Annotated in this window: 55 protein-coding genes and 2 riboswitches (1 of these 57 cut by a window edge); of the genes, 22 read left to right on the top strand and 33 right to left on the bottom strand. The window is 71.6% G+C overall.

The genetic code is table 11. The annotated features are described in order from the left end of the window. The 3 genes from AB0K03_RS10455 to AB0K03_RS10445 all read left to right on the top strand — a co-directional run. Positions 1–233, top strand: partial view of an ABC transporter permease gene (locus tag AB0K03_RS10455; protein WP_364682838.1) — the 3' portion only. 739 nt of this gene lie to the left of the window's left edge; 233 of the gene's 972 nt are visible here — the last part of the coding sequence; the start codon falls outside the window, past its left edge; it ends in the stop codon at positions 231–233. After that, the gene (locus AB0K03_RS10450) at positions 230–1249 is read left to right on the top strand and encodes an ABC transporter permease (RefSeq protein ID WP_364682836.1); all 1020 of its coding nucleotides are present in this window, start codon (positions 230–232) and stop codon (positions 1247–1249) included. The genes AB0K03_RS10455 and AB0K03_RS10450 overlap by 4 nt, the downstream gene beginning before the upstream one ends. A 70-nt stretch (positions 1250–1319) precedes the next feature. After that, positions 1320–1721, top strand: a complete 402-nt coding sequence (locus AB0K03_RS10445) for a DUF393 domain-containing protein (protein ID WP_364682835.1) — start codon at positions 1320–1322, stop codon at positions 1719–1721. 2 nt (positions 1722–1723) lie between these two features. On the opposite strand, the gene AB0K03_RS10440 is transcribed toward AB0K03_RS10445, so the two are convergent. The 3 genes from AB0K03_RS10440 to AB0K03_RS10430 all read right to left on the bottom strand — a co-directional run bounded on the left by AB0K03_RS10440 (position 1724) and on the right by AB0K03_RS10430 (position 4267). Further along, positions 1724–2419: a zf-HC2 domain-containing protein gene (locus AB0K03_RS10440; protein ID WP_364682833.1), complete on the bottom strand. Its 696-nt coding sequence runs from the start codon at positions 2417–2419 to the stop codon at positions 1724–1726. Then, positions 2416–2937, bottom strand: coding sequence for a sigma-70 family RNA polymerase sigma factor (locus AB0K03_RS10435; RefSeq protein ID WP_364682831.1), 522 nt, complete (start codon positions 2935–2937; stop codon positions 2416–2418). The genes AB0K03_RS10440 and AB0K03_RS10435 overlap by 4 nt, the downstream gene beginning before the upstream one ends. A gap of 124 nt (positions 2938–3061) precedes the next feature. Beyond that, entirely contained in the window at positions 3062–4267 is a 1206-nt protein-coding gene (locus tag AB0K03_RS10430) for a neprosin family prolyl endopeptidase (protein WP_364682829.1), read from the bottom strand. Between the two features lie 632 nt (positions 4268–4899). On the opposite strand from AB0K03_RS10430, the gene AB0K03_RS10425 reads away from it, so the two are divergent. Together AB0K03_RS10425 and AB0K03_RS10420 are read left to right on the top strand one after the other, a co-directional pair. Next, entirely contained in the window at positions 4900–5379 is a 480-nt protein-coding gene (locus AB0K03_RS10425; protein WP_364682827.1) for a cysteine dioxygenase family protein, read from the top strand. Then, positions 5376–5783 carry a rhodanese-like domain-containing protein gene (locus AB0K03_RS10420; protein WP_364682825.1) on the top strand — a complete coding sequence of 136 codons (408 nt, stop codon included), beginning with the start codon at positions 5376–5378 and terminating at the stop codon, positions 5781–5783. Before AB0K03_RS10425 ends, AB0K03_RS10420 begins: the two co-directional genes overlap by 4 nt. A 383-nt stretch (positions 5784–6166) precedes the next feature. Here AB0K03_RS10420 and AB0K03_RS10415 read toward each other — a convergent pair whose 3' ends face one another. Both AB0K03_RS10415 and AB0K03_RS10410 read right to left on the bottom strand, forming a co-directional pair. After that, on the bottom strand, positions 6167–6871 hold the full coding sequence (locus tag AB0K03_RS10415) for a zf-HC2 domain-containing protein (RefSeq protein WP_364682823.1): 705 nt from the start codon (positions 6869–6871) through the stop codon (positions 6167–6169). Beyond that, complete coding sequence (locus AB0K03_RS10410) at positions 6868–7419, bottom strand: sigma-70 family RNA polymerase sigma factor (protein WP_199516961.1); 552 nt, start codon at positions 7417–7419, stop codon at positions 6868–6870. The genes AB0K03_RS10415 and AB0K03_RS10410 overlap by 4 nt, the downstream gene beginning before the upstream one ends. Positions 7420–7624: 205 nt before the next feature. On the opposite strand from AB0K03_RS10410, the gene AB0K03_RS10405 reads away from it, so the two are divergent. Next, on the top strand, positions 7625–8347 hold the full coding sequence (locus AB0K03_RS10405) for a hypothetical protein (protein WP_364682821.1): 723 nt from the start codon (positions 7625–7627) through the stop codon (positions 8345–8347). On the opposite strand, the gene AB0K03_RS10400 is transcribed toward AB0K03_RS10405, so the two are convergent. Continuing rightward, the gene (locus tag AB0K03_RS10400; RefSeq protein ID WP_364682819.1) at positions 8331–9263 is read right to left on the bottom strand and encodes a DUF1996 domain-containing protein; all 933 of its coding nucleotides are present in this window, start codon (positions 9261–9263) and stop codon (positions 8331–8333) included. The genes AB0K03_RS10405 and AB0K03_RS10400 overlap by 17 nt on opposite strands. 117 nt (positions 9264–9380) lie before the next feature. Between AB0K03_RS10400 and AB0K03_RS10395 the strand changes: the two genes are divergently transcribed. Then, positions 9381–10928: a GGDEF domain-containing protein gene (locus AB0K03_RS10395; protein WP_364682817.1), complete on the top strand. Its 1548-nt coding sequence runs from the start codon at positions 9381–9383 to the stop codon at positions 10926–10928. Between the two features lie 48 nt (positions 10929–10976). Here the strand turns inward: AB0K03_RS10395 and AB0K03_RS10390 are convergent, their stop codons facing one another. Continuing rightward, entirely contained in the window at positions 10977–11543 is a 567-nt protein-coding gene (locus AB0K03_RS10390; RefSeq protein WP_364682815.1) for a hypothetical protein, read from the bottom strand. Between the two features lie 39 nt (positions 11544–11582). After that, positions 11583–11927 carry a hypothetical protein gene (locus tag AB0K03_RS10385; protein ID WP_364682813.1) on the bottom strand — a complete coding sequence of 115 codons (345 nt, stop codon included), beginning with the start codon at positions 11925–11927 and terminating at the stop codon, positions 11583–11585. A gap of 149 nt (positions 11928–12076) precedes the next feature. On the opposite strand from AB0K03_RS10385, the gene AB0K03_RS10380 reads away from it, so the two are divergent. Continuing rightward, positions 12077–13513, top strand: coding sequence for a glycoside hydrolase family 76 protein (locus AB0K03_RS10380; RefSeq protein WP_364682812.1), 1437 nt, complete (start codon positions 12077–12079; stop codon positions 13511–13513). Here AB0K03_RS10380 and AB0K03_RS10375 read toward each other — a convergent pair. Then, the gene (locus AB0K03_RS10375) at positions 13510–14112 is read right to left on the bottom strand and encodes a TetR/AcrR family transcriptional regulator (RefSeq protein ID WP_364682810.1); all 603 of its coding nucleotides are present in this window, start codon (positions 14110–14112) and stop codon (positions 13510–13512) included. The two genes, AB0K03_RS10380 and AB0K03_RS10375, sit on opposite strands and share 4 nt — an antisense overlap. 168 nt (positions 14113–14280) lie before the next feature. Here AB0K03_RS10375 and AB0K03_RS10370 point away from each other — a divergent pair, with 168 nt between their 5' ends. Beyond that, entirely contained in the window at positions 14281–15189 is a 909-nt protein-coding gene (locus AB0K03_RS10370) for an ABC transporter permease (protein WP_364682809.1), read from the top strand. Next, positions 15182–15952, top strand: a complete 771-nt coding sequence (locus AB0K03_RS10365) for an ABC transporter ATP-binding protein (protein ID WP_364682807.1) — start codon at positions 15182–15184, stop codon at positions 15950–15952. Before AB0K03_RS10370 ends, AB0K03_RS10365 begins: the two co-directional genes overlap by 8 nt. Before the next feature lie 45 nt (positions 15953–15997). Here AB0K03_RS10365 and AB0K03_RS10360 read toward each other — a convergent pair whose 3' ends face one another. Continuing rightward, positions 15998–17074, bottom strand: a complete 1077-nt coding sequence (locus AB0K03_RS10360; RefSeq protein ID WP_364682806.1) for a hypothetical protein — start codon at positions 17072–17074, stop codon at positions 15998–16000. A gap of 3 nt (positions 17075–17077) precedes the next feature. Further along, positions 17078–17215, bottom strand: a riboswitch (cyclic di-AMP (ydaO/yuaA leader). Positions 17216–17496: 281 nt separating this feature from the next. Beyond that, positions 17497–17634: riboswitch (cyclic di-AMP (ydaO/yuaA leader) on the top strand. 3 nt (positions 17635–17637) lie between these two features. Between AB0K03_RS10360 and AB0K03_RS10355 the strand changes: the two genes are divergently transcribed. After that, positions 17638–18657, top strand: a complete 1020-nt coding sequence (locus tag AB0K03_RS10355) for a hypothetical protein (protein ID WP_364682804.1) — start codon at positions 17638–17640, stop codon at positions 18655–18657. 2683 nt (positions 18658–21340) lie between these two features. Here AB0K03_RS10355 and AB0K03_RS10350 read toward each other — a convergent pair. From AB0K03_RS10350 to AB0K03_RS10320, 7 genes are all read right to left on the bottom strand, one after another. Further along, positions 21341–23707, bottom strand: a complete 2367-nt coding sequence (locus tag AB0K03_RS10350; RefSeq protein WP_364682802.1) for a glycoside hydrolase family 65 protein — start codon at positions 23705–23707, stop codon at positions 21341–21343. 48 nt (positions 23708–23755) lie between these two features. Next, positions 23756–24496: a beta-phosphoglucomutase family hydrolase gene (locus AB0K03_RS10345; RefSeq protein ID WP_364682800.1), complete on the bottom strand. Its 741-nt coding sequence runs from the start codon at positions 24494–24496 to the stop codon at positions 23756–23758. 78 nt (positions 24497–24574) lie between these two features. Then, positions 24575–25087, bottom strand: coding sequence for an ATP-binding protein (locus tag AB0K03_RS10340; protein ID WP_364682799.1), 513 nt, complete (start codon positions 25085–25087; stop codon positions 24575–24577). 59 nt (positions 25088–25146) lie between these two features. After that, positions 25147–26049, bottom strand: coding sequence for a hypothetical protein (locus tag AB0K03_RS10335; protein WP_364682797.1), 903 nt, complete (start codon positions 26047–26049; stop codon positions 25147–25149). Between the two features lie 125 nt (positions 26050–26174). Further along, the gene (locus AB0K03_RS10330; RefSeq protein ID WP_364682795.1) at positions 26175–27473 is read right to left on the bottom strand and encodes an ABC transporter ATP-binding protein; all 1299 of its coding nucleotides are present in this window, start codon (positions 27471–27473) and stop codon (positions 26175–26177) included. 210 nt (positions 27474–27683) lie between these two features. Beyond that, positions 27684–29858: a bifunctional glycosyltransferase family 2 protein/CDP-glycerol:glycerophosphate glycerophosphotransferase gene (locus AB0K03_RS10325; protein ID WP_364682793.1), complete on the bottom strand. Its 2175-nt coding sequence runs from the start codon at positions 29856–29858 to the stop codon at positions 27684–27686. Then, complete coding sequence (locus AB0K03_RS10320) at positions 29855–32005, bottom strand: DUF5941 domain-containing protein (protein WP_364682792.1); 2151 nt, start codon at positions 32003–32005, stop codon at positions 29855–29857. Before AB0K03_RS10320 ends, AB0K03_RS10325 begins: the two co-directional genes overlap by 4 nt. Positions 32006–32226: 221 nt before the next feature. On the opposite strand from AB0K03_RS10320, the gene AB0K03_RS10315 reads away from it, so the two are divergent. Continuing rightward, positions 32227–32409, top strand: coding sequence for a PspC domain-containing protein (locus AB0K03_RS10315; protein ID WP_364682790.1), 183 nt, complete (start codon positions 32227–32229; stop codon positions 32407–32409). Positions 32410–32837: 428 nt separating this feature from the next. Here AB0K03_RS10315 and AB0K03_RS10310 read toward each other — a convergent pair whose 3' ends face one another. The 7 genes from AB0K03_RS10310 to pdxH all read right to left on the bottom strand — a co-directional run bounded on the left by AB0K03_RS10310 (position 32838) and on the right by pdxH (position 38860). Then, on the bottom strand, positions 32838–33608 hold the full coding sequence (locus tag AB0K03_RS10310; protein WP_364682788.1) for a DUF4230 domain-containing protein: 771 nt from the start codon (positions 33606–33608) through the stop codon (positions 32838–32840). 72 nt (positions 33609–33680) lie between these two features. Further along, positions 33681–34844 carry an acyl-CoA dehydrogenase family protein gene (locus AB0K03_RS10305; RefSeq protein ID WP_364683067.1) on the bottom strand — a complete coding sequence of 388 codons (1164 nt, stop codon included), beginning with the start codon at positions 34842–34844 and terminating at the stop codon, positions 33681–33683. Between the two features lie 25 nt (positions 34845–34869). Continuing rightward, entirely contained in the window at positions 34870–35166 is a 297-nt protein-coding gene (locus AB0K03_RS10300; protein WP_249609840.1) for a type II toxin-antitoxin system VapB family antitoxin, read from the bottom strand. Between the two features lie 175 nt (positions 35167–35341). After that, a complete protein-coding gene (locus AB0K03_RS10295) occupies positions 35342–35971 on the bottom strand; it encodes a nitroreductase family protein (protein WP_364682786.1) in 630 nt (209 codons plus the stop codon). Positions 35972–35974: 3 nt separating this feature from the next. After that, positions 35975–36904: an aldose 1-epimerase family protein gene (locus tag AB0K03_RS10290; protein WP_364682784.1), complete on the bottom strand. Its 930-nt coding sequence runs from the start codon at positions 36902–36904 to the stop codon at positions 35975–35977. Between the two features lie 10 nt (positions 36905–36914). Continuing rightward, the gene (locus tag AB0K03_RS10285; RefSeq protein ID WP_364682782.1) at positions 36915–38237 is read right to left on the bottom strand and encodes an MFS transporter; all 1323 of its coding nucleotides are present in this window, start codon (positions 38235–38237) and stop codon (positions 36915–36917) included. Continuing rightward, complete coding sequence (gene pdxH, locus AB0K03_RS10280; protein ID WP_364683065.1) at positions 38234–38860, bottom strand: pyridoxamine 5'-phosphate oxidase; 627 nt, start codon at positions 38858–38860, stop codon at positions 38234–38236. Before pdxH ends, AB0K03_RS10285 begins: the two co-directional genes overlap by 4 nt. Before the next feature lie 181 nt (positions 38861–39041). Between pdxH and AB0K03_RS10275 the strand changes: the two genes are divergently transcribed. The 4 genes from AB0K03_RS10275 (at position 39042) to sepH (ending at position 43969) form a co-directional block, all read left to right on the top strand. Then, positions 39042–40148, top strand: a complete 1107-nt coding sequence (locus AB0K03_RS10275) for a citrate synthase 2 (RefSeq protein ID WP_364682780.1) — start codon at positions 39042–39044, stop codon at positions 40146–40148. A 31-nt stretch (positions 40149–40179) separates the two neighbouring features. Beyond that, positions 40180–41301, top strand: coding sequence for a phosphoserine transaminase (gene serC, locus AB0K03_RS10270; RefSeq protein WP_364682778.1), 1122 nt, complete (start codon positions 40180–40182; stop codon positions 41299–41301). 64 nt (positions 41302–41365) lie between these two features. Then, on the top strand, positions 41366–42625 hold the full coding sequence (locus tag AB0K03_RS10265) for a histidinol-phosphate transaminase (RefSeq protein WP_364682776.1): 1260 nt from the start codon (positions 41366–41368) through the stop codon (positions 42623–42625). A gap of 261 nt (positions 42626–42886) precedes the next feature. Beyond that, positions 42887–43969: a septation protein SepH gene (gene sepH / locus AB0K03_RS10260; RefSeq protein ID WP_364682774.1), complete on the top strand. Its 1083-nt coding sequence runs from the start codon at positions 42887–42889 to the stop codon at positions 43967–43969. Here the strand turns inward: sepH and thpR are convergent. From thpR to AB0K03_RS10245, 3 genes are all read right to left on the bottom strand, one after another. Next, a complete protein-coding gene (gene thpR / locus AB0K03_RS10255) occupies positions 43966–44511 on the bottom strand; it encodes an RNA 2',3'-cyclic phosphodiesterase (RefSeq protein ID WP_364682773.1) in 546 nt (181 codons plus the stop codon). The genes sepH and thpR overlap by 4 nt on opposite strands. Before the next feature lie 9 nt (positions 44512–44520). Further along, positions 44521–44961 carry a hypothetical protein gene (locus AB0K03_RS10250; protein ID WP_364682771.1) on the bottom strand — a complete coding sequence of 147 codons (441 nt, stop codon included), beginning with the start codon at positions 44959–44961 and terminating at the stop codon, positions 44521–44523. Between the two features lie 96 nt (positions 44962–45057). Beyond that, a complete protein-coding gene (locus tag AB0K03_RS10245) occupies positions 45058–46311 on the bottom strand; it encodes an MFS transporter (protein WP_364682770.1) in 1254 nt (417 codons plus the stop codon). Between the two features lie 23 nt (positions 46312–46334). Here AB0K03_RS10245 and AB0K03_RS10240 point away from each other — a divergent pair, with 23 nt between their 5' ends. Next, positions 46335–46997: a FadR/GntR family transcriptional regulator gene (locus tag AB0K03_RS10240; protein WP_364682768.1), complete on the top strand. Its 663-nt coding sequence runs from the start codon at positions 46335–46337 to the stop codon at positions 46995–46997. Position 46998: 1 nt separating this feature from the next. Here AB0K03_RS10240 and AB0K03_RS10235 read toward each other — a convergent pair whose 3' ends face one another. The 3 genes from AB0K03_RS10235 to AB0K03_RS10225 all read right to left on the bottom strand — a co-directional run bounded on the left by AB0K03_RS10235 (position 46999) and on the right by AB0K03_RS10225 (position 50407). Continuing rightward, the gene (locus tag AB0K03_RS10235; protein ID WP_364682766.1) at positions 46999–48309 is read right to left on the bottom strand and encodes an MFS transporter; all 1311 of its coding nucleotides are present in this window, start codon (positions 48307–48309) and stop codon (positions 46999–47001) included. A 71-nt stretch (positions 48310–48380) separates the two neighbouring features. Beyond that, positions 48381–48827, bottom strand: a complete 447-nt coding sequence (locus AB0K03_RS10230) for a MarR family transcriptional regulator (protein WP_364683063.1) — start codon at positions 48825–48827, stop codon at positions 48381–48383. A 101-nt stretch (positions 48828–48928) separates the two neighbouring features. Beyond that, complete coding sequence (locus AB0K03_RS10225) at positions 48929–50407, bottom strand: NCS2 family permease (RefSeq protein WP_364682764.1); 1479 nt, start codon at positions 50405–50407, stop codon at positions 48929–48931. A gap of 261 nt (positions 50408–50668) precedes the next feature. On the opposite strand from AB0K03_RS10225, the gene AB0K03_RS10220 reads away from it, so the two are divergent. Then, the gene (locus tag AB0K03_RS10220; RefSeq protein ID WP_364683061.1) at positions 50669–50881 is read left to right on the top strand and encodes a DUF2530 domain-containing protein; all 213 of its coding nucleotides are present in this window, start codon (positions 50669–50671) and stop codon (positions 50879–50881) included. A 17-nt stretch (positions 50882–50898) separates the two neighbouring features. Here the strand turns inward: AB0K03_RS10220 and AB0K03_RS10215 are convergent, their stop codons facing one another. Further along, entirely contained in the window at positions 50899–51738 is an 840-nt protein-coding gene (locus AB0K03_RS10215; RefSeq protein WP_364682762.1) for a DUF3027 domain-containing protein, read from the bottom strand. Between the two features lie 75 nt (positions 51739–51813). Between AB0K03_RS10215 and AB0K03_RS10210 the strand changes: the two genes are divergently transcribed. The 3 genes from AB0K03_RS10210 (at position 51814) to AB0K03_RS10200 (ending at position 55130) form a co-directional block, all read left to right on the top strand. Further along, positions 51814–53580 carry an MFS transporter gene (locus AB0K03_RS10210; RefSeq protein ID WP_364682760.1) on the top strand — a complete coding sequence of 589 codons (1767 nt, stop codon included), beginning with the start codon at positions 51814–51816 and terminating at the stop codon, positions 53578–53580. Beyond that, entirely contained in the window at positions 53577–54215 is a 639-nt protein-coding gene (locus AB0K03_RS10205) for a futalosine hydrolase (RefSeq protein ID WP_364682758.1), read from the top strand. Before AB0K03_RS10210 ends, AB0K03_RS10205 begins: the two co-directional genes overlap by 4 nt. A 96-nt stretch (positions 54216–54311) precedes the next feature. After that, positions 54312–55130 carry a 1,4-dihydroxy-6-naphthoate synthase gene (locus AB0K03_RS10200; RefSeq protein WP_364682756.1) on the top strand — a complete coding sequence of 273 codons (819 nt, stop codon included), beginning with the start codon at positions 54312–54314 and terminating at the stop codon, positions 55128–55130. A gap of 41 nt (positions 55131–55171) precedes the next feature. Here AB0K03_RS10200 and AB0K03_RS10195 read toward each other — a convergent pair whose 3' ends face one another. Both AB0K03_RS10195 and AB0K03_RS10190 read right to left on the bottom strand, forming a co-directional pair. Continuing rightward, positions 55172–55558: a cold-shock protein gene (locus tag AB0K03_RS10195; RefSeq protein ID WP_364682754.1), complete on the bottom strand. Its 387-nt coding sequence runs from the start codon at positions 55556–55558 to the stop codon at positions 55172–55174. A 62-nt stretch (positions 55559–55620) separates the two neighbouring features. After that, positions 55621–56229 (bottom strand): HAD family hydrolase, encoded by a 609-nt coding sequence (locus tag AB0K03_RS10190; protein ID WP_364682752.1) that lies wholly within the window; start codon positions 56227–56229, stop codon positions 55621–55623. Between AB0K03_RS10190 and AB0K03_RS10185 the strand changes: the two genes are divergently transcribed. Beyond that, the coding region (locus tag AB0K03_RS10185) for a hypothetical protein (RefSeq protein WP_364682750.1) at positions 56228–56443 on the top strand (216 nt) is incomplete at its 3' end. The genes AB0K03_RS10190 and AB0K03_RS10185 overlap by 2 nt on opposite strands.

Here is a 56443-nt window from a genome sequence, read left to right as displayed (position 1 = left end):
CCGCGGTCGGCCTGCTCATCGAGCTCTCCGCGATCACCGCGGTGGTGGTCGGCGGCACCCCGCTCACCGGCGGCAAGGTCCGCGTGCTCGGCACGGTGGCCGGCGCCCTGCTCATGCAGCTGGTGGTCGCCACCATGATCAAGCACAACCTGCAGCCGTCCACGACCGAGATGGTGCAGGCCGTCATCATCCTCATCGCCGTGTACGTCGCCCGAGAGAGGAAGAGCCGGTGACCCAGCAGATGACGTCGGAACCACACGCCGCTGCGGTGGTGGCCGCCGACGAGCGCCGGGCCCAGCGCACCGATCGCGTCGTCGGCCTGGTGCAGCGGCAGGGCGCCCTGGCCGTGCTCATCACCGTCGTGATCATCGCCTCCGCGGTGTTCCCGAACTTCCGCAGTTACGACAATGCGGGCACGATCCTGGTAGCGGCGGCCCCGCCGGCGCTCATCGCGCTCGGCATGACTTTCGTGATCATCACGGGTGGCATCGACCTCTCCGTGGGCTCGCTGTATGTCCTGGGTGGAGTGGTCTCAGCCTATGCCTCGCGGTGGGGAGTGATTCCTGCATTCCTCTTACCGTTGGCGGTGTGCGGGCTCATCGGCGTGGTCAACGGGCTGCTGATCGCGTACACGAGGATGGCGCCGTTCATCGTCACCCTGGCCGCGCTGCTCGGCGCCCGGGGGCTCATGCGGGCCCTGAGCGACGAGGGCTCGACGACGTACCTGGTCACGAACGACGCGTTCCGCAGCTTCGGCACCGGCACGTTCCTCGGCATCGGCTATCCGGTGTGGCTGGTCGTGGTCGTCTTCGCGCTCGGCATGGTGCTGCTGTCGCGCACCCGGTTCGGCCACGCGGTGTACGCGGTGGGCGGCAGCGAGGACGCCGCGAGCCTCATGGGTGTGGCCGTACGCCGCACCAAGGTCTGGGTCTACATCATGTCCGGCCTGCTCGCGGGTCTGGCCGGGGCGATCAACGCGGCGAAGCTCGGCTCGGGCGTCACGGTGCTGGGCACCGGCATGGAGCTCGACGCGATCGCGGCCGTGGTCATCGGCGGCACCCTGCTGACCGGCGGGGCGGGCACGATCGCCGGCACGATCGCGGGCGTGCTGCTGCTGGGCGTGATCCAGAACATGATCAACCAGGTCGGCAACGTGCCGAGCAGCTATCAGCAGGTCATCAGCGGCGCGTTCCTCGCCGTGGTGGTCGTCGCCCAGACGTACCTGGTCAAGCTCCGCCGCGTGACCTGACAGAAGCGGCATGACCGACTGCACCGCAGCGAAGCAAGGGCCAGGAGGGCACGCCCATTAAGCTCAGTACATGACCACCCCGACCTTCGTGTACGACGGTGACTGCTCGTTCTGCACCACGTGCGCGCAGTTCATCGAGCGCCGCATCCCGTCCCGCGCGACGGTGGTCCCCTGGCAGTTCGCGGATCTCGACGCCCTCGGCCTGACGCTGGAGCAGGTCGAGGAGGCGGTGCAGTGGGTCGGCCCGGACGGCACGGTCGCCTCCGGGCCGGACGCCATCGCCCTGCTCCTGCGCGACGCCGGCCGGCTGTGGGAGGTCCCGGGCCGGGCGCTGCAGATCAAGCCGGTCGGCCTGCTCGCCTGGCCGGTCTACCGCTGGATCGCCGGCCACCGCCACCTGCTCCCCGGCGGCACCGCGGCCTGCTCCCTCCCCCAGGCGCAGCGCGAGAAGCTGTACGGCCCCGGCGCCTGACCTCAGCGCACGCGGGCCGTGCCGAGCACGTGCCCCTCCTGGTCGGCCACCGCGACGGCGCTCACGCTGGGCAGCTGGATCGAGCTCGCGCCGGTGACCCGGGCGTTGCCGCTCGGCGTGGGCCCCCAGATCGCGGCCTGCTCGGTCATCCCGTCGGCGCGGCGCACCTGGCAGATGAACGGCCCGCGGCCGTTGAGCCGGGACACCGTCAGGTCCACCGACACCCCCCACGTCTTGCCGGTCAGCACGGCCTGGCCCGCGAGTCCGCTTCCGTCGGCCGGCTCGAACTCCGCGGTGACCAGTGGCGGGCGGCTCGGCACGGCCTGCGGCGGCGCGGGCGCCTCCCGGTCACGGGTGAGCACGAGGCCGACGGAGATCGCCGCGATCAGCAGCACCGCGGCCGCCGCGAGCCACCGCATGCCGGCGCGGCGGCGTTCCCGCGCACGTTCGGCGCGCATCCGGCTCAGCAGTCCCTCGATCCGGGCCGGGCTGGGACGCGTGCCCGGCGCCACGACCGGTGGCGGGGTGTTCGTCAACGAGCGGAGCAGCTCCGGTACGGGCCCGAGCAGCTCCAGCTCCGCCCGGCATCCGTCGCAGTGCAGCAGGTGCGCGTCGAGGCGGTCGGTGTCGGCGTCGTCCAGGCCGCCGAGCAGGTAGCCGCCGAGCAGCCGGCGCAGCTCGTCGTGGTCGGGGCTCATCGCAGCACCCCCATCTCCTCGAACGCCTGCCGCAGGGCCCGTACGGCGTAGTACGCCCGCGACTTCACCGTGCCCTCGGGCGCCGCCAGGTTGCGTGCCGTGTCGGCGACGGTCCGGCCCTCGTAGTACATCGCCTGGACGACGGCGCGGTGGTCGGCCGACAGCCGCTCCAGCGCCTCGGCGACCAGCCAGCCCTCGACGAGCTGGTCGACGTTGTCGGCCACCGGCGCGGCCTCCACCGCCGCGTCGTCCGCCACCAGGTGCGGGCGCCGCTGCTCCGCCCGCCAGGCGTTCGTCACCACGTTGCGCGCGATGGTCAGCAGGTACGAGCGGGTCCGGGCGGGGTCGGGCTCGAGGTGGTCGATGTGCCGCCACGCGCGCAGCAGCGTCTCCTGGACGAGGTCCTCCGCCTTGTGCCGGTCCTGGACGTAGCGCGAGACGAAGCTGAGCAGCACCGCGTAGTGCTCGGTGTAGAGCGCGGTCATCAGCTCCTCGTCGGGGCTCACCCGTCGCCTCATCCGCTGCCTCCCCCGGGGGTGTCGCCTCGTTGTACCCCGGTGACCGGCGCCCGGTTCGACGCCTCGCGACAAAAGATGCCCGGCCCCCGAAGGGACCGGGCATCGCGTCGGACGCGTACGCGGGTCAGCAGGCTCCCGATCCGCCGAACCGGAACGTCCGATCGGTCATCGACGCCACGCTGTAGTACGGGCCGCTGGCCCGTACCGTGGCCACCGGCAGCGGGCCGTTGGTCATGGAGATCGAGCCGATCCGCGCGGCCGAGAGGTCGGCCGCGGGCAGGCTGTTGCCCATGTCCGTGCAGGGCTGGTTGGTCGAGGCCGCCACCTCGCCGAACCACTGGGTCAGGCCGGCCCGGGTGTACGTGCCGTTCCAGAGCGAGTCGGGGAAGTACCCGATCCACTCGGAGTCGTACGCGACCCACCAGACCCCGTCGAAGTGCTGGATGCCGAAGCGCTTCGTCGTTCCGACGGGCAGCGTGTCGCCGGGCTTGACCGAGCTGCTGTACATCGTGAACCCGCACGCGTTGTAGCAGCTGGGCACCCGGTCCTTCCAGTAGTACACGAACAGGTGCGGGTCGCTGTCGCCGTTGACCGCGCGGTCCACGGTCCAGCCGACTTCCACGATCTGGCGGCCGTCGGCGGACTGGACCGCGATCTCCGTCAGCGTGTGGAAGTCGCCGCTCGCCAGGTACGGCTTGGCGATCGACAGGTTGGCCCAACTGCCGTCGGTGTCGCCGAACTGGGCGCCGGCCGCGTAGTGGAAGTAGACGTCGCCGGTGGCCGCGGCCGCACCAGTGGTCGGCGGCGCCGGCGGCACGACGGTTGTCCTGGCCTTCTTCAGCATGCCCGTGCGCGAGGTGCGGCCTTTGGGCGCGTACTCGGGGACGGGTTCCAACGATCCGCTGGTGTCGGCCGGCGCGGCATCCGCGCCGGCCGCCGCGACCTCCTTGCTGGTCGCGCCGGCCCAGGCGCGCTTGAGCCGCGAAGGCCGCTGACCCCACGGCAGCAGCCTCGGCGGTACGGGAGCATCGGCGCCCTGAGCCGCCGGAACGGGCGGGGCGGGCGGCTCTTCGCCGGCGGGCGGGGTGGTGACATCGGCGGGCGGCTTGACATCGGCGGACTGGCCGGCAGCGGCAGGCTGGGTGACGTCGGCGGAGGGCTCCGCGGCGTCGGCGCCTCCCGCCGGGTCGGCGGGCGCGGTGACGGCGGCGGGCGCCTCCGCGGCGGGGAGTTCGTCGGCGCCGGCGTTCAGGGTCCACACGACCCCCATGGAGCCGACCACGGCGGCAGCCAGGCCGGCGGCGAGCAAACCGCGGCGAGAGTTCGACACGTATCCGTCCTCGTTCATCGGGGGGCTCGAAGGCGGCGGGCGAGGGGTGGCCTCCGGGCGCCCGCTCTCGCAGGCGTCGCCGACCATATAACGCAGCGGATAGCGCTGACTGCGGTCGTCACTCCATTCCGCCTGAACGGTTGAGGTCCCGGGCCGATCCGGTGATTAAACGACCGTCGACAAAAACGCAGAGTATTCATGCGATCGCTCTGCGCCTCTGTTTGGATGGCTTCAAGGAAAGAGGCAAAATACTATGAGGCTCTTTCGGGTACCGCTTAGAGCTGGCATCGCCGCGATCTGCCCGCCCATCGAGCCCGGTTAATTAGGTAAGCTACTTATGTCCGGTATGGCGTCTTTATTGCTTATGCGGATTCACCGTCGGCAGCATATTTATGATCATCAGAACAATGATTTCGGAGCCACTTTTCCCTTGCCACCGGATGCGAACCTTAATTGCACCCCCGCGCATTCATCCATGATGTCGAATTCCCTACGGCCGCCAGCCGGTCGGCCGTACCGTGATGATCTTTTCTTCCCACGATCTGAAAGATCCGCGCGTGGCGCCCCGCACGCCGTGCCGCCGAGGTTAACCTATAGGACCAATAGGTTTTGTATGCTAACCGGGAGCCACCATGACCGTCGCCGCCCTCCGCCTCGACCTCGACCCTCTCGCCCTCGCCCAGCGGTACGCCGCCGATCCCCGCGCGTGGCCCGTGGCACCCCGCTTCGACGCGGCCGAGCGCTGGTACCACCGGCTCGCCGCGGCCGACGACCACGAGGTCTGGCTGCTGACCTGGCTTCCCGGCCAGGGCACCGATCTGCACGACCACGGCGGCTCGGCCGGCGCGTTCCAGGTCTTCTCGGGCACCCTCACCGAGGACACGGTCAGCCTCTCCCCCAGCGGACCGCCCCGGATCACCGCCCGGGAGCTGGGCGAGGGCGCCGGCCGCCGGTTCGGCAGCCGGCACATCCACCGGATCACGAACCGCTCGAACCGGCCGGCGATCAGCATCCACGCGTACGCGCCCGCGCTGCGCAGCATGACGCGCTACCGCATCGGCGCGTCCGGCCTCGACGTGGTGACCGTCGAGCGGGCCGGGGCGCAGTGGTGAGCGCCCCGCCGCTGCGATCGGCGCCGCCCGGCTCCCGGGGCATCGACGACCTGCTGGCGACCGCCCGGGCCCGGCTGGTCCGCCTCGGACCGCATGAGACGTACGAGGCCGTCCACCGCGGCGCCGTGCTCGTCGACATCCGCCCCGCCGCGCAGCGCGCCGAACACGGCGAGATCCCCGGGGCGATCGTCATCGAGCGCAACGTCCTGGAGTGGCGGCTCGACCCACGCAGCGACGCCCGGCTGCCCTTCACGCACTACGGCCTCGAGGTGATCGTCACCTGCCAGGAGGGCTACACGAGCAGTCTGGCCGCCGCCGCGCTGCACGGCCTCGGGCTGCTGCGGGCCACCGACCTCCAGGGCGGCTTCAAGGCCTGGCAGGCCGCCGGGCTCCCGACCGCCTGACCGCGGCCGCCGCGCGGCGGCACCCCTCCGGCCGGCATGATCGCGAACATCCCCTCCGGCACCCGCAGCGCGTTCGGGCCCGTGCTCGCCGGTGTGGACGACGAGGAAACCGGCTCGGCCTCCGGGGGCGGACCTCGGTGCGGCAGCTGGGCGGCGCGTTCGGCATCGCCGTGCTCGGCACCGTCTTCTTCGGACTCTTGACCGGCGCTACCGCCGACCGGCAGGAGCAGTTGCGCGTTTCCGCGACGCCACGATCGTCAGCCTCGCCGTGGCACTGCTCCTGCTGGCGGCCGCGTTCGCGCTGAGTTTCCCGCTGCCCCGGCAGGGCCGTCCGGAAGCCGCGGAGCACTGAGGCCGGCGCGGGGCGGTTCAGCCGCCCCGCGTCACACGGTCACGCTGGCGTACGTCTTCCCCTCCTCGGTCACCACCCGGACCGACGCGACCTGGTCGGGCGGGACGAGCGCGCTGCCGTCGAGCGTCGTCCCGTCCGCCGCGCCGGCCTCCGAGACGAGCCAGCTGCCGGCGAGCACCGCCGTACCGTTCTTGGCCACGACCTCGAGCCGGCACCGCTCGCCCTGGGGGATGCCGGAGACCGCGGCCTTGATCCGCACCCAGCCCGGCGCCGGCGCCACCGCGACCGTGATCCGCGCGCCCGTGCCCGGGTCGACCGCGGTGGCCGTCCGGGTGCCCGGCGCAGTGGTCGGCTGCGACTGGGTCACCGGCGGCTGCGCCACCGGCGGACCTTGATCGGCCGTCGACCGGCCGACCGCGACCCCGGAGGCGATCGCCGCCGCCACCACTACCGCCGCGGCGGCTCCCACCAGCGCGGTGCGCCGATGCCGCCTCCCGGCGGACTCGGCGCGGATCTGCCGCAGCGTGCGCTGCAGCAGCAGGTCGGCGTCGTCGGGGGGCCCGTCCAGCAGCATCGCCTCGGGCACGGCCTCGAGCGCCATCGTCCACTCCTGCAGGGTCTCCACCTCGGTGCGGCACTCGTCGCAGTCGGCGAGGTGCGCCTCGACCTCGTGGCGCTGCTCCGCGTCCAGCGACTTCGTCAGGTAGCCGGCGAGGTCCACGTGATTCGTCTTCATGATGCAGACCGTTCCGTTCCGGCGGGGCTCAGCGATTTCAGCTCGCGTAAGGCCCGGAGTGCGTAGAAGGAGCGCGACTTGACCGTCCCGGGCGGGATGCCCAGCGTCTTCGCCGCCTCCGTGACCGTGCTGCCCTGCAGGTACAGCTGTTCCAGGACCTCGCGGTGCTCGGTGGAGAGCCGGCTGAGCGCGTCCACCACGACCATCGAGTTGACCACCCGTTCGGCGTGGTCGTCGTCGGAGGCCACATCCATCGGGCTCTCCCGTACCTCGGGGGCGCGGGCGTTGCGGGCCCGGATCTGGTCGGTGACGATGTTGCGCACCACGGTCAGCAGCCAGCCCCGGACGGATCCCTTGCCGTTGACCAGGCTGTCGGGATGCCGCCACGCGCGGACCAGGGCCTCCTGGACCACGTCCTCGGCGGCCGCCCGGTCCCGGGTCAGCTGGGTCGCGTACGCGAGCATCGCCCGTCCGTGCTCGGCGAAGAGCGATCTGACCAGCGCCTCATCAGCCACCTCCCGGCGACGTTGGAGCCTCAACCCCGGCATCTCATCCCCCCGGTCACGGCGGTTCTCACGCCGAGGCTGGCCGGACGGAGCGCGTGTCCGGCCACCCTCGACCCCCGTTTCGTCGGTCTGACTCCCCTCACACGCACGGCCGGCGGATCCGGTTCACCGGTCTCCCAAGATTTCTCTGAACCGGATCCGGGCCGGTGGCGTGTGGGGGGCATTTGCTTCGTCCGCAGGGGGAATCATGAAGCGCATCAGCTTGGCATCCGCGGCCGTGGCGGTGAGCGTCCTGGCTCTGACCGGCTGTGCCCGTGCCGATGTGCCGCCGGCTGTCGAGGTCGTCGCCGCGCCGGCCGCCGGGCCCAGCGCCGACGTGCCGCCGGAGCCGGACGACGGGCCACCGACGCAGGAAATCGCCGCCGAGACACCCGACCCGCCCGCCACCCCGGTCCCGGAACCCACCGTCGCCAAGAAGCAGAAGTGGGTGAAGATTTACAGCGGTCAGTCCAGGAAGGACGTCACCCCGCCGCGGAGCATCCGCAAGGGCAGCCGGACCGTCGAGCTCAACGCCAAGGAGAACGCGCAGATCGGCACGTACGTCACCGATGGCGCCGGACGCACGCTCTACCGCTTCGACAAGGACGGCAACAAGCCGCCGAAGGCCACCTGCAACGGCGACTGCGCGAAGGTCTGGCCGCCGCTGCTGATCAAGTCGCCCGGCAAGATCTTCCCCAAGGGCCTCGACCCGAAGATCCTCGGGTACGTCGAACGCGCCGACGGCCACTGCCAGGTGACGATCAACGGTCAGCCGGTCTACTTCTTCGCCCGGGACGAGAAGCCGGGCGACATCCTCGGCCAGGGCGTGAACGGCACGTGGTTCGCGGTGAGTCCCTCGGGTGGCCGGACGAAGCCGCTGCCCGACGCCATCCAGCCGGCGCCGGCCGACCCGGTCAGCCCCGGGAACTGACACACGTACGGCCCGCGTTGAGGCACTCGACCACCTCGTCCATCAGGGCGTCCGGCATCAGGTCGACGAAGAACGCATGATCGGTACGCGGGCTGTGCCGCTGCGCGTCGAAGGTGTCGATCCGGTAGCGGACGCCCACGGGCACGGCGTACGCGACGACCACCTCGAGCCGGGGCACGGCGAAGGTCGACTCGGGGCACCCGCCGCCCGGCTCGGGGAAGATGAGATGTTGCCGGTGTCCCCTGCTGTCCAGGCGGCGGCCGTCCCAGCAGCTCGGGAAGTCGAAGGTCCGCAGCACCCGGTGCCCCGCGGGGCAGATCGGGTAGCGCATCGTCCGGCGACGCTCCTCGCCACCGCAGCTCCACACCGGAGCGGCCAGCGCGCCGCCGTTCGTGTACGCGTACGCATCGCCGACCACTCCCCGCAGCAGGCGCGGCATCTGCACGACCGGGCTGCGCGGATTGCCGTGGAAGGTCAGCGTCACGGCCGCGGGCACCTGCACCGTTCCGCCGTGCTCGCCGGCGCCGTCGTGGACGATCCGGAGCACCGGCCAGTAGTACGTCGACTCGTCGCCGTTGGGGCAGGTCGTCCCGCCGCCCGGCAGGCTCTCGACCGTGGCGCCCACGTCGTTGGCGAGGTTGCCGACGTAATCGTGAACGTGGTGCGGCGGCCCGGCCCGGCGCGGCGTGACCACGATGTTCGCGGTGTTGCGGTGCCCGTTCTCGTTGCGCCCGCAGTCCCAGGTGTACGACCCGGTGGCCGGCTCGGCGGCCCCCGCGGGAACGCGCCGGATGGCGACGTAGTCGGGACCGAGCCGCGGTGACGTGACCCGGGCGGCGCCGATCGCCACCCCGGCGAGCACGATCTCGACCGCCAGGGCTGCCGCGACTGCCCGTCGCCGGCCCCACGAGCCCATGCGTCTCACGATACGCATCGACGGTGAGGCCCCCGGTGTACCGAACTGGACAGTCGACCGACGTCGATCGTCGACGACGGGGATTTACTTGACGCTCGAACTGCTGATACTGGGGTCATGGCGGATTGGATCTCGCAGGAGCGGTTGCCGGTGCCGGTGACCGCGTACGGTCCGCTGCATCTGCTCGCCACCACCGTGCACCGGATGGCCAACAACGGGCTCGCGCACGAGGCCGTCGACGCCGCCGACGCCTACCTGGCCATCGCCCGGAGTGTCGGGGACGAGAAGACCATCCGTTTCCTCATGCAGGGCAAGATGTACGCCATGCTCGCCCTCGGGCGGATCCCCGAGGCCGACACCCTCGGATCGTCGCTGCTCCACGAGTACCGCCGCATCGGCTCGGCCCTCGGCGAGGCGAAGGCCCTCTGCGATCTGGCGCAGGTCCACATGCTCGGCGGCCACTACGTGGACTGCATGCGCAACCTCGCCCGGGCCGGCGTGCTGCTGGACGAGCAGCCGGCCGACACCGACCGGCGCCGGTCGGCCATGTGCTCGTTCGCCGAGGCGGCCACCGCGGCCGAGCTGTACGAGACGGCGGCGTGGGCGTACGAGCACCTGCGGCACCATTCCGCGTCGTTCGACCTGGTGCACGCGGTCACGTTGCTCTACTGGGGACTGCGGCTGTCGCATGTCGGACGCGCCGACGAGGCCCGCAGCCGCCTGCGCCGCAGCGCCGAGATCACCCGCGCCTGGCTGGAGAACCACCCCGATCCCACGGTCACGGCCGTGCACGCGCTCGCGCTGGCCAAGCTGGGCGAGACGCACGTGGCGGAGAAGCTGGCCCGCTCGGTGATCGGCGAGCTGCGCACGGCCGGCACCCACCAGTACGCCCGCATGGCGCACCTCGCGCACGGGATCAGCCTGCGCGCGCACGGCTTCCTGCACGAGGCGCGCCGCGAGTTCATCGCCGCCCGCGACCTCCCGGAGTTCGGCTCCCGCCCGGACGAGCGGCCGATCATCCGCTTCGAGCTCGCGCTGACCGCGCTCGCGCTCGACGACGGCCAGGCGAGCCGCGACCTCTTCCAGACCGTGGAGGCCCAGGTACGCGAGCTGTGGCAGTTGCGGCTCCAGCGGCTCGCGATGCTGCGCCAGGCGCGTCAGCGCGAGGAGATCGAGGCGGCCAGGGCCCGCGCCGAGCGGGAGATCCTGCGTGATCCGCTGACCGGCCTGGGCAACCGCCGCCGCTTCGACCTGCTGATGGACGGGATCTCCCCGACCGGCGACGACCCGCTCTGCCTGCTGCTCATCGACCTCGACCACTTCAAGGCGGTGAACGACGCGTACTCGCACAGCGCCGGGGACCGGGCCCTGCGCGAGGTCGCGACCATCCTGCGGGCGCACTGCCGCGCCGGGGACGAGGCCGTCCGCTACGCCGGCGACGAGTTCGTCATCTTCCTGCGCGGGGACGCGACCGTGGGGGCCGAGGTGGGTGAGCGCATCCGTACGGCGGTGGCCCGCGCGGCGATCCTCGCCGACGTCCGCCTGACGGTCAGCGTCGGCGTGGCCGGCTGGAAACCCGGCATGACCGGCGAGCAGCTGTTCCGAGCGGCCGACGACCGCCTGTACGCGGCCAAGTGGAGCGGCCGCAACACCACCGCGGCCTGATCCCCGTCCAACCACCCCACCGCCACCCACAAGCGGACTGAAGGCCCGTCACTGGGGGTAGACGACCTCCGACCGGCCGCTGTACGGGTGCCGCGTCCCGTCGCGCTCGTAGCCGGTGCCCGGCGCATCGAGCCAGACGACGTACGGCACCTTCGGACTGAGCCCGGTGATCGTCGCCGTGACGGTGCAGCCCTTGCCCGCCGCGACCTTCTGCCACGTGTACGGCGGCTGGGTGCCGGACACGAGCGGCTGCTTGACGGCGGTGATCCGGTAGTCGGAGCCGTACTGCCGGGGCCAGGTCACGGTCAGCCTCCCGGGACCCGGTGTGACCTGCAGCGGGATCAGCACCGGATCGACCGTCCACGCCCTCGCGCAACCCGGAGGCGGCGTGGGCAGGAACGATACCGGCGGCAGGGCGGGCGACCGGGAGCCGCTGTAGCCGACTCCGGGGCTCGGCGTGGCGCTGCCGCCGGCCACCACGATCCAGTTGCTGCCCGGAGCCGGTGTGGCGCTCGGGCTCGGCGTGGCGGATCCGGACCCCAGCCCGAGCGCGCTGCACCCGCCGGTCGCGAGGGGCAGGGCGAGCAGCGGGAGCAGGAGCTTGATGAGCCGCATGTCAGTTCGATCGGCCCGTCGCCGGGATCTTTTAGCGCGTCACGCCTTGTAGAGCTGGTGACCGGCCATCTCGAGGCCGTCCTCGGCGACCAGGACGGGGGTACGCAGCCCCGATTCGTCGCTGAGCAGCAGGTGCGCCCCTTCGCGGCGGTACGTGCCCTTGGCGCCGCGGCGGCGGCCCGCGACGCTGCCCTTGTACGACCAGTCGGCGGCGAGGCAGAGCCGGACGGTGCCGTCGGCGTTGCGCCACAGCCCGGTGAAGCCCTCGGGCGGGCCGTCGGGCCGGTGCGGCTCGGGCCGCAGGGCGTTCTCGGCGCCGCCGAGCGCGAGGGCGAGCAGGGACGCGGTGCCGAAGATCGTGGTGTCGACAGGGACGGTTCGCATGGTGCTCCGGAGGCGTACGCGGGGGCGGGACCCCTCCTTTCGGCCCGCCGGCCGCCGCCTTGAGGGAATCTTGAACATTGACTGTTAACGATTTCACTACATTATTAACTGTTACCGACGTGTACCCCCGCACGAGAGGTGACATCCCCATGCGTCACAAGAAGTGGATCGCGGTCACCGCGATCGCCGCCACCACCGCCCTGCAGCTCCACGGCATCGAGGCCGCGCAGGCGGCCACCGTCTGCAACCGCTACTGCGACGGCCGCGACCCCGCGCTCTCCCCCGGCGACCGGGTCCCCGTGACCGCCACCCTGTACGGCCGCTCCTTCAAGGTCCACGTCGACGACACCGACGCCATGATCTGGGCGGCGGTCGACAACGGGCAGCCCGGCGACCAGGTCTGGCTCGACCGATCCTTCGACGGCGGCCGCACCTGGACCGGTGACAGCCGGCTCGGCGACACCACGGTCCCGGCCGGCGCCGGCGGGTGGCGTACGGCGATGTTCAACGTCGACGACTGGAACACCCGCGGCGTCGGGGTGCTGCGCGCCTGCGGGAAGGCCGGCGACCGGCCCGAGCTCGTCTGCACCGCGTGGGCCCGGAGCACCTGGAACTCCTGGGACCGGCGTACGGCCGCCGCCACCGCGCTGATGATGCGCTACGACCGGAACAACGGGCTTTTCGACACCAACGGCTGGTGGACCGGGGCGAACGCGCTGACCGCGCTCATCGAGACCAGCCGGATCAGCGGCATGCACAGCTACGACTACGCGATCGCCACCACGTACGACAAGCAGATCAACGCGCTGCAGGGACAGTTCCGCAACGAGTACCTGGACGACAGCGGGTGGTGGGGGCTGGCGTGGGTGGCCGCTTACGACCGTACCGGCGACAGCCGCTACCTGAGCACCGCGCGGACCGACGCCGACCACATGTACGCGTACTGGGACACCCGGTGCGGGGGCGGCATCTATTGGAAGACCGATCGCACGGTGAAGAACGCCATCGCGAACAGCCTCTACATCCAGCTGAACGCGGCCCTCTCGCAGCGCATCGGCGGGGACACGGTCTACCGCGGGCGGGCCCGGGCCGGCTGGGCGTGGTTCCAGGGCAGCGGGATGATCAACAGCTCGAACCTGGTCAACGACGGGCTGAACCTGAGCACCTGCCGCAACAACGGTGACGTCACCTGGACCTACAACCAGGGCGTGCTGATCAACGCGCTGGTGCAGCTCAACCGGCTCACCGGGGACGCGAACGCGCTCACCGTGGCGCGACGGGTCGCGGACGCGGCCACCACGAGCACCTACCTCAACAGCAACGGGATCCTGCGCGAGCCCAACGAACCCGACCAGTGCAGCGGCGACGGGGTGACGTTCAAGGGCGCGTTCATCCGCGGGCTGGGCGTGCTCAACGCGGCGGTGGGGCGGCCGTACGACGCCTACCTGCGGCGACAGGTGGAATCGGCGTACGCGAAGGACCGGAACAGCTTCGACGCGTACGGAAGCCATTGGGCCGGCCCGTTCGTCAGCACCAACCACAGCTGCCAGCACAGCGTGCTGGACCTGCTGAACGCCGCCCCTTAGGGCTTGCTCGCGCGCAGCGCCCCGGTGACGACGACCGCCAGGTTCTCCAGGTAGTCGTCGTCGATCGGGGTGCGCGACACCGCCAGCCGCCAGTACAGCGGGCCGATCATGAGGTCGACCGCGAGCTCCGGGTCCGTGCCGGCGGGCAGCTCGCCGCGCTCGACCGCCTGGCCGACGATCTTCTCCCCCACCGCGAGCTGGTGGGTACGCAGCGCGCGCTGCAGCGTCTCGGCGATCTTCGGATTGCGGGCGGCCTCGGCCATCAGATCGGGGATGATCTGGGAGGCGATCCGGTGCTGGAGCGCCTTGCTGACGATGAACATCAGCAGTTGCAGATCGGTGGCGAAGCTACCGGTGTCGGGCATCGGCACGCTACGCTCCGCCACACCGGAGACGATCTCGAGGACCATCTCCAGCTTGTTGCTCCACCGGCGGTAGATCGCCGTCTTGCCGACCCCGGCCCGGCGCGCCACCGCCTCGATGGACAGCCGCCCGTAGCCGACCTCGGCCAGCTCGTTCATCACCGCGTTCCGGATGGCCGCGGTGATGTCACCGCGGAGCACCGCCGCTCCGGCAGGTGCGCGTTTCGCTGTCGCCACAGGGTCACTATACGCGAGGACGCAACGGTTGCGTTTCGACGTTTGGTCGGATAAGTTCGGCGCAACGTCGATACGATGGCGTTTCATCGCGTCAGACTGTTTACTGTGTTCCCGCGCAAGTCACCCAGGTCCCACCCCGACGGACCGACCAGATCGGAGCGCCACCCCATGACACAGACGGCGGTCGCCGATTCGGACACCGGCATCCCTCTGAGAGAGCTGGCCCGCCGGCACGGCCTCACCGCGGCCGGCCGTTTGCCCAGCCTGCCGGCCTACTCGCGGCAACTGTGGTCGTACCGGCACTTCATCGCCTCGTACGCGAACGCCAAGGTCACCTCGTCGCTCGGCAAGACCCGCCTCGGCATGCTCTGGCAGGTGCTGACGCCGCTGATCAACGCGGCCGTGTACTACGTGATCTTCGGCCTCGTGCTGAGCACTGCGCGGGGGGTGGACAACTTCGTCCCGTACCTGTGCACCGGCGTCTTCATCTTCCAGTTCACCCAGTCGGTGGTGCAGGCGGGCGTCCAGGCGATCAGCGGCAACCTCGGGCTCATCCGCGCGCTGCACTTCCCGCGCGCCAGCCTTCCGCTCGCGATCACCACGGTCGAGGTCCGCAACATGTTCGCCTCGATGGCCGTGCTGATGCTCATCGTGGTGGGCTTCGGCGAGCCGCTGACCCTGGAGTGGCTCCTGGTCGTGCCGATCTTCCTGCTGCAGTCGATCTTCAACGCCGGCCTCGCCATGGCCGCCGCCCGGCTCGGCTCCAAGGTCGCCGACATCAAGCAGCTCGTGCCGTTCATCATGCGGATCTGGCTGTACGGCTCCGCGGTGCTCTACCCGGTGACCAAATTCAGCTCCAACGAGTTCCTGCACTCCCACAAGTGGCTGCTGTACATCGTCGAGGCCAACCCGCTGCTCGTCTTCATCGACCTGATGCGCCACGCACTGATGGAGGAAGTGCCGCTCGCGGCGAGCCCGATGGTGCTGTGGCTCGAGGCCATCGGCTGGGCGCTCGTGGTCGGCCTCGGCGGATACGTCTACTTCTGGCGCGGAGAGAAGGGGTACGGCCGTGGCTGACCAGCGCGAACCCACCGTGATCGTGGACGACGCGCACGTCGTCTACCGGGTCCACCAGGCCGGCAGCGCCGGTACGGGCAGCCCGCTCGCCAGCTTCAAGCGGATCGTCACCGGCGCGAAGCCCGCCACGCTGCGAGAGGTGCACGCCATCAAGGGTGTGAGCTTCGTCGCGTACAAGGGCGAGGCGATCGGCCTCATCGGCACCAACGGCTCGGGCAAGTCCACGCTCCTGCGGGCCATCGCCGGCCTGCTGCCGGTGGAGAAGGGCGCCATCTACGCCGCTGGGCAGCCGTCCCTGCTCGGCGTCAACGCGGCCCTGATGAACGACCTGCCCGGCGAGCGCAACGTGGTGCTCGGCTGCCTGGCCATGGGCATGTCCCCGGCCCAGGTGAAGTCGCAGGTCAAGGACATCATCGACTTCTCGGGCATCAACGAGCGGGGCGACTTCAGCTCGCTGCCGATGCGGACGTACTCGTCCGGCATGGCCGCCCGGCTGCGCTTCTCGATCGCCGCCGCGAAGAAGCACGACGTCCTGCTCATCGACGAGGCGCTGGCGACCGGCGACGCGAAGTTCCGCAAACGCAGCGAGCAGCGGGTCCGTGACCTGCGCGCCGAGGCCGGCACGGTCTTCCTGGTGAGCCACAGCGAGCAGTCGATCCGGGACACCTGCGAGCGCTGCATCTGGCTCGAGTCCGGCAAGATCCGCGGCGACGGCCCCACCGAGGAAGTCCTCAAGGAGTACGAGTCTTTCGTCAAGAAGTGACGAAGAAGGGGCGGCCGCGGGGCCGCCCCTTTCTCGTACGTCCGGTCACCGCATCGACAGATGCACGTGGTTCGTGTGGTCGCTGGACGGATCGCCGTTGCCCCGGCTGTACGCCTTCCAGCCGCTGCTGGGCAGCCAGATGCGCTTGAACCAGATGACGTAGAGCACACCCAGCCGGCTCGCGTTGTTGATGAAGTAGTTCGCCAGCCGGTTGCCGTAGTCCCGGCTGCTGCCGGACGCCACCCCGCCGAAGCCGTTCTTGTCGGCGGCGAAGTCACACGCCTTGCCCTTGGGGTGCTCGCCACTGTTCTGGTGGCGGAAGCAGGCCACGTAGTGGTTGAAGCCCGCCCGCTGCGCCTCCTGCATCGCGTGCAGGGTGCGCGGCGTGATGCAGCCGCTGGTCGTCGGGTCGTTGACGCTGCACGACTCGCTCGGCAGCGAGCCGTCGGAGTTGCGCGGCGCCGCCGACGCCCGGGAGCTGCTGCCGCTCGACCCGCTGGAGCCGCTCGGCGCGCCGCCGGAGTCGCCGTCGTCGGCTGCCGCGTTGGCCGCCTTCAACGCGTTCTCGGCCTGGGCCTTGCGCTTCGCCATGATCGTGACCTGGCGCTGCTGGTCGCGGATCTCGGCGTCGATCGCGGTCTTGGCCTGCGCCTGCTTGGTACGCGCGTCCTTGAGATCCCGGATCGCGCGGTCCTGCTTGACGGCGACCGTCTGCAGCGTCGCGACGCGATCCAGCAGGCCGTCGGTGGAGTCGGCGGTGAGCAGCGCGCTCATCGGGCCCAGCCGCCCGGCGCGGTACGACTGCCGGACGATGTCGTCCAGTGCGCCCTGCTTCGGGCCGAGCTCGGCGTCGATCTCCTTGAGCTTGGCGGCGAGCTGCTGCTGGCGCTGCTTCGACCGGTCGAGCGCCTCCTTGGCCTCGACGAAGCCCTTGGAAGCGGCCTCCAGCTGCTCGACGAGGGACTTCGAGCCACCCTCGCCGTCGTCGCCGGAGTCTCCGGGCGCGGCGAGCGGACGGGGGGCCGCGATGGCCCCGGCGGGGGCGACGAGCGCGAGCCCCGTGGTGGCGGCGAGGACGGCGAGGACCGTTGCTAATCGCCGGCGGACAGGGTGGAGCCTCACGTGCGTTCCTTCCGTCGGCCGCCGACCGGGTTAGCTGACGGGTTCGGGACGGAAGTGATCCCTACCGCGAGGAGCTGCGGATTCACCCCATTACCGGATGGGTCCCCGGCTCGCCTTTCGGCGATTGGGCGGCGGTTCCGTGATGGAACCGTGACGAACACTACCTATGGATTCGCACTATCGACAGGTGTCGTACTCTCGGTTGCGAAATGAACACGCATCGTCAAATTAGATGCGGACAAAGACAACGACTCGCATTGATGCGCGGTTACGCGGTATGACCTGCGTCATGCCATCGAGTGGTGACGGAAAGTCGTTGCGCCGTAACACTTTCTTCGCGGGCCGCGAGCCCTGATGAACGGCCGAGAGTCAGGTAAGCTTTCCGCCGGTCACTGCCGAGAAGGCACCGCCCCCGAGGTGCCGGCGGACCACCGCTCAATCGCCGTGAGGCGAGCCGGGGAACCACGCAGTAATGGGGTGAATCCGCTCAACGAGCGGTAGGGATCGCTTCCGTCCCGAACCCGTCAGCTAACCCGGTCGGCGGCGACACGGAAGGAAACTGGATGACGGCAAGAGCACGCCGGTGGCTCGTTCTCGCCCTGGCACCCCTCGTCGGGATCACGCTGATCGCGGCCCCCGCCTCGCCCGCCGGCGCGGCACCGGGCGGCGGCACCTCGTCGACCGCGGACGACGGCGACGACGACCCCATGCTCAACGAGGTGCTCGACAACACGGGCCGGCGCTACCTCGCAGCCAAGTCGGCGGTCGCCAAGTCGACCAAGAACCAGCTGGCCCTCGCCCTGCAGGTCAAGGACGCCGAGGCCAAGCGGGACGCGCTGCTGCCGCAGGTCGGCGCGGTCGCGGCCCAGCAGTACCGCACCGGCGGCCTGTCCACCATGGGCTTCCTGCTCAACGTGCGCTCACCCGGCGGCTTCATCGACAAGGCGGTCTCGCTCGAGGAGATCAACGCCCTCAACGACGGCAAGCTGCGCGAGCTCGACGCGGCCATCGACGCCGTCGCGACCGCCAAAGCCCGCCTCGACCAGGAGGTCAAGGCGCAGAAGCAGAACCTGCAGGCGATGCAGAAGCAGAAGGAGTCCGCGGAGAAGGCCCTGGCCCTCGTCGGCGGCGACACGGTGACGGGCGGCTTCGTGCTCGCCAAGAGCCCGGTGGCGGCCCCCGCCCCCCGCAACTCCGACGGCGAGTTCGGCCCCGAGGCCTGCAACGTCAACGACCCGACCACGAACGGCTGCATCACCGCCCGCACGCTGCACATGTACAAGGAAGTCAAAAAGGCGGGCTTCAACCGCTTCGTGGGCTGCCACCGCGACGGCGGCCCGTTCGAACACCCCAAGGGCCGAGCCTGCGACTGGTCGCTGCAGAAGAGCGGCTTCTCACCCTGGCACAACCGGGACACCCGCGAGTACGGCAACAACCTGATGGCCTTCCTGGTCCGCAACGCCGACCGCCTGGGCATCCTCTACGTCATCTGGAACCGCATGATCTGGTTCCCGGCGACAGGCTGGAAGAACTACCACGGCCCCAGCAACCACACGGACCACGTCCACGTGTCAATGCTGTAACCGCGCCCCGCGCGTGGAACACCGGTAGCTCACGCCCCACGCGCCGGAAGCCCTCATGCCCCGCCCCCGGCGAGGACATGGGGGCTTCTTGCTGCGCCGATCCATCGCCCGCTCGCCCGCCCCGGGCCCACTCGCCCCTCCCCGGGGCGCCGTCGCCTCGCCCCGGCCCACTCGCCCGACCCGGCAACCCGCTCGCCTTGGCCCCGGGCCCTTCCCCCGGGAACCCGCTCGCCCCAGCCCGAACGCCGCTCGGCTCAGCCCCGAACGCCGCTCGCCTCAGCCCCGGGCACCTCGCTCCGCCCCGGAACCCGCTCGCCCCACCCCGGCGACCCGCTCGCCTCAGCCCCGAGCCCACTCCCCCGGGGAACCGCTCGCCCCACCCCGGCGACCCGCTCGCCTCAGCCCCGAGCCCCTCCCTCCCCCGGAACCCGCTCGCCCCACCCCGGCAACCCGCTCGCCTCGGCCCCGAGCCCACTCCCCCGGGGACCCGCTCGCCCCACCCCCGCAACCCGCTCGGCTCAGCCCCGAGCCCACTCCCCCGGGGACCCGCTCGCCCCACCCCGGCAACCCGCTCGCCTCGGCCCCGGACGCCGCTCGACGTTGCCGTGGCGCCCTTCGTCGTCAACGACATCGATGACCCGCCGGCCACGCTCGCCGAACTGCCCCGGCACCGTCTGCCCAATTGGTCGAATCACCGCGACATCACCCGCTGCGCTGTCCGACCTCGGATGACTGAGAAAGCGCCTCGGCAGCAGCCGGGACTGTGCTTCCTGCCAGGCGCAGTCGACCGGTGTGCCTGTCTGCATTTCGGTGAACTCACAACGACAGCACCCAGCCAATATTGGAGAAAACTCTTCGGCGCGACAACCACACCACACTACCGCCGGCGCCGGCAATTTCGATGTGACGACCCTCGCTTTATCTGCGTGATCATTTAATGCAACGGCGCGGACGAGCTGCGAGACAATTTACGCATGCGGCAGCTTCAGTTTTTCTCGACGGCGGAATTGGCCTCGATGCGGGACCGAACCGCGTCACGTCGCTATTCTCCCGTACGTGAGGAGTTTCGCCGCGAACACGCTCGTCGCCGAACGTTCGGGTTGGCGCGACGACACGCCGAGAAGCTGCACCGCTTGCACGGCGATCATGGCCGGGCCCGACCGACGGACGAGCGAACCCCGGCAAGGCCGATGACACACCGGCGCACGGCCGCCCCAGAGCAGAGGCCAGTCATCACCTGCCGACCTGCGCCAACGGAGCGAGCGGAGATGCGGACTGTTCAGTACGCACATGGCCGGGACCCCGCGCGACTGCCAGCGGTTCCGGACGTGGAGACCGCCGAGCCAACAGCGGCCTCCGGCGCCCGGACCGCCGAGCCAACAGCGGCCCCCACCGTCCAGACCGCCGAGCCAACAGCGACCCCCACCGTCCAGACCGCCGAGCCAACATCGGCTCCGGACACCACCGTGGCAGAGACGCAAGCGGCCGTGAGCACCACCACGGAAACGGCAGTGAACACCACCGCGACAGCAACGCCAGCGGCAACGGAACCGCAAGCGGCACCGGCAACGCCGGCCGCGGCGGCAACGCCAACGGCAACGACGGCCCGGCGAAACGCTAGTCTCAAGATTTCTCGCAGGATCACAGAAAGCCGCTGGTTGCCACTGGATCTATTTGCGGCACACACGATCTTCGCAGACCAATATCGCGTCAAGCGCGGGAGTGGAGGCGCCGGGAGTGGCCCTGTCCCGCGGATGACCGAACAAGTCAAGAGCACGTTCGCCGTCGCGTGGGATGCAAATACTGCGGCCGGCCACCACATCACCGAGACCGCGGGATTCTCGGTCGAAGACCGGCACCGTTCCGGACGCATTCATTTCGGCTCGGCACAGGCACCAGGGCGAAGTGCAGCCGGTGCATGCGTTCCGCTTCTCGTGCAGCAGCTGCTCGACACCGGCGAGGTGGTGGTCGACGAGGAATCGCGGCGGCATGCCAGCGAGCCTCGAGGGCGGCTGCGCGGGCGTGACGGCAGCGCAGGCGACGCGGACAGGACACGCCGCGCGGACAAGGCGGCACGCCGGACAGGGCGGCACGGCAGACAGGGCGGCACGGCAGACAGGGCGGCACGGCAGACAGGGCGGCACGGCAGACAGGGCGGCACGGCAGACAGGGCGGCACGCCGGACAGAATGCGCGTCGCCCCGCAGCCACAGCGGGACCCGGCGTTAGCTTCACCCACATCGACTCGTCCCGCCCATGCCCGTGCGCCCCGCTTCGGACCGCCGCCTGGTGGTCCCGGCGGCGACCGGGCGGGACCACGGCCGTGCGCAGGGGCGGGACCGTTCGCGCGTATGGAGGAAGCCACCCACGCGGAGAGAGGTCAGGACAACTCAACAGAGAGGTCGGGATCACTCACGCAGACAAAGCTCCGGGACCACCGACGCAAAAGAAAGCCGAGGTCACTCACGCAGAGAGGGCCCGGGACCACCCACGCAGAAAGGGCTCGGACCACCCACGCAGAAGAACTCGGACCACCCACGCAGAAGAACTCGGACCACGCACGCAGCAGAACTCGGGGCCACTTACGCAGAAAGAAGGCCGAGGGCCAGCGCATGCTGGCCCCCGGCCGGCCTCGACGGGAGTTGCGGTCTGCACCACCCACCGGGCTACGACATCTTTCGGTGTTATGAGCCTGTGGCGCGGCGCACCGGGGCGCGACCGGCCGGTTGGGTTGGTGCCGGGCCCGTGGGCGGGGCCGGCGGGATGGGCAGGACGACCGGCTTGACCTGGGTGATTGTTACTTCTTTGCCGTGGTGGATGAGGTCGAGGCGGGCCGAGCCGCCGCCGTTGCGCAGCGAGTAGGTGACCTCGGTCGGCGCCACCTCGACGCGGAGGCGGAGGCCGCGCCATAGCAGGGAGAATTCCAGGTTGTTGATGCGGCTCGGCAGGCGCGGGGCGAAGGAGAGCTGGCCGTTGTAGTCGCGCATGCCGCCCAGGCCCGCCACGAGGGCGATCCAGGAGCCGGCGAGCGAGGCCACGTGGACGCCGTCGCGGGCGTTCTGGTGCAGGTCGTGCAGGTCCATCAGGGCCGCTTCGCCCAGGTAGTCGTGGGCGAGCTCGACGTGGCCCACCTCGGCCGCGATGACCGCCTGGATGCAGGCCGACAGCGAGGAGTCGCGGACCGTACGGGCGTCGTAGTAGGCGAAGTTGCGCGCCTTCTCCTCCGGGGTGAACGCGTCACCGCGGATGTACATCGCCATGACGAGGTCGGCCTGCTTGACGACCTGCTTGCGGTAGAGGTCGAAGTACGGGTAGTTCAACAGCAGCGGGTACGCCTCCGGCGGGGTGTTCTCGAAGTCCCACTCCTGGAGCCGGGTGAAGCCCTCCGACTGCTGGTGCACGCCGAGCTCACGGTCGTACGGGATGTGCACGGCGGCCGCCGCGTCCCGCCACGACGCCGACTCCTCGTCGTCCACGCCGAGCTTGCGCGCCAGGTCCGGGTGGCGCTTCGCCGCGTCCGCCGCCGCGAACAGGTTCTGCTGCGCCATCAGGTTGGTGTAGACGTTGTCGTCCACCACCGCGGTGTACTCGTCCGGGCCGGTGACGCCGTCGATGTGGAAACGGCCGTGGCGGTCGTGGTGGCCCAGCGAACGCCACAGCCGGGCGGTCTCGACGAGCAGCTCCAGGCCGACCTCGCGTTCGAAGTCGTAGTCGCCGGTGGCCGAGACGTAGCGCCGGACCGCGTCGGCGATGTCCGCGCCGATGTGGAAGCCCGCCGTGCCCGCCGGCCAGTACGCCGAGCACTCCTGACCGCGGATGGTGCGCCACGGGAAGGCCGCACCCTGCAGGCCGAGGGTCTGCGCCCGCTCCTTGGCGAGGTCCAGCGTGGAGTGCCGCCAGCGCAGCACGTCCGCCGCCGCCGAGGGCTGGGTGTACGTGAGGGCCGGGAGCACGAACGTCTCCGCGTCCCAGAAGGTGTGACCGTCGTAGCCGGGGCCGGAGAGGCCCTTGGAGCCGATCGGCCGCTGCTCGGCGCGGGCGCCGGCCTGCAGCGTGTGGAACAGCCCGAAGCGGACCGCCTGCTGCACCTCGGGGTCACCCTCGACCTTGACGTCGGAGTGGTCCCAGAACTCGTCGAGGTACTCGCGCTGGGCCTCGATGAGGCCGTCCCAGCCGTCGAGGCGGGCGCTGGCGAGGGCGGCGCCGACCTGGTCGCGCACCGCGGGCAGCGAGCGGTGGCTGGACCAGCCGTACGCGGCGAGCTTGACCACCCGCAGCTTCTGGCCGGGCTCGAGCTTGCACGCGACGGTGGTACGCAGCCAGTCGGGGTGACCCTCCGTGGTGATGGCGTGCTTGCCGGGCGCGTCGACGAGGTGTTCCATCGCCGCCGCCATCCGCAGTCCGCTGGCCTTGGTCTGGTGCACGAGCAGGCCGCCGGTGCGCTGCTCGAGCATCTCCTCGGCCTGCAGCGGGTGGTCGAGCACCGCGGCGACGCGCGGGTCCTTGCTGGTCGGCGGCAGCTGCTCGTTGGCGACGAGCTCCGACTGCAGGATCAGCCGGGCGGACGCGTCGATCGGCTCGACCTCGTAGAGGAACGCCACGACGGACCGCTGGGTGAACGACACCATGCGCACGGTCCGTACGCGGATCGCCTGGCCGGACGGCGACACCCACTCCACGGTCCGCTCCAGCGTGCCCGCCCGCAGGTCGAGCGTGCGCTCGTGGGACCGCAGCTCGCCGTAGCGCACGTCGAACGGCTCGTCGTCCACGAGCAGCCGCATGAGCTTGGCGTTGGTGACGTTCACCATGGTCTGCCCCGACTCCGGGAAGCCGTAGCCGGCCTCCGCGTACGGCAGCGGCCGCAGCTCGAAGAACGAGTTGAGGTAGGTGCCGGGCAGGCCGTGCGGCTCGCCCTCGTCCAGGTTCCCGCGGATGCCGATGTGGCCGTTGGCCAGGGCGAAGACCGACTCGGACTGGGCCAGGAGATCAAGGTCCAGCCGGGTTTCCCGGATGTGCCAGGGGTCGACGGGATAGGCCCGTTCACGGATCACGGTGGTGCCTCTCGCAACTGAGAAGAGAAGAAGTCAGATATGGGGGTGTTACCGGGTGAGGAGCTCGGCGAGGTCCTGCACCACGATGTCAGCGCCGTGTTCCCGCAAAGCGTCGGCTTGACCCACCCGATCAACGCCGATCACGATGCCGAATCCGCCGGCCCGGCCGGCCTCGACGCCGGCGAGGGCATCCTCGAAGACCGCGCAGTTCTCCGGGGGGACGCCGAGCAGCTTGGCGCCGTACAGGAACGTGTCCGGCGCGGGTTTCCCGGGCAATTGTTCCGCACGGGCCGTCACGCCGTCCACGCGCTCCTCGAGAAGATCGGCGATCTTGGCCGCTTCCAGCACGTCTTTGCAGTTGGCGCTCGCCGACACGACGGCGCGGCGCAGGCCGGCGTCCTTCGCGGCGTGCAGATAGTCCACGGATCCGGGGTAGACCTGTACGGCGCCCTCACGGATCTTCTGCAGGACCAGCAAGTTCTTGCGGTTACCGATGCCGTTGACGGTCTCCTCGTCGGGACCGTCGTCCGGCGCGCCTTCGGGCAGGGTGATGCTCCGCGAGGCGAGGAACGTGCGGACTCCGTCGGCGCGCTGCCGGCCGTCGACGTACCGGTGGTAGTCCGCGCCGGTGTCGAACGGCACAAAGGGCTGCCCGTGCTGGGCGGACCAGTCCTGGAGAAACGCGTCGAAGGTCTGTTTCCACGCCGCGTTGTGGACCAGGGCGGTCTGGGTGAGCACGCCGTCGAGATCGAAAAGGCATGCCGTCACGTGAGGAGGTAGTCCGAGCACCGGCCTAATGTAGTCGCCCGCGTCGGCCGACGCGCTTGAATGCCGTTGTCGACATTTCCACGGCGTTTCATCCGTGGTTCAGGTGCTGCTCGATGCCCGCTTGGCCAGGTCGGACGTGGTATTGCGGCCGGGCAGGCCGACCCGCAGTCCGATAGTTGTCCCGATCGGGCCGGTCGCCATGGCGACCTCGTCGCACAGCTGGTACGCCAGCCAGATCCCCCGGCCGCCGTCCTCGAAGGCCGCCGGCACGTCGGGCGGCCGGCGGAAGCGCTCGGGGATGCCCGGCCCGGAATCGGTGACCGTGCACCACACCGAGTCCCCCGTGCGGGAGAGCACCAGCCGGCCGCTGCCGCCGGCGTGCAGGACGACGTTCGTGATGATCTCGTTCACCGCGAGCACGAAGCCGTCGAGCCGGTCGCCGAGCAGGCCCCGTTCGAGCCGCTGGAGCACCTCGTGCCGCAGGACGGTGATGTCGTCGCGGCCGAACACCCGGTCGAGCAGCCGGCCGGTTTCTCCGTACGCCGAGGGGGCGCCCGGGGGCTCCCTGCCCGGAGCCGGACGCAGCACTTCGTGGTCGACGGTTTCCTCCACCGCCGAGCAGCCTACGCTGTGTACCGCCTCCGTGGCAGTCGTGGAGCCCCACGAAATCGTCAGAACAGGTGCGAGAGCGTACGGAAGATCTCGGCGTAGAAGTTGCCGTCGATCTCGCGATAGAGGCTGAACTTCATGCCCGGGCTGCCGAAGAACGGCCGCAAAGTCCACGCCAGCTGCGTGCCTACGAAGCCGAACAGCAGGATCCAGACGTAGAGCAGCGTCATGCTGGGCGGGGCCGGCTGCTTGACCGGCCGCGGCAACGGGCGCTGGTGCGCGATCGGCGTCAGCATGTAGCCCGGCGGCACGGCGGGAGGTTGCGCCACCGGAGCGGCAGGCTGAGCCGCCGGTGCCGCGGAGGCCGGCGGCGTGCCGTTGGCCGCGGCGCCGACCGCGACGGGCTCGGGCGCCGCGACGGCCGGGCTGACCGGAGCCTCGGCCGGCGCGTCGGGCTTGGCGGGCGCCAGCAGGCCGTGGTCGTTGAGCACCCGCATGCCGCCGGTGAGGAAGCGCAGCCCCACCAGCGCCGACAGCGCGAGGATCACGACGTTGAGGAGCTTGAAGAAGCTGTAGTCGGGCGCCGTGATCAGGAAGAACAGCGCGATCGGCGCGAACGCCAGCGCGAGCATCGCGGTCACGGTCAGCGCCACCATGACCAGGGCCAGGGACTGGCGTACGGACAACCGCGCGCCGAACACCAGGTTGAACAGGTACAGCGTCGGCAGGCAGATCGCCAGCGTGACCAGGAACAGCAGCGGCAGCTTCACCGCCGAGGTCAGGGCCATCAGGACACTGTGGAAGGAGCCCAGGACCGCTCCGTAGCAGGCCAGGGCGATCACCGAGCTCACCAGCATCTGCCCGGTGAGCTTGGACAACGACCGATCCTCGACGACCTGCTGCCAGATGCCCTGCCGGTCGCGCAGGATCCTCTCGATCACCAACAGTCCGGACGCGTTCGCCATCATCGCCACCCTTCTGGGGTTGGACGTCGATACGCCCTCGCACCGACGTGCGGCGAACGATACGGCACCGTGTCAACGGCACCGACCCGTTGATTCTCCGGAAGTGGCGGCGAACGGGAAATCGGTCAGCGCCAGCCGATGTCGATGCGGTCGCCCCGCTCGTCGAAGAAGTGCAGCGCGTCCATCCGTACGCTCACCGCCAGCGGATGCCCCGGCGACACGGCCGGGTAGGGCGCCAGCCGTACCGCGAGCTCCGCGGGCCGCCGGTGGTGCCGCCCCGGGTCGCTCAGCACCGAGGCCTTCTCCTGCCGCTCGCGCTCGAGCGCTGCCCGCTCCGTACGCCCGGTCAGCCGCTGCAGCGCGCCACCGAAGCGCCGCAGCGCGCCACCGGCCGGGACCGCGTCGCCCACGCCCTTGCCCAGCTCGTCGACGACGATCGCGGTGGCGCCGATGTCGAGGAACGCCAGCGACTCGTGCCCGTGGTGCTCGAGGTAGCGGATGCGGCCCTGCAGCACGTCACCCGGCGCGTCGGGCGCGACCGGGGTGATCGCCTCGGCCCGCATGCCGACGACGATGCGCTCGCCGTGGTAGTGCGCGATCGCCCGGGCGCGCAGGTCGGTCCAGGGCAGGTAGAGCGCCTGCTCGCCGAGGTTGAGGGCGATGTAGCGGTCGAGGTGCACGTACACCGACGCCTCGAGCAGGTTCATCCGCGGTGAGCCGAGGAACGCCGCCACATACAGGGTGGCGGGGCGGCCGTACACCTCGGTGGGGGTGCCGATGTCCTGCAGCACGCCGCGGCGCATGATCGCGACGCGGTCGGCCATGGTGAGCGCCTCGGCCTGGTCGTGGGTGACGTACATGGTGGTGACGCCGAGCTCGCGGGTCAGCCCGGTGATCTCGGCGCGCAGCTCCGCGCGAAGCCCGCTGTCGAGGTTGGACAGCGGCTCGTCCATGAGGAACAGGCCCGGGCGGCGGACGATCGCGCGGCCCATCGCGACCCGCTGCCGCTGGCCGCCGGAGAGCTGCGCCGGCTTGCGGCCCAGCACGTCACCGATGCCCAGCGCGCTGGCCACGTCGCCGATCCGCTCGTCGCGCGAACCGGGCTCGATGCCGGAGAGCTTGAGCGGGAAGCCGATGTTGTCGCCGACGGTCATGTGCGGGTACAGCGCGAAGTCCTGGAACACCATGGCGATCTGCCGCTCCCGGGGCGCCAGGTCCATGACCGGTTCGCCGTTGAGCAGGATCGCGCCGTCGCTCGGGTCCTCCAGGCCGGCGATCATCCGCAGCACCGTCGACTTGCCGCACCCGGAGGGGCCCAGCAGGACCATGAACTCGCCGTCCTGCACGTCGAGGCTGACCTTGTCGACCGCCACGGTCCCGTCCGGCCAAACCTTCGTGACGTCCTTGAGCGCGACGGTGGACACCGTCAACCTCCTGCTGATGAGCTGCGACGATGGCTTAGCGTGACCAGATGCATCGATGACTGCCATCGGGTGAACGGCCATTCGCCGTGTGTCACCAGATCGTCACACTGGTGCAGGCCCGAACAAGATCGATAAAAGAGATCGTTGCCGCAGGCCAGCCGCGTACGTCGCTTCCGGTGCAGGTGGGACCCGGTTTTCCGGGAACAGGTATTACCCGGCCAGTTCGCCGAGCAGCACCCGGCGCACCACCCGCTCGGCCGCCTTGCCGTCGTCCAGGTAGCAGAAGCGCTCCCGGAACCGCGCCCGCTTCGCCGCCGCCTCGGCGCTCCCGTACGAGCCCTCGGCGAAGACGTCCACCAGGCCGGAGAAGGTGGTGGCGACCTCGCCGGGCGGCAGCTCCATGAGGTCGAAATACACCCCGCGCAGCTCCCGGTACGCCTGCCAGTCCGGCGCGTAGATCACGAGCGGCCGGTCCAGCACCGCGAAATCGAACATGGCCGACGAGTAGTCGGTCATCATCACGTCGGCCGCGAGATAGAGATCCTCGACCACCGGGTACGCCGACACGTCCACGATCCGCCCGCTGCGGGTCTGCACCCGCTGCTCGGCGGCCACGTAGAAGTAGTGGGCGCGTACCAGCAGCACGGTGTCCGGGCCGAGCCGGTCCGCGAACGCCTCTACGTCGAGGACCTGCCGGCCCAGCGGCAGCCACTCGCGGTGCGTCGGGGTGTAGAGGATCACGCGCTCGTGCGGCCGGATGCCGAGCTTCTCCCGTACGGCGGCGGAGTCGGCCGGCGTCGCACCCGCCAGCCGGTCGTTACGCGGGTAGCCGACCTCGAGCGTCTCGTACCGGCACGGGTACGCCCGCTCCCACGCGATCGTGGTGTGCGCGTTCGCCGTGATGCTGAAGTCCCAGCGATCCGCCCGGCGCATCTGCGCATGGAAATTCTGGTCCTTCGCGGCGGCCGGATGATCCGCCTGGTCCATGCCCATCATCTTCAGCGGCGTGCCGTGGTGGGTCATGACGTGCGTCGCGCCGGGCCGCTTGACGACCCAGTTCGGCCAGTTCACGTTGTTGACCATCCAGCGGGCCCGGGCCAGCGCGCGGTAATACGCGAGCGAGCCCGCGACCACGTACTCGGTGCCGGCCGGCACCGACGCGGCCCGTGCCCGGCCCACGACCCAGACATTGCGGACGCCGGGCGCCAGCTCCTCCGCCTTGCGCGCGATCGCTGCCGGATTGCAGGTCACCCCGCGATACCAGTACGCGGCGTACAGGGCGAGCCGGTCGTCCACGGGCAGCCGGAGCTGAAGCCGGTAATAGGCCCGGTACGCGGCCTGGCGTACCCGTTTGACCAGGCCCTTCGCCTTCACCAGCGGGACGTTGCGCACCCGCTCGGTCGCCTTGACCACGCCGATGGCGCGCTGCATCGCCCGGAACGGGAGGAAGGCGCCGCGCGCGACGAACTTGTGCCGCAACCCCATGGCGCCCGGCGGCAGCTCGTACCCCTGGGCCGGCTTGTACCGGTGGAAGTCCTCGGTCATCCGGTCGAAGAAGCGTTTGCGCGACGCCTTCTTCACCCGCTCCGCGTTGCGCAGCACCGTCAGGTAGTGCCAGATCATCCGCTGGAAGAGCGCCGGGCGCAGCGCCTCCGGGCGGTCGGCGTACTGATCGACGAGGGCCATCGCGTGCGCCCAGTGGTCGAAGATCTCGAAGTGCCGGTCGCCCAGCGTACGGGTGATCGCCCCGGTCCGGCGCTGCCGGTAGTGCACGCATACCCGGCCCAGGCCGCTGATCCGTGGCGCGGCCGCGAGCAGGGGGAAGGTGAACGAGACGTCCTCGTACCAGCCCTCCTCGAAGCGGAAACCCAGCTTGAGCAGGAGGTCTCGGCGTACCACCTTGTTCCACGCGACGTGCAGGACGTTGAGCACCCGCGGCCACTGCTCGACCGTGAACGACTCCGGCGCCTCGGCGAGCGTCCCGACCGAGCCGGAGAGGGTGACCCGGCCGTCCCAGTGCACCCGGTCGAAGCCGACGATCAGCACGTCGGCGTCGGTGGCGGCGAGCCGGTCGGCCACCGCGGTCAGCGCGCCCTGGGACAGCCAGTCGTCGCTGTCGACGAACCACACGTACTCGCCGGTCGCGTGGTCCAGCCCGGCGTTGCGCGCGCGGCCGAGGCCGACGTTCTCGGCGAGGGAGACGACGCGGACGCGGGGGTCGCGGGCGGCGTACTCGGCGAGGATCGCGCCGCTGTTGTCGGGCGAGCAGTCGTCCACCGCGACGATCTCGAAGTCGGTGAACGGCTGCTCCAGCAGCGAGTCGAGGCACTGGCTCAGATAGCCCTGCACCTTGTAGACGGGCAGCACCACGCTGAGCAGGGTCATCGTCTTCCTCCGGTTCGCCAGTCCTGGACAGCCCCCGTGAGGAAATGCAGGCCGACCGCGACGGCGAGCAGCAGCTCCCCGGCCGTGGCGACACCCGCCAGCGCGAACACCACCAGCAGGAGCACCCGGCCGTCCCAGCCGAGCAGGGCCCGCTTCCCGACGATGCCGGGCGCGCCCTTCTCCATCCGGGCGGTCAGGTCGTAGTGGTGCAGCGCCAGCGTGAAGAGCAGCGCGAACAGCACCGCCGGCGGCACCTCGCAGATCAGCGCGACAGCCACCGCCATCAGGTACTCCGCGGCGCGCAGGCCGGCGGGCACCAGCCAGTCGAGCGGCCCGCCGTGCGACGACCGGGCCGCAGCGCCGGCGGTCAGCACCAGCAGCGCCACCACGACTAGCCAGACCCCGGCGTCACCCGCACGGACCAGCTCGACGTGCAGATCGCCGCCCCACCAGGAGCCCCAGCGGGTGCCGCGCGGCACCACCTCCGCGGCCACCGCGCCGATCAGGGCGAGCGGGGCGATGGCAGCCAGCGCCGCCCACGCCAGCGGCCGGGACAGGTTGGCCGCGCTCACCGTGCCGCGGACCAGCCGGCCGTCGTCGCGGTGCCGCGACGTGTCGACCGTGTCGAGCACGCCGACGCGCATCGAGACCGAACGCAGAGATCTCAGGGCCAGGGTGTACGCGGCCGCGAGCAGCCCCCACGCCACCACGGCGGTCAACGCGACCCGCCCGTTCGTCAGCGCGGCGAGGATCGCCATCAGCGCCCAGCGCTCACCGATCGGGAACACGACGATCCGCTTCAACCAGTACGCGACCGACCCGGTGTCCGCCTGCACCTTGTTGGAGGCGCGGCTCAGCTTGGCGCCCACCCCGCCGCCCGCGTCGCTGTTGCCCGCGGTGCCGACCGCCTGACGGGCCGCCGCCTCGTCGTGCAGGGCGCCGTACCAGGTGTCGGTCATGTGCCGGACGGTCTGCAGCACGATCGCGGTGATCGCGAGCGGCCACGCGTACGGCAGCCCGGCCCGTTCCGCGCCCGCGGCGAGGCCGGCGTAGACCGCGTACTCCTTCGCGCGGTCGGCCATCGTGTCCAGCCACCCGCCGAACGCGCCGAAGCGCCGGGTGTAGCGGGCCAGCTGCCCGTCGACGCAGTCGAGCACGAAACCCAGGTAGAGCAGCACCGCCCCGGCCACCATCGCCGGCCGCGACGCCTCCCAGAACGAGAGCGCGGCCGCGACGGCGAACAGTACGGACAAGGCGGTGACACCGCTGGGTGTGAGACCGGCGCGAGCGCAGAGCTTCGTGACCAACGGGGACCAGCTGCTGACCGCGTACGTGGTGAAGAAGTCGTCCTTCTCCTTCACCGCGAGCCGCAGCAGCGCCTTGTCCTCGTCCACGGCCGCGACCGAGGCACGGGCGTGTGCCAGCTCGGCGTCGGTGTGCACCCGCTCGGCATGCAGCAGCCGTACCCGGGTCGCGATCGGCACCAAGCCGGCGCCGAGGAGCGCGGGCAGCAGGAAGTCGAGGGCGTTCCCGGCGGCTCGCCGGGTCAGGCCGCCTCGCACCCGCCCGCCGCCGAGAACGCCGGCGCCGGGAACGCCAGCGCCGGAAACGCCAGGGCCGGGAACACCGGGGCCGGGAACACCGGGGCCGGGAACGCCGGGGCCGTCGCCCCGCTCGGCCGCTTCGGCGGCCTCCCGCGCTGCCGTGACCAGCAGGCCGAGATCGGCCGGGGCGATGCAGAGCGCGCCGAGGAAGCGGGCCGGGCCGTCCTCGGCCGCGACGAGCCGGCCCCGGTCCTCCCGCAGGTCACCGCCCGTGCCGTCGGCTGTGGCCGCCACCAGCGCGGTGCTGCGCCCGGCCGGCTCGGTGGCAAGGGTCCACAACAGACTGGGATGGGCCACGAGGTCGTCCGCGCAGAGCACCAAGGGCTCGTTCGCACCGGCCGCGGCCCGGGCGGCGGTCGCGCGCAGGTCGGCGGCGATCCGGGCGGTCTCGCGCAGCTGGGCGGGCACGTCGGCCCCGTCGAGAGTCAGCACTGCCGATGCCCCGGCCGCGGTCAGCGCCACGGTCAGCTCGTCCGCGAGCCTGCCGGCGGCGGCCGGATCGAGGTCGTTGCCGGTGCTGCCGCACAAAACGGCAAGCGTCACCGAGACATCCCTCCCATAGAACCCGCCCGAGGCCACAGAGAGTAGGGGGCGGATGAGGCCCCGATGTTAACAGCGGCGCCGAGCCGGGTACGGGGTGCCCTTACGGGAACGTGAGGCGTCTTCTCCCCCTCGAGACCGAGGGCGGAGCGCCCGGCGCTGCCTACCGTGGAACATGGCCGGGGCGCTTCGCCCCAGCCGACCCGACACAAGGAGTGAGCGACATGACCCGCCGATTGGCCCGACCCCGCGACGACCGATGGATCGCCGGCGTGTGCTCCGGCCTGGCGCGCCGGTTCGGCGTCTCCTCGTCCGTCATGCGCCTGATCTTCGTCTTGTCCTGCCTGCTCCCCGGCCCGCAGTTCATCATCTACCTGATCCTCTGGGTGCTCCTGCCCAACGAGTGACGCCCGGATGACCCGCCGGCGCCGCCCGGGCGCGACCGCCCGAGCGCATGACACCCGGCGCAACCAGCCGGGCCGCATGACACCCGGCGCAACCAGCCGGGCCGCATGACACCCGGCGCAACCAGCCGGGCCGCGTGACACCCGGCGCGACTACCCCGAGCGCCACCCGCGCGACCGCACGGCGGTTGACAGCTCCCACGGCCAAGGGCCGGCGTCCCCACGGACGCCGGCCCTTGCGACACCCGCGCCCGCCGACCCGGAGCGGCGAAGAACCCGGACCCTCAGCCGCGCCGCGCCCCGCCGCAACCCGGCCCCGCCGCAACCCGGCCCCGCGGCCCCGCGGCCTCGCGGCGCGCGTCGGCGGCTCGGCGGCTCGGCCGTGCGTCTTCATCAGCGCGGTCCTGCTCCTGCTGCCGGCGGGCATCGCGTCAGGGGCTGGCGAACTCCACCGTGACCGTCGTGTAGCCGAGGCGGCCGAACAGGCTCTGCAGCATCTTCTCGGTGTTGTCCCGGGCCCGCTGCTCCAGGCCGCTGCTGCGCGCCGCCTCGGTGATGCGTTGCTGGGCCGACTGGTAGACGCGCTGCTGCTGGTCGGGGTTGCTGCTGAAGGCGTCGCCGATGCGGTTGAGCAGGCCGCGCTCCTCCGCCACCACATAGCTGCGCTGCATGTCGAGGGCGGCCTGGCCGAGCTGCGGCGGGGGCAGCTTGATCGTGGCGGTGTGGTTGGCCTCGTCCAGCGACAGCGCGCCGGTCGACAGCTGGCCGAAGTCCACGTACGCCTCGACCGTGCCGGCGCCGACGAAGAGGGTGCGCTTGTTGAGCAGGAAGTCGGGGACGTTGTCCTTGTTCTCCTGCAGGTCGACGATCACCTGGAAGTTGCCGTCGGCGGCGACGTAGCGGCTCAGGTCGCGCATCGACTGCAGCAGCACCGGCTGGCTGCGGTCGGTCGTCTTGTCGGAGAACGGGTTGTCGAAGCCGGGCAGCACGTTGATCGCCCGCAGCCCCAGGCACATGGCCACGATCAGGGCGAACACCACGCCGGTGAAGATGAGGACGCGGGCGAACGCGCCCATGCCCCGCGGCGGCGCGTCGGCCGGTGGCGCCTCGGCGGCCGGCGGCTGCCCGGCTGATGGCGGCGCGGGCTCTTCGACGGCCGGGTATTCCCTCGTCGGCTCGTCGACTCCGGGTGACTGGGCCATCGTCGACCACCCCCTTCTTCTCTCTGCACCGTGATACCCACGGTACGGAAGGGGTACGACAGTCGCAGCCGCTCAGCCGCCGAAGGCGTTCAGACCCGTCAATTTCTGGCCGATGACGAGCTGGTGGACCTCGGAGGTTCCCTCGTACGTGAGCACGCTCTCGAGGTTGTTGGCGTGCCGGAGCACGGGGTACTCCCCGCTGATGCCGTTGGCGCCGAGGATGGTGCGGCACTCCCGCGCGATCCGGATGGCCTCGCGCACGTTGTTCAGCTTGCCGACGCTGACCTGCTCCGGACGCAGCCCGGCGGCGTCGCTGCGGCGGCCCAGGTGCAGCGCCAGCAGGTAGCCCTTCTGCAGCTCCAGGGCCATGTCGGCGAGCTTGGCCTGGGTGAGCTGGAAGCCGGCGATCGGGCGGCCGAACTGCTCGCGGGAGGTCGCGTACGCGATCGCGGTCTCCAGGCAGTCGCGGGCCGCGCCGAGCGAACCCCAGATGATGCCGAATCGGGCCTCGGTGAGGCAGGACAGCGGCGCCTTGAGCCCCCGCGCCTGGGGCAACCGGGCGGACTCGGGGAGCCGGACGTCGTCGAGGGTGATCTCCCCGGTGGCGGAGGCCCGCAGGGAGAGCTTCATCTTCACCTCGCGCACCGAGAAGCCCGGGGTGTCCGTCGGTACGGCGAACCCGACCACGCCCTCGTCGGCGCGAGCCCAGACCACCGCCACGTCGGCGACCGGCGCGTTCGTGATCCACATCTTGCCGCCGTGCAGTACCCAGCCGTCGCCGTCGCGGCGGGCACGGGTGGCCATGTTGCCGGGGTCGGAGCCGTGGTCCGGCTCGGTCAGCCCGAAGCAGCCGATCAGCTCCCCGGCGGCCATGCCCGGCAGCCAGCGCTGCTTCTGCTCCTCGCTGCCGTAGCGCCAGATCGCGTACATGGCGAGCGAGCCCTGCACGGAGACGAGCGAGCGGACCCCGGAGTCGGCCGCCTCCAGCTCCATGCAGGCCAGGCCGTACTGGACCGCGGAGGCGCCGGCGCAGCCGTAGCCCTCGAGGTGCATGCCGAGCAGGCCGAGCTTGCCGAACTCCAGCGACAGCTCGCGGACGGGGACCTCGCCGCGCTCGTACCACTCGGCGATGTGGGGCCGCACCCGGTCGTCCACGACGCGGCGCACCAGCGACCGCACGTCGCGCTCCTCGTCGCCGAGCAGCTCGTCGAGGTCCAGCAGGTCCAGCGGTGACACGGCCATGGGAATTAAACTAACAGTGTTAGTCCTCGATGACGAGCACCCGGGCATGAATCTGGTTGCGCTGCTGCAGGGCCGCCCGCAGCGCCCGGTGCAGGCCGTCCTCCAGGTAGAGGCCGCCGTTCCACTCCACGACGTGCGGGAACAGGTCGCCGTAGAACGTCGAGTCCTCGGCGAGCAGCTTGTCCAGCGCCAGCTCCCGCTTGGTGGTGATGAGATCGGCCAGGCGGATCGGGCGGGGCGGGATCTCGGCCCACTTCTTCAGCGTCGTGTGATGGTCGGGGTACGGCGCTCCGTCCCGTACCGCTTTGAAGATCACGACGGCACGCTCCCCTCCGGTCCCTCGCTTCTGGCCTTACCCCGCGGACGGGCGGATACGCCTGCCAGCCTAGCGAGCCGCCGGGACGGCGACCGGCCGCGGCGTTGCCCGGCGGCCGCCCGCGCGGCGTGGGCGGCGGCTCGTGCCGTCACCCGTCGCCGGACGGTGCCCGCTGTCAGCCGGCACCCACGGACGCCGTGCCGGTTGCGGTCCATCGGCCATGATGCACCACCTCGTCCACCGGGCGGCGACCCCGGCGTAGTGACGGTGACCTCTTGTCGGGTGCCGGATAGCCCACCGTCAGCGCGCCGACCGGGGTGAATTCATCCGGTACGCCGAACGCCGACCGGAATGCGGCGATCTTGTCCGCCGGTACGCCGAAGAACAGCGAACCCAGTCCCTCGTTCACCGCCGTCAGGTGCATGAGCAGCGCGGCGAAACCCGTGTCGACGTCCCAGTACGGCACCGGCCACCGGCGCTCGTCCCGGTCCGTCCAGCCCTTGTCCGCCTGCGCGTACCGCTCCAGGTACGCCGACTTGTTGGAGAGCGCGACGATGAGCAGCGGCGCGGTGCGCATGCGCTGGAGCCACGAGTCGTCCGGCCCCCCGGAGGCCGTGACCGACCAGTACAGCTCACGGTCCTCCAGCTCCTGCAGCACGAGGAAACCCCAGCCCTGCGAGAAGCCCGCGGACGGGGCCCGGAGCGCGTGCCGGACCAGTTTCTCGACGATCTCCGGCGGCACGGGCCGCTCCGGGTCGTAGGTGCGGACCATCTTGCGCCGGCGGACGACCTCGTCGAACTCCACGGTTCAGCCCGCCGACGGCCGGATGCCCCACGAGGCACGCCAGGTGGCTCCCGGCTCCAGCACGATCAGGTCGCGCCCACTGCGGAAGGCGTCCGGCGGGCAGGTCATCGGCTCGATGGCGAACGACCGGCGGAAGCGCGGGCCGCTCAGGGTGTCCCCGCTGAAGACCTGCCACCAGTGGAAGTTCTCGTCGCCCCAGACCGTCACTGCCCGGCTGCCGTCCGGCGCCGAGATGGTGACCGACGAGCTGCCGTCCGCATCCCGGATCAGATCGCCCCACGTGGTGTCGAGCACGGCGCCGGCGACCCGGCGGGGCTCGGTGTAGTCGAACTCGGTCCCGGCCACCCGCACCGCGCCGATCGGCAGGAGCCGCTGGTCGGCGAGGATCTTGCTGCGTCCGGGCACCCGGAGCAGGGTGTCGTCGACCGCCACGCCGGGCAGCTGCACGTACGGGTGGACCGAGAAGCCCCACGGCGCGTTCGCGTCGCCGGTGTTGGTGACCTCCTGGTCGGAGCGCAGACCGTCGGCGGAGACCGTCCAGCGGGTCCGCAGCGTCAGCGGCCACGGGTACCCGATCTGCGGCGGCAGGTCGAACTCGAGGGTGACCGAGTCCGGCGCCTGCGCGGCGAGCCGCCAGCGCGACCAGTTGGTCAGCCCGTGGATCGCGTTGTGCTTGTCGGGCTCGGTCAGCGGCAGCTGGTACGCCGTTCCCTCGAACGTGTAGTGCCCGTCGCGGATGCGGTTGGGCCACGGCGCGAGGATCTGGCCGGACGAGGCGGGCGAGATCTCCTCCGGCCCGAAGCCGTCCACCACCTCGCGGTCGCCCACGGAGTAGCCGCGCAGCACGCCGCCGACCTCGACGACTGTGGCCCGGTGACCCTCCGCCTCGATGGTCCACTGGGTCCCGGACTTAGCGGCAACGACATCCGTCATGGGCAGAACATTAGTGGTTGTCCTCCGCATCGGACGGAGGGCGGTACCGAACGAGGGCCGGGAACGCGAGCGCGAGAACGACGGCCAGTCCCGCGGCCGCGAATCCGCCGCCCGCCCAGGACGCGGTGGCGCCGGTGACGTCCGCGGTGGCCCCGGCGCGCAGGTCGCCCAGGCGCGGGCCGCCCGCCACGACGACGGTGAAGACGCCCTGCAGCCGCCCGCGCAGCCGGTCCGGCGCATACACCTGCAGGATCGACTGCCGGTAGACCGCGCTGACCAGGTCGGCCGCGCCGCCTACCGCGAGCAGCAGCACCATCAGCCACAGCGACGTGGCGAAGCCGGCGAAGCCGATGGCCACGCCCCAGCCGACCACCGCCACGACCAGCGCGACACCCTGCCGTTTCACCCGCCCGATCCAGCCGGAGGTCAGGCCGCCGATGACGGAGCCGATCGCGATCGCGGCGAACAGCCAGCCGACCGCCCACCCGCCGCCGAACCGGTCCTCGGCGATCTCGGGGAACAGCGCCCGCGGCATCGCCAGCACCATCGCGATGATGTCGACCGCGAACGAGAGCAGCAGCACCGGCTGGGTGGTGAGGAAGCGCAGGCCGTCGGCGATGCCCCGCAGCCCCGCGGTCGGCCGCTCGCCGTGCCCGTCGTCGTGCACCGGCGGGATGGGCGGCAGCCGGTAGGTCGCCCAGAAGGAGATGGTGAACAGCGCCGCGTCCACTGCGTACGCGATGGTGATGCCGGCGTCGGTCGACCAGGCGCCGAAGATGAGGCCTGCGGCGAGCGGGCCGAGCACGCCCCCGGCGGTGGTGGTCGTGTAGGACAGCGTGTTGGCCGCCGGGACCAGGTGCGCCGGCACGATCCGGGGGATGATCGCCTGCCGGGCCGGCGAGCTGACCGCGAAGCCGGCCGACTGCACCGCGGTCAGCGCGAGCAGCAGCAGGCCGCTGCGCACTCCGAGCAGGGCCTGTGCCAGCAGCCCGATCGTCGAGATCCACGCCAGCGTGGAGCTGGCGAGCAGCAGCTTGCGGCGGTCCACCACGTCGGCGGCGGCGCCGCCCCACAACCCGAAGACCAGCAGGGGTACGAGGCCCGCGATGCCCAGCAGCCCCACCCACGCCGACGAGTGCGTGATCGAGAACATCTCGACCGGTACGGCGACCGCGGTGAACTGGAAGCCGAAGAACGAGACGCCGTTGCCGACCCACATCCGCCGGTACGCGACCCCGCGCAGTGGCCGGACGTCGATGACCCAGCTGCGGCGTTCCTTCGCGATCGCCTCCTCGGTGACGCGCTCGGCGGCCTCGACCGGCTCCTGGCTCACGGGGCGAGCCGTTCGACCACCCAGCCGCCGTCCGCCGAGCGGTACCGCAGCCGGTCGTGCAGCCGGTTGCTGCGGCCCTGCCAGAACTCCACGGTCTCGGGCACCACCCGCAGCCCACCCCAGTGCGGCGGCGCCGGGACTTCACCCTCGGCGCCGAACCGCTCGATCGCCGCGGCCAGCCCGGCCTCGACCGCCGCCCGGTCGGGCACGACGCTGCTCTGCGGGCTCGCCCAGGCGCCGAGCTGCGACCCGTGCGGCCGGGTGGCGAAGTACTCCTCGGTCTCGGCACGGTCCACCTTCTCCACCGCGCCGCAGACGACGACCTGCCGCTGCATGGGGAACCACGGGAAGACCAGGCTCGCGTACGGGTTCTCCGCCGCCTCGGTGCCCTTGCGCGAGGTGTAGTTGGTGAAGAACACGAAGCCGCGCTCGTCGTACCCCTTGAGCAGCACCGTACGGGCGCTGGGCCGGCCGGCGCCGTCCGCGGTCGCGACGATCATGGCGTTGGGCTCGGGCAACGCGAAGTCGAGGGCCTCGCCGAACCAGCGGGCGAACTGTTCGGGCCACGCGGCGGCGAGGTCGGACTCGAGCAGCGCGCCGCGTTCGGTGTAGTCGCGGCGCATCGCGGCCGGCGACGGTGGGTCGGGGATCACCCAACGAACCTAAGTCGCCCACGCCGGTGCGTCTTCTCAGCGAGGATAGGTGTCGCAGACAGCACATGTCCTCGGGTCGACCTGCCGGGTCACCGGGCGGCAAGATGAGACACCCACGGCTTTCGTCCAGCCGGGAGTTCCAGGAGGCGTCGTGTCCGATTTCAAGCCGGGCCTGGAGGGCGTGATCGCCTTCGAGACCGAGATCGCCGAGCCCGACAAGGCGGGCGGGGCCCTGCGGTATCGCGGCGTCGACATCGAGGACCTCATCGGTCACGTGTCCTTCGGCAACGTCTGGGCGCTGCTCGTGGACGGCCGCTTCGGCCCCGGGCTGCCGCCCGCCGAGCCGTTCCCGGTGCCCGTGCACTCCGGCGACATCCGGGTCGACGTGCAGTCCGCGGTCGCGATGCTCGCGCCGTACTGGGGGTTGTCCCAGCTGCTGGACATCAGTGACGAGCAGGTGCGCACCGACCTGGCCCGGGTGTCGGTGACCGCGCTGTCGTTCGTGGCGCAGGCGGCGCGCGGCCTGGGTCTGCCCGCCGTGCCGCAGAAGGACATCGACAAGGCGCAGACCATCGTCGAGCGGTTCATGAAGCGCTGGCGCGGCGAGCCCGACCCCCGGCACGTGAAGGCGGTCGACGCGTATTTCATCTCCGCCGCCGAGCACGGCCTCAACGCCTCCACCTTCACCACCCGGATCGTGGCCTCCACCGGCGCCGACGCGGCGGCCTGCATCTCCTCCGGCATCGGCGCGCTCTCCGGCCCGCTGCACGGCGGCGCGCCCTCGCGGGTGCTGCACATGATCGAGGCCGTCGAGCGCAGCGGCGACGCCGAGGGGTACGTGAAGGGCGTCCTCGACCGCGGCGAGCGGCTGATGGGCTTCGGGCACCGCGTCTACCGCGCCGAGGACCCCCGTGCCCGGGTCCTGCGCCGCACCGCCAAGGAGTTGGGCGCGCCCCGCTTCGAGGTGGCCGAGGCGCTCGAGCGGGCCGCCCTCGCCGAGCTGCAGGCCCGCAAGCCCGACCGCGTGCTGGCGACCAACGTGGAGTTCTGGTCCGCGGTCGTGCTCGACTTCGCCGAGGTGCCGGCGCACATGTTCACCTCGATGTTCACCTGCGCCCGGGTGGCCGGCTGGAGCGCGCACATCCTCGAGCAGAAGAAGCTCGGCCGCATCGTGCGCCCCAGCGCGCGGTACGTGGGCCCCGCCGCCCGCAAGCCGCAGGACGTCGAGGGCTGGGACGCCGTCCCGCATAATCTGTAATCGCCGTGGCCCCCGCCTGGAAGGACCCTCCGTGACCGACCCGATCCGCATCCCGGACGACCTCAAGCCCGTCGACGGCCGGTTCGGTTCCGGCCCGAGCAAGGTCCGCCCGGAGGGCGTCGAGGCGCTGGCCCGGGTCGCGAAGACCTTCATGGGTACGTCGCACCGGCAGAAGACGGTCAAGGAGCAGGTGGCCCGCCTGCGCCGGGGCATTGCGGAGTTCTTCTCGGCGCCCGACGGCTACGAGGTGATCATCAGCAACGGCGGCACCAGCGCGTTCTGGGAGACCGCCACCTTCGGGTTGATCCGCGACAAGGCCCAGTTCGCGGAGTTCGGCGAGTTCGGCGCGAAGTTCGCCAAGGCGGTCAAGGACGCGCCGTTCCTCGCCGAGCCGACCGTGCACAAGGCTCCGGGCGGCGCCGCGGCGTACCTGACCGCCGAGGCGGGCGTGGATGCGTACGCGAGCGTGCAGAACGAGACCTCGACCGGGGTGGCCGTCCCGGTCAAGCGGGTCGCCGGCGCCGACCCGGGCGCGCTGCTGCTCACCGACGCCACGTCGGGCGGGGGCAGCCTGGAGGTCGACCTCACCGAGACCGACGTCTACTACCTGGCGCCGCAGAAGGCGTTCGGGTCGGACGGCGGCCTGTGGATCGCGCTGATGTCGCCGGCCGCGATCGAGCGCGCGCACGAGATCAAGGCGTCCGGGCGGTACATCCCGCAGTTCCTCGACCTGGTCACCGCGATCGAGCAGTCGCGGCTCGAGCAGACGTACAACACGCCGGCGCTGGCCACCGTCTTCCTCGCCGCCGAGCAGGTGGACTGGATGAACGCGCAGGGCGGGCTCGGCTGGGCCGCCAAGCGCAGCGCGGAGAGCGCGGCGGCGATCTACGGCTGGGCGGACCGCTCGGCGGTGGCCACGCCGTTCGTCACCGATCCGGCGCTGCGCTCCCACGCGGTGGCCACGATCGACTTCGCCGACGGGGTGGACGCCGCCGCGATCGCCAAGGTGCTGCGCGCCAACGGCATCGTGGACACGGAGCCGTATCGCAAGCTGGGGCGCAACCAGTTGCGGGTGGCGCTCTACCCCACGGTCGACCCCGCCGATGTCGAAGCGCTGACCCGCAGCATCGACTACGTCGTCGAGCGGCTCTGAACCCTTGGGGCACTGCCGCCCGTACTGACGGGCGGCAATGTCGCTGCGGGAGAGGGAGTCGTCAATGGCGCGGACCGGAATCGACACCTCGATCCTGCACAAGGGGGCGCACAGCGCCTCTTATTTCGATCTCTCCCGAAGCATGGGTGAGGGCGCGGAGATCGTCGACTTCTGCATCCCGTGCAACCCGTACTTCCCCACGCCGGAGATGTTCGACGAGCTCTCCCGCGACCTGAAGAACATCCTGAAGTACTACCCGAGCGACTCGCACAGCATCACGAACAAGCTGGCCGCGGTGCTCGGCCTGCACCCGCAGACGGTGGCGATGGCGAACGGCTCCACCGAGCTGATCACCTGGATCGACCATCTGCTGATCAAGGAGAGCGTGGCGATCCCGATCCCCACGTTCGGCCGCTGGACCGACCAGCCGCTGGAGACCGGCAAACGCGTCGACATGTTCCCGCTGCAGGAACGCGACGGTTTCCGGCTCAACCTCGACGAATACGTACGCTTCATCCGCGACCGCGGCTCCCGTGTCGCCGTGGTCTGCAACGTCAACAACCCGGACGGCGGCTACCTGGCCCGCCGCGACGTCATCCGCTTCATGGACGCGCTCGGCGACCTCGACCTGGTCGTCGTCGACGAGTCCTTCATCGACTTCTCCGACGCCGAGCAGTACCCGTCCGTCGGGCCGGACGCGGTGATCCGCCCCAACGCGGTCGTCCTCAAGAGTCTGGGCAAGAACTTCGGCCTGCACGGCATCCGCTTCGGCTATCTCATGGCGAATCCCGCCATCGCCGGCAAGATCGGCAAGATGCTGCCCAAGTGGAACCTCAACTCGCTCGCCGAGAAGGTGGTCTACATGATCCAGGACCACGAGGACGAGTACGAGGACAGCCTGCGCCTGCTCAGCCGCGACCGCCGCGCGATGGCCGGCGAGCTGAGCCGCATCCCCGGGCTCACGGTGTTCCCGTCGCAGGGCAACTTCATCCTGGTCAAGCTCCCGACCGAGTGGTCCGGCGTGGCGCTGCGCGACTACCTGGTCGCCAACCACGGCGTCTACACCCGCGAATGCGGCAACAAGCTGGGTATGACCAGCCAGTTCATGCGCCTGGTGGTGCGACCGGCGCGCGACGTCGACCGGCTGATCGACGGCATGATGGACTACGGCCGCCAGTTCCGGGTCCGGCCCGCGTACGAGGAGGACCCGCTCGACACCCGCCGCAGCTGGAACACCACGCTCGACGAGGAACCGGACAACCTGATCCAGTACCCGTCCCACCGCACGACCGAGTACGCCGCCCGCCGCGCCGCCAACGGCTGACCGCGGGGACCCGCCCGCGGCAGCGTGCCGCACGAGGCAGCCACGTCGCGCGGCCGTGTGCGGGGCCGGCCCGGTGGTGCTTTTGTCGCGCCCCTGCCGCCGTACTCGTGAAGTCCCGTCTTTGAAGATCATCCCCCCTGGTCAATGAGTTCGACGGCGTGGCTTACCACCATTGGGTGACCGGGGCGCGTACCGTGTTCCGAAACGCGCCCGGGTGGCTGACTCTCGGGACCAAGGCCAGCGACGGGACGGAGGCAACGCATGCGGCCGGTACGCTTCGTCGCCCTCTCCGAGGACGGTCAGGCCCTGGTGCTCGCCGACGAGGTCGGCCGGCTCCTGGCACTCCCCATCGACGACCGGGTGAGCAGCGTCCTGCACCACGAGGGCGGCGCTCCGGCATCCGGCTCACCGGGCACCGCCGTCGCGGTGGCCGGCGCCGAGACCATGGCTTCGCTGTCCCCGCGGGACATCCAGGCCCGGATCCGCTCCGGCGAGTCCGCCGAGGACGTCGCGCGCATCGCCGGCGTGCCGGTCGACCGGGTCCTGCGGTACGCGGGCCCGGTGCTGCAGGAGCGGGCCATGCTCGCCCAGCACGCGCGCCGCACCCGGCTGAAGACGTCCGATTCGGGCGCGCCGCTGGCCGAGGTGGTCGACAGCCGGCTCGCGCAGCACGGCATCGACACCGAGAAGATCTCCTGGGACGCGTTCCGCCGCGACGACGGCACCTGGCGCATCGTGGCGACCTGGCCCTCCGGCAAGGCGACCGCGCAGGCCGTCTGGGACCTGGACAAGGGCCGCCAGGTGGTCTCGCCGCACGACGACATGGCGCAGTACCTGTGCGCCGAGCGCCCGACCCCGATCCTCGGTCAGGAGCCGGCCCCCGAGCGCGGCGCGCACGAGCGCGGCGGTCACGGCCTGCCGGGTCCGTCCCGCGCCGCCGAGCCCGGCCGGGGTCGTGGCCTGCCGGCGGCGGAGCAGCCGCGGCCGACGCGCGACCCGATCCGGGCCGGCCGCGACGCCCTGCTCGCCTCGCTCGACCGTCCGCTGAGCAACGAACGCCCGGGCCGCGGCCTGGAGCCGGCCGCCCAGGACTCCCGGCGCCCGGTGGCGGGCGGCGCCGCGGCGCTGCTCGGCGGTGGCGCCGGTTCGGCCTTCGACGACGACGCCGACCTGCCCAAGGAGGTGCCGGCCGTGCCCAGCCTGGCGGTCCTCCGGCCGCGGCGGACGGTCGGGGCCCAGCCCGGGGAGGCCGAGCCGGACGAGTCGGCGAAGCCGCGCAAGCGCCTGCCGAGCTGGGACGACGTGCTGTTCGGCGGCGGCCCGGCGGCCCGCGAGAGCTCCTAGCTCGTCCACAGCGTCGTGTAGGTGCCGCCGGGATCGCTGCGGACCAGCTCGATGCGGTCGAGCCGCCACGCCGGCCCCGCGTAGTCCGTCAGGGCTGCCCGGACGCGGTTGTCGTGGGCGTACATGACGGTCAGGTGCGGGGTGAACGGCTTGTCCTCGGACGGCAGCTCCGCCCGGGCCAGCGCGGCCCGGACGTCGGCGGCCACATCGCCGAGGTCGCCGTCCACCCCGGCCCAGGTCACCCGCCGGCCGAAGCCGCCACCGCCGCGGATCCGCAGCTCACGGCCTTGGGGGACGGTCACCGTGGCCAGGGCCCGTTCGAGCTCGGGAAGGCGTTCCGGCTCGACCTCGCCGAGGAACGCGAGCGTGACGTGCCACTTCTCGATCGCGGTGAAGCGCACCCGGCGGCCGGGAACCGGGGCGCCGGGGCGCCGGCCCGAAGCCGCGCCGTCGGAAGTCCGCCCGGACATCGCGGCGTCCAGGTGCCGGCGCAGGTCACGGCGTACGCCGTCCGGTGGGTTGACCGCCACGAAGAGCCGCACGCCGCGACCCTAGCGAAGCTGCAGCCCCGCCGCCCGCAGCCGCTCCTCGACCCGCATCCGTTCCAGCTCGCGGTCCATGCCTTCGAGCTCGTTCAGGTGGTGCTGGACCCCGTACGCCTCGCTGGCGATGAGCAGCCGGTCGTCGTACGCCCGCACGACAGCGGCCAGCCACAGGGCCGAACCGGTCGTCGGCCCGCCGGACCGTTGCCGCCGCAGCCGCCGCAGGTCGGCCGCCACCTCCTCGAGACACGGCCGGTCGGTGGGCGGGCGCAGTGCCACGCCGGTCCCGTTCAGGTGCCGGTCCAGACACCTCAGGGCCCGGGTCTCCCGCCGGCCGCCGCGGGTCCACGCCCGCCGGAGGGGCAGGGTGTCCGCGCAGACCACGACCGCCACGGCGCAGGGCAGGCACAGCAGAGCCGTGACGAGCACAACGACGTGCGTGATTGCCACGGGATGACGCTAAGCGGTCGGGACGGGAAACCGAGACATCCGTTCGGATGACTCGGACTGCCAGATTCAGCCCGGCACGGCCGGCGGGAAGCCCGCCTATCCGATCTGGCGGTCGCGGCCGGCGAGGAAGCCCGCGATCATCTGCGGGACCATCAGCGCGGCCATCAGCACGAGCGGCACCTTCCAGCTGCCGCTGTGCTCATAGAGCGCGCCGACGACGATCGGGCCGGGGATCGACAGCAGATAGCCGGTGCTCTGCGCGAAGGCCGAGAGCCGTACGACCACCGCGGTGTCCCGGCCGCGCAGGGCGATCATCGTGAGCGCCAGGGGGAACGCGCAGTTGGAGACGCCGAGGAGCACCGCCCACACCCAGGGCGCGGCGGCGGGGGCGGCCCAGAGCCCGGCGTACCCGGCGATGCCGAACAGTCCCGTGCCGACGGCGATGCCGCTCTGCCGGGGAAGGCGGCCGGCCACCGCCGACAGGGCGAACGACAGCGGCACCCCGAGCACCGACGTCACGGCGAAGAGCAGGCCCGCGGTGCTCGCGGACAGGCCGGCGTCGCGGAAGACCTGCGGCAGCCAACCCATGATCACGTACGCGGCGGTGGACTGCAGCCCGAAGTAGACCGCGAGCGCCCAGGCGACGGGCTGATGCCGCAGCCGCAGATCCGGCGCGGCGTCCGTGGGGGTCTGAGGTTCCTCCCGTACGCGGTCGCGCGCGAGCAGGATCCACGGCGGCACGGCCACCGCCGCGACGACGGCCCACACTCCCAGCCCGAGCCGCCAGTCGCCGCCGAACACTCCGGTCAGCGGCACGGTGACGGCCGCCGCCGTGGACGCCCCGAGGTTGAGCGCCACGGAGTACAGGCCGGTCATGGCCCCGACCTTCGCCGGGAAGCGCTGCTTGACGACCACCGGCAGCAGCACGTTGGCGAGGGCGATGCCGGCCAGCGCGAGCGCGGTGAGGGCGATGAACAACGCGGTGCCGCCGGCGAAGGGCCGTACGGCGAGGCCCAGCACGAGCGCCGTGGCCCCCACCGCGACGGCCCCGCCCGTCCCCCACCGCCGGGCGAGCAGCGGCGCGGTCGACCCGATGAGCGCGAAGCACACCGCCGGTACGGAGGTCAGCAGTCCGGCGACCGCGGCGCTCATCCCCAGGCTCGCGCGGACCTCCTCGAGCACCGGCCCGAGGCTGGTCACGGCCGGCCGGAGGTTGACCGCCGCCAGCACGAGCGCGGTGGCCGCCAGGGCCGGGCCGGCACGTCGCGGCCGGAACCCCGGCCGCAGGCCGCGGAGCCGCTCGGCGACACGGTGCCGGGTGTCCGCACGGCCGGTGCTGGTCATCGTCATAGCCCCCATCATAGAATCATGGGATGAATTTGGGTCCGGTGCCGCGGGAGACCTTGTCCGGGCAGGTCATCGCCCGGCTCCGGCAACAGATCACCTCGGGCGCCTGGCCCGTGGGCTCCCGCATCCCGACCGAGCCGGAGCTGGTCGCGCAGCTCGGCGTCGCCCGCAACACCGTCCGCGAAGCGGTCCGGGCGCTGGCCCACAACGGCCTGCTCGACATCCGCCAGGGCTCGGGGACGTACGTGGCGGCCACCAGCGAGCTGGCCGGCGTGATGCAGCGACGCTTCGCCGCCGCCGACCCGGCCGACGTCCGGGAGCTGCGCGGCACCCTCGAGACGGCCGCGGCCGGTTTCGCGGCCCGCCGCCGCACCGACGCCGACCTCAAGCTCCTCGGAACCCTGTACGAGCAGCGCGAACACGCCTGGTCCAGGGGCGAGCGCGACGCGTTCGTGGACGCGGACTCGGCGTTCCACCTGGCGGTCGTGGCGGCCTCGCACAACGAGGTGCTGATCGAGCTCTACGCGGACCTGGGGCAGGTCATCCGGGAGTCGCTGCGCGAGCACTTCGGCGCCTCGCTGCGGCCGGAGGAGTACATGGACCACAGCCGCCTGCTCGAGGCCGTACGCGCCGGCGACGCCGAGGCCGCCGCCGCGGAGGCCGCCACCTACACGGCCACCTGCGAGTGACTCAGGCGGCGATCTTGGCGGGCGGTTCGCGGTCGAGCGGCTTGCTGTGGACGAGGCTGAGCCGCGGCCGCGGTCCCACCCGCACCCGGAGGCGGTCGCCGCTGGTCCGCAGCTGCCAGATCAGCGCCACGACCGCCGCCACGAAGCAGAAGATCCCGGCCGCCCAGATGCTCGACGGCACCCCGAAGCGCTCGGCCCACCAGCCGGCCAGCGACGCGCCGAGCGGCGTCGTGCCGAGGAAGACCAGGACGTAGAGCGCCATCACGCGGCCGCGGTACTGCGCGTGCACGCCCATCTGGACGCGATGGTTGGCCGCCTGCGCGAGGTAGATCGAGAAGAAGCCGGTCGGCACGAGCAGCAGGAGCGCCACGAGGAAGCTCGGCGCGAAACCCACGGCCACCTCGAACACCCCGAAGGCCAGCGCTGCGCCGAGCACCACGTACGCGCCGGGCCGGCTGCGGCGGCCGCTGCCGGCCAGCGCTCCGCCGAGCGCGCCCACCGCCAGGGCCGTGGTCAGCAGGCCGAAGGAGGACGGGCCGGCGTGGAAATTGATCTTCGCGAGCGCCGCCAGGGTGACCGGGAAGTTGAATCCGATCATGCCGATCGCCGCCATCAGCCCGATCGGCAGCAGCAGGTCGTTCCGCTTCCAGACGTACTTCAGGCCGTCCACGATGCGGGTGTCGCCGGGCTCGGAGCGCTTGTCGGAGCGGTACAGGTCGGCCGGGCGCATCCGCCAGTAGCTGAAGACCGGGGCGATCGACAGTGCCGTGGCGATGAGGAACACCGGACCGGTCTGGAACAGCGCCAGGGCGACGCCGGCCAGCGCGGGGCCGCCGATGCGGGCGGTGTTGAACGTGGCCGCGGACAGCGCCAACGCGTTGGGCAGCAGGGGCAGCTCGACCAGCTCGGAGACGAACGCCTGCCGGACCGGCGTCTCGATCGAGTTGGCGATGCCCAGCAGCAGGGCGAACAGGAAGACGTGCCACAGCACGACCACGCCGCCGGCCACCAGCAGCGCGAAGACGATCGCGGTGATCGCGAAGACGGCGTTCGCGAGGATGAGCAGCTTGCGCTTGTCGTACCGGTCGGCGAGCTTGCCGCCCCACAGGGTGAGCAGGAGCACCGGCACGAACTGCAGGGCCGTGACCACGCCGAGGGCGCCCGGCGAGTTGCCGGAGAGGTCGAGCACCAGCCAGTCCTGCGCGGTGAACATCATCCACACACCGACCAGCTTCACGAGCTGGCCGGTGGCGAACAGCCGGTAGTTACGGACCTGCAGGGACCGGAAAGTCGTGCTCAGCACTGCCCGCACTCGGGTGCGCCTCCTCGTCGGTCGTACGCGTCATCGCCGCGTGACGGAACGGGAGGAGGAGGCGAGGGCCCTCACTCGGCCCGGGCGACCTGCTGCAGGATCTGCGCGGCCCGCTCGAGGGTGTCGCGGTCCTCACTCGAGAGCTCGTCCAGCTGCCGGGCGAGCCACTCGTTGCGAGCCTTCTCGAACTGCGCGAACACGGCCCGGCCCCGCTCGGTCGCCGCCAGGATCACCTGGCGGCGGTCGGTCGGGTGGGGCGTGCGGGCGACGAGACCGCGATCCTCCAGCTTGCCGACGATCTTCGTCATCGTCGGCGGCTGCACCCGCTCCACGTCGGCCAGCTCCCGCGGGGTCAGCGCCCCGGCCAGCTGCAGGCTCGTCAAGGCCGACAGCTGGCTGAACGTGAGATCGCCGACCGGGCGTTCCTGGCGCACCCGGCGGTTGAGCCTGGTGATCGCATCGCGCAGCGCTATGGCCAGTCGCTCGGCTCCTACCCGCTCCGCCACCGGCCGCTCCATCACAGTTCTTAGCCTAGCTAATGAGCTTGGCTAACGACATCGCACACGCATATGACCGTAGTCACCGGGCACGGTAACGCACCCGGTGACCACGGCCGACGTCAGAGCAGCACCGACTCCAGCGGGCCGCGCAGGAAGTACAGGACGAAGAGCACGGCTACGCCGTACAGCAGCGGGTGCACCTGCCGGCCCTTGCCGACGGCGACCTTGAGCAGGACGTACGAGACCACGCCGGCGCCGATGCCGTTGGAGATCGAGTACGTGAACGGCATCAGCGTGATCGTGAGGAACGCGGGGATCGCGATCTCGTAGTCGGTCCAGTCGATCTGCCGGACCGCCATCATCATCAGGAAGCCGACCACGACCAGCGCCGTCGACGCCGCCTCGAACGGGACCACGGTCACCAGCGGCGCGAGGAACGTGGCGAGTAGGAAGAGCACGCCGGTGACGAGGTTGGCGGCGCCCGTACGCGCCCCCTCGGCGACACCCGACGCGCTCTCGATGAACGACGTGTTGCTGGAGACGCTGGCCGCGCCACCGGCCGCCGCCGCCACCGAGTCGACGAGCAGGATCTCCCGGGTCCGCGGCGGCATGCCCTCCGCGTCGAGCAGCCCGCCCTCCTGACCGACCGCCACCATCGTGCCCATGGTGTCGAAGAAGTCGGTGATCAGCAGGGTGAAGATGAACATGATGACGACCAGCCAGCCGGCCCGGCTCCACGAGTCGAGCACGTTGAAGTGCCCGAGCAGCGACAGGTCCGGGGTGTCGACGATCTTGTCCGGCAGCGTCGGCACGTTCAGCGACCACCCGGACGGGTTGGCCTTGCCGTCCACGAACGACGGCCCGATGTGACCGATCGCCTCGACGACGATCGCCAGCACGGTCGTGCCGAGGATGCCGAGCAGGATGGCGCCCTTCACCTTGCGGACGAAGAGCACGAGCGTGAACAGCAGGCCGACGCAGAACACCAGCAGCGGCCAGGTCGTCAGCTTGCCGCCGATGCCCAGCTCGACCGGCACGGTGGTGCCCGACGCGTCCGGGATGCGGCGGACGAAGCCGGCGTCGACCAGGCCGATGATCATCAGGAACAGGCCGATGCCGACGCCGATGGCGGTCTTCAGCTGCGTCGGCACGGCCCGGAAGACCGCCGTACGCAGCCCGGTCAGCACCAGGACGGCGATGATCACGCCCTCCAGGAACACCAGGCCCATCGCGTCGGCCCAGGCCATCTCGGGCGCGATCTCGTACGCGACCAGCGCGTTCACGCCCAGCCCGGCGGCGAGCGCCAGCGGGAACCGCGCCACGACGCCCATCAGGATCGTCATCACACCCGCGACCAGCGCGGTGCCGGCGGCGAGCGCGGCGACGGGCAGCTTCCCGCCGGCCTGGTCCACGCCGGCGGCGAGGATCAGCGGGTTGAGCACCACGATGTAGGCCATCGTGAAGAACGTGGCGAGCCCGCCGCGCACCTCGCGCCCGACGGTCGAGCCGCGGGCAGAGATCTCGAAGAACCGGTCAAAACCGTTTCGGGGGGTACGCCCGGACGAGGTGAGACCCTCGTCGGCGGAGGTTGTGGACATCGGAGCCCTTCCACGTGGAGCCGGCGGCAAGTGTTACGCGCATCGAATCAGACCGCTGACCTCGGTAAAAGATCGGTACTGTTACAACCGTCACGGAACCCCACGGACGATCACCGCCGACGTACCCTCGGGGACGTGGCCGACCTGTCCCCCGCATCGCCCGCCGCCGCGCCGGGCCCCCGCCCCGCGCCGGAGGCCCACGTGCCCGGCCTCGACGCGGTGACCGGGACGAAGCCGCGCCCCGAGCCGCTGGACCCGCCGATGGTCCCGTTCGCGCTGGGTGGCATGGCCGCCTTCGCGGTCGCCGCCGTGATCCTGCTGCTCGCGCACGGGCCGTCGGACTGGCTGCGGACGGCCGTCGCGGGCCTGCTGGTCGGCATCCCGGGCCTGATCACGATGCTCCGGCACGACGCCAACCGGCGGCGCCGCCGTGCGCTCAGCCACCCGGAGTTCCGGGTCACCGACCCGGGCTGAGAACGCCGCCCGGCCGGTCAGCTGTGGCCGTAGTCCTCGGCCGGCTCGCTGCCCTCGACGGATCCGGGCGCCCGGCTCACCGCGACCGCCTCGACCTCGCTGTCGTCGTACACCGTGGGGAGTTCCTCGACCGGCTGCTCCGTCGAGCCGAGCAGCGCCTCGGAGTGCGCGCCGCAACCGTGGTCGGCGCTGACCGCGCGGGCGTCGTCCGGGGCGTAGAGGTTGCCGCAGACGCCGAACATCGCCCGCATCGAGCCGGCGAGCGGCAGGTAGAAGCCGCACGTGCCGCAGCGGGCGTTGCGCGGGGCGGCCGTCGAGATCGGGGCCTCGGGGCCGGAGTCGCCGTCGTACCAGCGCTGGGCGGTGTCGAGACGGCCCTCGCGCGACATCACCCGGGGCCGGCCGAGGCCGAGCTCCCAGGAGACCTCCTCCACCGCGGCGTCGTCGCTGAGCACGTACCCCTGGGCGAGCCGCTCGTCGTCCGGCGCGGTCGGCATGAGGTCGCCGACGCCCAGGTCGCCCGGCTGGACCCGCTCGTTCCACGGCAGCCAGCCCGGGGCCATCAGCGCGTCGGGGCCGGGCAGCAGCACGGTCTCGCAGACCGTGACGTGCCGGGAGCGCGGCACCCGGGTCACGGTGACGGCCCACCGCCAGCCCTTGTAGCCGGCCAGCTTGCTGTCGAAGAAGTGCGTCACAACCCGGTCGCCCTCGGCCACCACCTCGAGGTGCTCCCCGATGTCGGCCGGATCCACCTCGGTGATGGCACCCCGGGCCACCCCGACCGCGTCGGCGCAGACCTGGTCGAGTCGGGCGGCACGGCCCGCGGTCCTCGTGGTCACCCGCCCATTGTTCCCCACGCGCGCGGGCCCGTGGCAACGACTCCCCCACATCCGGACGTTGGAGGGCTCGCCCCGATGCGACAGGATGGGGCGATGCCGCTGCTTCCCACGATCGGACGCACCGTCGGCACCGGCATCAAGGCCGTACGGATGCTGGTGCGCGGCGGCATGCGTGGCAGCGCCTGGGCGACCCGCCGGGTGGGTGACGCCCGGGCCCGCGGCGCGGCCAACGAGGTCGGCATGATCCGACTCTTCGACCTGCACGCGCTCTCCTGCGCCGGCGACACCCTGATCGCGATCGGGCTGGCCGGCACCATCTTCTTCAACGTGCCGCTGGGCGAGGCCCGCAGCAAGGTCGCGCTCTATCTGCTCATCACGATGGTGCCGTTCGCGCTGCTCGCCCCGGTGGTCGGCCCGGTGCTCGACCACTTCCGGCACGGCCGGCGGTACGCGCTCGCCGTGACCATGCTCGGCCGGGCGTTCCTCGCGTACGTCATCTCCGACAACCTGCTCGGCTGGGGGCTCTATCCGGCCGCGTTCGGGGTGCTCGCGCTCTCCCGGGCGTACGGCGTGGCCCGCTCCGCCGCCGTGCCCCGCCTGCTGCCGGAGGGCGTCGGCCTCTCCCAGGTGGGCGCCCGGGCCAGCGTGTACGGCACCTTCGCCGGCGCCGTGGTGGCCCCGATCGGCCTGCTCGCGTTCAAATTCGGTCCGCAGTGGCCGCTGCGCGTCTCCTCGATCATCTTCCTGGTCGGCATGGTGATCTCGCTGCGCCTGCCGCCTCGCGCGGACTCGGACCCGCCGGAGGCGGTGCCCCGGCCGTTCCGCACGATGCTGCGCCTGCGCCGCGGCCCGGACCGCCCGCTGTCGGGCAGCCTCGTCATCAACACCCTGATCGGCAGCGCCAGCTTCCGCTGCCTGTACGGCTTCCTCCTGCTCTACCTCGCCTTCGCGGTGAAGGCCCAGGGGCTCGGCACCGACCTCTTCGGACGCGACATCGGCAGCCAGGGCGCGGTGGCGCTGGTCGGCGGCGCGCTGGCGGTCGGCACGTTCCTGGCCACCGCGGTCGGCACCCGGCTGCGGATCCGCCGGCCGGCCGCCCTGCAGTCCAGCGGCCTCACGATCACGGCCGGCGTGGCGGTGCTGGCGGCGATCTTCTTCACGCTGCCGATGGTGGCTCTGCTCTCCCTGGTCGCGTCGATCTTCAGCGGCATCTCGAAGCTGGCGGTCGACGCGAGCATCCAGGAGCGGGTCCCCGAACGCCTGCGGGCCAGCGCCTTCGCGCACTCGGAGACCGTGCTGATGATCGCCTGGGTGGTCGGCGGCGGCGTGGGCATCATCCCGCTGGACGGCCGCGTGGGCATCGCCGTGGCGGCGGTCTTCGCGGTGGCGGCCGCCGTCCGCGGCACGATCGTGGCGGGCCGGCTGCGCAAGGAGCGGCTGCACGGCCGGCCGGATGTCGCCGCGGACGAGCCGGGGACGGACGGCGCGCCGGTCACCGCCCCGATCCCGACCTCTCCCGCGCCCGTGGGGGCACCGCCCGCGCCGCGCTCGGCGACGGCCACTCCGGCGCCGGCTCCTCGCTCGGCGACGGCCCCGCCGCCTGCCGCTCCGCACACCAAGCCGGACATCGCGGCTCCGCCCGCGCGGGAGCGTGGCGGTAGGCGCCGCCTCTTCTCGCGCTCATCGGCGAAGAACGACGCCGCAGCCGGACCTCCACCGGCTCCGACCACCGAACCCCCAACCGCCGCGCGTCGGAGGCCCGCGCCGCAGCCTCCGGCCGGCGACGACCTGGCCCCACCCGGCTTCCACATCTACCGTCCGACCCCGTCCACCCCCGACGGCGACGAGGCAGACAAGTGACCCTGCTCGTCGTCACGGCGGTCGAGCCGGAGGCCGAGGCCTGGCGGGCCGGCGCCCCCGGCACCGTCCATGTCGCAGCGGTCGGCGTCGGACCGGCCGCCGCGGCCGCCGGCACAGCCCGCCTGCTCGCCCTCGCCGAGGCGGCGGGCAAGCCCTACGGCGCCGTCATCAGCGCCGGCATCGCGGGCGGCCTCGCCGGCCGGGCCGGTGTCGGCGCCACGGTCCTCGGCGCTCGCAGCATCGCCGCCGACCTGGGCGCGGAGAGCCCGGACGGCTTCCTCCCCGTCGAGGAGCTGGGCTTCGGCAGCAGCATCCTCGAGGCCGACCCGGCCCTGCTGAAGACGCTGACCGCGGCGCTGCCGGAGGCAGTCGTCGGTGACGTGCTCACGCTCGCCACGGTCACCGGCACAGCCGCCACCGCCACCGCGCTGAGCGAGCGGTTCCCGGGCGCCGCCGCCGAGGCGATGGAGGGGTACGGCGTCGCCTGCGCCGCCCACGCCGCCGGTCTGCCCTTCGCCGAGGTCCGCGCGATCTCCAACCCGGTGGGCCCGCGCGACCGGGCCGCCTGGCGGCTGGGCGACGCCTTCGCCGCCCTCACCACCGCCGCGCGAGCCTGTGGACAACCCTGTGGATAGCCCTGTGGACCGACGGGTGTGTGCCACGCGACGTGTGGCAAGTCAGACACCCGGCGATCCACGGATCACGCTCCCACGGTCGCTACGGTGAGGGACGTGGCGCTTTCACTGGCGGTTTCGCCCTGCCCCAACGACACGTTCGTCTTCCACGCCCTCGTGCACGGGCGCATCCCCGGCGCGGCGACGGTCGACCTGACCTTCGCGGACGTGGACGTGACCAACACCGCGGCCGAGCGCGGCGAGTTCGACCTGGTCAAGGTGAGCTACGCGGCGCTGCCCTGGCTGCTGGACGACTACGAGCTGCTGCCCTGCGGGGGCGCGCTGGGCCGGGGCTGCGGCCCGCTCGTGCTGACCCGGGAGGGCCACGACGGCGACCTCACCGGCGCGACCGTGGCGGTGCCCGGCGACCGCACGACGGCGTACCTGCTGTTCCGGCTCTGGTCGCAGGACAACGCCCCGGCGAAGATCGAGGTCGTCCCGTTCCACGAGATCATGCCCGGGGTGGCCGAGGGCCGCTACGACGCCGGCCTGGTCATCCACGAGGCCCGCTTCACCTACCCGCGGTACGGCCTGACCGCGCTCGTCGACCTCGGCGAGTGGTGGGAGTCCGACACCGGCCTGCCCATCCCGCTCGGCGCGATCCTCGCCCGCAAGGGCACGGTCGACCCGCACGAGGCAGCCGAGTGGATCCGCACGTCGGTGAGCATGGCGTGGGCCGACCCGGACGCGAGCCGCGAGTTCGTGCTCGCCAATGCCCAGGAGATGGAGCCGGACGTGGTCGACCAGCACATCCGGCTGTACGTCAACGAGTTCACCCTGGATCTCGGCCGGGAAGGGCTGGCAGCCGCCGACGCGCTGCTGAGCCGCGCGGCCGCGGCGGGCCTGACGCCCGCGATCCCGAGCCTCATCACATGACAACGGGCCGCGCGGAAGCGCGGCCCGTTGTTCGGAAGGTGTCAGACCTCGAGCTCGCGCGCGACAGCGTGCACCAGCTGCGCGATCTTCTGTGAGGTCCGCTTGTCGGGGTAGCGCCCTCGGCGCAGGTCCGGCTGAACCTTCGCCTCCAGCACCTTGATCATGTCTTCGACCATGCCGTGCAGCTCGTCGGCCGGGCGCCGGCGCAGCTCGGCCACCGACGGCGGGGCGTCCAGCACCTTCACCCCGAGCGCCTGCGCGCCCTTGCGGCTGTCCACCACGCCGAACTCGACCCGCTGGCCCGCCCGCAGGTCGGCGACCCCGGCCGGCAGGGCGCCCTTGGGCAGGAACACGTCCCCGCCCTCGTCGCTGGTGACGAAGCCGAAACCCTTCGCCGCGTCGTACCACTTCACTCGACCCGTGGGCACCGCTGACCTCGAATTCACTCAATGAACCGGATTGCTCACGGCAAGGTTATCGAGCCACCGGGTCAGGACCCAACCGCAATCCGGGTGAGCAGGGCCGGGAACGCCGTCAGGTCCGGCAGCACGTGCGCCGCGCCCGCATCGGCCAGCTCGCCGGCCGTGCACGGGCCTGTCGCGACCCCGATGCCCGGGACACCCGCCGTCGCGGCGGCGACCATGTCGGCCACGTGGTCACCGACGTACCAGCGCACGCCGTGCTCGGTGAGCGCCGCGGCCTTGCCCTCTGCGAACAGGTCCCCGGCGAGCTCGTCGTAAGCCAGGCCCAGGTGCTGCAGATGAAGGGCCGCGAGGGTGCCCAGCTTCGAGGTCACGACCACGACCCGCAGACCCGCTTCGCGTACGGCGGCCAGCGCCGCGACCGCACCCGGCATGGGCACGGTCGGCTCGATGGCGTGCTGCGGATACAGGGCGCGGTACGTGGTGACCGCCTCCTCGACATCCGCCTCGGGGAACCACTCGCGCAGCTCCGTACGCAGCGGCGGCCCCAGCCGGGTGACCGCGAGATCGGCGTCCACGTGCACCCCGGTCGTCGCGGTCAGCGCCCGGTACGCCGCCCTGATCCCCGGCCGGGAGTCGATCAGGGTCATGTCCAGGTCGAACCCGACCCCCGTCATGACCGACTGCACCGAGCCGCACCGCCTGGCGCCGGACGACGGCGTCGCACGCGAGGGCCAGGAGGGCATGACAACTGCAAGCTCAGCCATGACCGACTGCACCGAGCCGCACCGCCTCGCGCCGGGCGACGGCGTCGCACGCAAGGGCCAGGAGGGCATGACAACTGCAAGCTCAGCCATGACCGACTGCACCGAGCCGCACCGCCTCGCGCCG

This window comes from Actinoplanes sp. NPDC049316 (genome assembly GCF_040677315.1).
Taxonomy (GTDB): domain Bacteria; phylum Actinomycetota; class Actinomycetes; order Mycobacteriales; family Micromonosporaceae; genus Actinoplanes.
Note: the sequence above shows the minus strand (reverse complement) of the source record. Positions and strands in the feature narration are given on the sequence as shown.

Bases quoted from the DNA above. Each gene is read 5' to 3' on its own strand.
- AB0K03_RS10445 (WP_364682835.1), top strand. From the start codon at position 1,320: ATGACCACCCCGACCTTCGTGTACGACGGTGACTGCTCGTTCTGCACC.
- AB0K03_RS10440 (WP_364682833.1), bottom strand. From the start codon at position 2,419: ATGAGCCCCGACCACGACGAGCTGCGCCGGCTGCTCGGCGGCTACCTG.
- AB0K03_RS10435 (WP_364682831.1), bottom strand. From the start codon at position 2,937: ATGAGGCGACGGGTGAGCCCCGACGAGGAGCTGATGACCGCGCTCTAC.
- AB0K03_RS10425 (WP_364682827.1), top strand. From the start codon at position 4,900: ATGACCGTCGCCGCCCTCCGCCTCGACCTCGACCCTCTCGCCCTCGCC.
- AB0K03_RS10415 (WP_364682823.1), bottom strand. From the start codon at position 6,871: ATGAAGACGAATCACGTGGACCTCGCCGGCTACCTGACGAAGTCGCTG.
- AB0K03_RS10410 (WP_199516961.1), bottom strand. From the start codon at position 7,419: ATGCCGGGGTTGAGGCTCCAACGTCGCCGGGAGGTGGCTGATGAGGCG.
- AB0K03_RS10405 (WP_364682821.1), top strand. From the start codon at position 7,625: ATGAAGCGCATCAGCTTGGCATCCGCGGCCGTGGCGGTGAGCGTCCTG.
- AB0K03_RS10400 (WP_364682819.1), bottom strand. From the start codon at position 9,263: ATGGGCTCGTGGGGCCGGCGACGGGCAGTCGCGGCAGCCCTGGCGGTC.
- AB0K03_RS10395 (WP_364682817.1), top strand. From the start codon at position 9,381: ATGGCGGATTGGATCTCGCAGGAGCGGTTGCCGGTGCCGGTGACCGCG.
- AB0K03_RS10390 (WP_364682815.1), bottom strand. From the start codon at position 11,543: ATGCGGCTCATCAAGCTCCTGCTCCCGCTGCTCGCCCTGCCCCTCGCG.
- AB0K03_RS10385 (WP_364682813.1), bottom strand. From the start codon at position 11,927: ATGCGAACCGTCCCTGTCGACACCACGATCTTCGGCACCGCGTCCCTG.
- AB0K03_RS10380 (WP_364682812.1), top strand. From the start codon at position 12,077: ATGCGTCACAAGAAGTGGATCGCGGTCACCGCGATCGCCGCCACCACC.
- AB0K03_RS10370 (WP_364682809.1), top strand. From the start codon at position 14,281: ATGACACAGACGGCGGTCGCCGATTCGGACACCGGCATCCCTCTGAGA.
- AB0K03_RS10355 (WP_364682804.1), top strand. From the start codon at position 17,638: ATGACGGCAAGAGCACGCCGGTGGCTCGTTCTCGCCCTGGCACCCCTC.
- AB0K03_RS10335 (WP_364682797.1), bottom strand. From the start codon at position 26,049: ATGGCGAACGCGTCCGGACTGTTGGTGATCGAGAGGATCCTGCGCGAC.
- AB0K03_RS10325 (WP_364682793.1), bottom strand. From the start codon at position 29,858: ATGACCCTGCTCAGCGTGGTGCTGCCCGTCTACAAGGTGCAGGGCTAT.
- AB0K03_RS10315 (WP_364682790.1), top strand. From the start codon at position 32,227: ATGACCCGCCGATTGGCCCGACCCCGCGACGACCGATGGATCGCCGGC.
- AB0K03_RS10310 (WP_364682788.1), bottom strand. From the start codon at position 33,608: ATGGCCCAGTCACCCGGAGTCGACGAGCCGACGAGGGAATACCCGGCC.
- AB0K03_RS10290 (WP_364682784.1), bottom strand. From the start codon at position 36,904: ATGACGGATGTCGTTGCCGCTAAGTCCGGGACCCAGTGGACCATCGAG.
- pdxH (WP_364683065.1), bottom strand. From the start codon at position 38,860: ATGCGCCGCGACTACACCGAACGCGGCGCGCTGCTCGAGTCCGACCTC.
- AB0K03_RS10265 (WP_364682776.1), top strand. From the start codon at position 41,366: ATGGCGCGGACCGGAATCGACACCTCGATCCTGCACAAGGGGGCGCAC.
- sepH (WP_364682774.1), top strand. From the start codon at position 42,887: ATGCGGCCGGTACGCTTCGTCGCCCTCTCCGAGGACGGTCAGGCCCTG.
- AB0K03_RS10245 (WP_364682770.1), bottom strand. From the start codon at position 46,311: ATGACGATGACCAGCACCGGCCGTGCGGACACCCGGCACCGTGTCGCC.
- AB0K03_RS10240 (WP_364682768.1), top strand. From the start codon at position 46,335: ATGAATTTGGGTCCGGTGCCGCGGGAGACCTTGTCCGGGCAGGTCATC.
- AB0K03_RS10230 (WP_364683063.1), bottom strand. From the start codon at position 48,827: ATGGAGCGGCCGGTGGCGGAGCGGGTAGGAGCCGAGCGACTGGCCATA.
- AB0K03_RS10225 (WP_364682764.1), bottom strand. From the start codon at position 50,407: ATGTCCACAACCTCCGCCGACGAGGGTCTCACCTCGTCCGGGCGTACC.
- AB0K03_RS10220 (WP_364683061.1), top strand. From the start codon at position 50,669: ATGGTCCCGTTCGCGCTGGGTGGCATGGCCGCCTTCGCGGTCGCCGCC.
- AB0K03_RS10210 (WP_364682760.1), top strand. From the start codon at position 51,814: ATGCCGCTGCTTCCCACGATCGGACGCACCGTCGGCACCGGCATCAAG.
- AB0K03_RS10190 (WP_364682752.1), bottom strand. From the start codon at position 56,229: ATGACGGGGGTCGGGTTCGACCTGGACATGACCCTGATCGACTCCCGG.